Annotated in this window: 65 protein-coding genes and 1 pseudogene (2 of these 66 cut by a window edge); 15 read left to right on the forward strand and 51 right to left on the reverse strand. The window is 39.0% G+C overall.

Annotation, left to right across the window (positions count from 1 at the left end; translation table 11 throughout):
* From AKG34_RS15115 to AKG34_RS15135, 5 genes are all read right to left on the reverse strand, one after another.
* Positions 1-459 carry the 5' portion of a superoxide dismutase gene (locus AKG34_RS15115; RefSeq protein WP_053346831.1) on the reverse strand. Its footprint begins 429 nt before the window's first position, so only the first 459 of its 888 coding nucleotides appear in the window; it begins with the start codon at positions 457-459; its stop codon lies off the left edge, out of view.
* A 121-nt stretch (positions 460-580) separates the two neighbouring features.
* Positions 581-1069: a YpuI family protein gene (locus AKG34_RS15120; protein ID WP_053346832.1), complete on the reverse strand. Its 489-nt coding sequence runs from the start codon at positions 1067-1069 to the stop codon at positions 581-583.
* Positions 1070-1091: 22 nt separating this feature from the next.
* Positions 1092-1508 carry a hypothetical protein gene (locus tag AKG34_RS15125; RefSeq protein WP_053346833.1) on the reverse strand — a complete coding sequence of 139 codons (417 nt, stop codon included), beginning with the start codon at positions 1506-1508 and terminating at the stop codon, positions 1092-1094.
* Between the two features lie 55 nt (positions 1509-1563).
* Positions 1564-2145: an SMC-Scp complex subunit ScpB gene (scpB, locus tag AKG34_RS15130; RefSeq protein WP_053346834.1), complete on the reverse strand. Its 582-nt coding sequence runs from the start codon at positions 2143-2145 to the stop codon at positions 1564-1566.
* Positions 2132-2899, reverse strand: coding sequence for a segregation/condensation protein A (locus AKG34_RS15135; protein ID WP_053346835.1), 768 nt, complete (start codon positions 2897-2899; stop codon positions 2132-2134). The genes scpB and AKG34_RS15135 overlap by 14 nt, the downstream gene beginning before the upstream one ends.
* Before the next feature lie 218 nt (positions 2900-3117).
* Between AKG34_RS15135 and AKG34_RS27085 the strand changes: the two genes are divergently transcribed.
* Positions 3118-3201, forward strand: a complete 84-nt coding sequence (locus tag AKG34_RS27085; RefSeq protein WP_083450810.1) for a YjcZ family sporulation protein — start codon at positions 3118-3120, stop codon at positions 3199-3201.
* Between the two features lie 163 nt (positions 3202-3364).
* Positions 3365-4015: a DUF309 domain-containing protein gene (locus AKG34_RS27090; RefSeq protein WP_083450811.1), complete on the forward strand. Its 651-nt coding sequence runs from the start codon at positions 3365-3367 to the stop codon at positions 4013-4015.
* Here the strand turns inward: AKG34_RS27090 and AKG34_RS15140 are convergent.
* On the reverse strand, positions 3927-4271 hold the full coding sequence (locus tag AKG34_RS15140) for a GNAT family N-acetyltransferase (protein ID WP_053346836.1): 345 nt from the start codon (positions 4269-4271) through the stop codon (positions 3927-3929). The genes AKG34_RS27090 and AKG34_RS15140 overlap by 89 nt on opposite strands.
* Positions 4272-4858: 587 nt before the next feature.
* Between AKG34_RS15140 and AKG34_RS15145 the strand changes: the two genes are divergently transcribed.
* The gene (locus tag AKG34_RS15145; protein ID WP_053346837.1) at positions 4859-5728 is read left to right on the forward strand and encodes a DUF1002 domain-containing protein; all 870 of its coding nucleotides are present in this window, start codon (positions 4859-4861) and stop codon (positions 5726-5728) included.
* 42 nt (positions 5729-5770) lie between these two features.
* Here the strand turns inward: AKG34_RS15145 and lysA are convergent, their stop codons facing one another.
* From lysA to spoIIM, 17 genes are all read right to left on the reverse strand, one after another.
* Positions 5771-7099 carry a diaminopimelate decarboxylase gene (lysA, locus tag AKG34_RS15150; protein WP_053346838.1) on the reverse strand — a complete coding sequence of 443 codons (1329 nt, stop codon included), beginning with the start codon at positions 7097-7099 and terminating at the stop codon, positions 5771-5773.
* A gap of 303 nt (positions 7100-7402) precedes the next feature.
* Positions 7403-8869, reverse strand: a complete 1467-nt coding sequence (locus AKG34_RS15155; protein ID WP_053348128.1) for a spore germination protein — start codon at positions 8867-8869, stop codon at positions 7403-7405.
* A complete protein-coding gene (locus AKG34_RS15160) occupies positions 8850-9455 on the reverse strand; it encodes a stage V sporulation protein SpoVABEA (protein ID WP_053346839.1) in 606 nt (201 codons plus the stop codon). The genes AKG34_RS15155 and AKG34_RS15160 overlap by 20 nt, the downstream gene beginning before the upstream one ends.
* Before the next feature lie 40 nt (positions 9456-9495).
* Positions 9496-9918: a stage V sporulation protein AB gene (locus AKG34_RS15165; RefSeq protein WP_053346840.1), complete on the reverse strand. Its 423-nt coding sequence runs from the start codon at positions 9916-9918 to the stop codon at positions 9496-9498.
* Complete coding sequence (locus tag AKG34_RS15170) at positions 9908-10528, reverse strand: stage V sporulation protein AA (protein ID WP_152952369.1); 621 nt, start codon at positions 10526-10528, stop codon at positions 9908-9910. The genes AKG34_RS15165 and AKG34_RS15170 overlap by 11 nt, the downstream gene beginning before the upstream one ends.
* Positions 10529-10691: 163 nt before the next feature.
* On the reverse strand, positions 10692-11987 hold the full coding sequence (locus tag AKG34_RS15175) for an NCS2 family permease (protein WP_407946261.1): 1296 nt from the start codon (positions 11985-11987) through the stop codon (positions 10692-10694).
* Positions 11988-12315: 328 nt separating this feature from the next.
* On the reverse strand, positions 12316-13083 hold the full coding sequence (gene sigF / locus AKG34_RS15180; protein WP_053346843.1) for an RNA polymerase sporulation sigma factor SigF: 768 nt from the start codon (positions 13081-13083) through the stop codon (positions 12316-12318).
* Between the two features lie 13 nt (positions 13084-13096).
* Entirely contained in the window at positions 13097-13537 is a 441-nt protein-coding gene (gene spoIIAB, locus AKG34_RS15185; RefSeq protein WP_053346844.1) for an anti-sigma F factor, read from the reverse strand.
* A gap of 1 nt (position 13538) precedes the next feature.
* A complete protein-coding gene (spoIIAA, locus tag AKG34_RS15190; RefSeq protein WP_053346845.1) occupies positions 13539-13889 on the reverse strand; it encodes an anti-sigma F factor antagonist in 351 nt (116 codons plus the stop codon).
* 131 nt (positions 13890-14020) lie between these two features.
* Positions 14021-15187, reverse strand: a complete 1167-nt coding sequence (locus tag AKG34_RS15195) for a D-alanyl-D-alanine carboxypeptidase family protein (RefSeq protein ID WP_053346846.1) — start codon at positions 15185-15187, stop codon at positions 14021-14023.
* A 244-nt stretch (positions 15188-15431) separates the two neighbouring features.
* Positions 15432-16736: a pyrimidine-nucleoside phosphorylase gene (locus AKG34_RS15200; RefSeq protein WP_053346847.1), complete on the reverse strand. Its 1305-nt coding sequence runs from the start codon at positions 16734-16736 to the stop codon at positions 15432-15434.
* Positions 16737-16808: 72 nt separating this feature from the next.
* On the reverse strand, positions 16809-17621 hold the full coding sequence (locus tag AKG34_RS15205) for a purine-nucleoside phosphorylase (protein ID WP_053346848.1): 813 nt from the start codon (positions 17619-17621) through the stop codon (positions 16809-16811).
* A 17-nt stretch (positions 17622-17638) separates the two neighbouring features.
* A complete protein-coding gene (deoB, locus tag AKG34_RS15210) occupies positions 17639-18826 on the reverse strand; it encodes a phosphopentomutase (protein WP_053346849.1) in 1188 nt (395 codons plus the stop codon).
* A 309-nt stretch (positions 18827-19135) separates the two neighbouring features.
* Positions 19136-20029, reverse strand: coding sequence for a site-specific tyrosine recombinase XerD (xerD, locus tag AKG34_RS15215; RefSeq protein ID WP_053346850.1), 894 nt, complete (start codon positions 20027-20029; stop codon positions 19136-19138).
* A 5-nt stretch (positions 20030-20034) separates the two neighbouring features.
* Positions 20035-20262, reverse strand: a complete 228-nt coding sequence (locus AKG34_RS15220; protein WP_053346851.1) for a YqzK family protein — start codon at positions 20260-20262, stop codon at positions 20035-20037.
* A 222-nt stretch (positions 20263-20484) separates the two neighbouring features.
* Positions 20485-20943, reverse strand: coding sequence for a ferric iron uptake transcriptional regulator (gene fur / locus AKG34_RS15225; RefSeq protein ID WP_053348129.1), 459 nt, complete (start codon positions 20941-20943; stop codon positions 20485-20487).
* Positions 20944-21061: 118 nt separating this feature from the next.
* Complete coding sequence (spoIIM, locus tag AKG34_RS15230) at positions 21062-21709, reverse strand: stage II sporulation protein M (protein WP_053346852.1); 648 nt, start codon at positions 21707-21709, stop codon at positions 21062-21064.
* Positions 21710-21859: 150 nt separating this feature from the next.
* On the opposite strand from spoIIM, the gene AKG34_RS15235 reads away from it, so the two are divergent.
* The gene (locus tag AKG34_RS15235; protein ID WP_053346853.1) at positions 21860-22423 is read left to right on the forward strand and encodes a GNAT family N-acetyltransferase; all 564 of its coding nucleotides are present in this window, start codon (positions 21860-21862) and stop codon (positions 22421-22423) included.
* A gap of 67 nt (positions 22424-22490) precedes the next feature.
* Here the strand turns inward: AKG34_RS15235 and AKG34_RS15240 are convergent, their stop codons facing one another.
* Both AKG34_RS15240 and AKG34_RS15245 read right to left on the reverse strand, forming a co-directional pair.
* Positions 22491-23669, reverse strand: a complete 1179-nt coding sequence (locus AKG34_RS15240) for an endonuclease Q family protein (protein WP_053346854.1) — start codon at positions 23667-23669, stop codon at positions 22491-22493.
* Positions 23670-24221, reverse strand: a complete 552-nt coding sequence (locus AKG34_RS15245; RefSeq protein WP_053346855.1) for an NUDIX hydrolase — start codon at positions 24219-24221, stop codon at positions 23670-23672. It lies immediately after the preceding gene.
* A gap of 75 nt (positions 24222-24296) precedes the next feature.
* Here AKG34_RS15245 and mciZ point away from each other — a divergent pair, with 75 nt between their 5' ends.
* The 3 genes from mciZ (at position 24297) to AKG34_RS15255 (ending at position 26494) form a co-directional block, all read left to right on the forward strand.
* The gene (gene mciZ / locus AKG34_RS27095) at positions 24297-24458 is read left to right on the forward strand and encodes a Z-ring formation inhibitor MciZ (RefSeq protein WP_083450812.1); all 162 of its coding nucleotides are present in this window, start codon (positions 24297-24299) and stop codon (positions 24456-24458) included.
* 57 nt (positions 24459-24515) lie between these two features.
* Positions 24516-25424 carry an aldo/keto reductase gene (locus AKG34_RS15250; RefSeq protein ID WP_053346856.1) on the forward strand — a complete coding sequence of 303 codons (909 nt, stop codon included), beginning with the start codon at positions 24516-24518 and terminating at the stop codon, positions 25422-25424.
* A gap of 644 nt (positions 25425-26068) precedes the next feature.
* The gene (locus tag AKG34_RS15255; protein ID WP_053346857.1) at positions 26069-26494 is read left to right on the forward strand and encodes an organic hydroperoxide resistance protein; all 426 of its coding nucleotides are present in this window, start codon (positions 26069-26071) and stop codon (positions 26492-26494) included.
* Between the two features lie 49 nt (positions 26495-26543).
* Here AKG34_RS15255 and AKG34_RS15260 read toward each other — a convergent pair whose 3' ends face one another.
* The 3 genes and pseudogenes from AKG34_RS15260 to AKG34_RS15270 form a co-directional block, all read right to left on the reverse strand.
* Positions 26544-26981 (reverse strand): MarR family winged helix-turn-helix transcriptional regulator, encoded by a 438-nt coding sequence (locus tag AKG34_RS15260; RefSeq protein WP_053346858.1) that lies wholly within the window; start codon positions 26979-26981, stop codon positions 26544-26546.
* A 191-nt stretch (positions 26982-27172) separates the two neighbouring features.
* Positions 27173-28378: pseudogene (tnpB, locus tag AKG34_RS15265) on the reverse strand (IS200/IS605 family element RNA-guided endonuclease TnpB).
* Positions 28379-28604: 226 nt separating this feature from the next.
* Complete coding sequence (locus AKG34_RS15270) at positions 28605-28865, reverse strand: YqkE family protein (protein WP_053346859.1); 261 nt, start codon at positions 28863-28865, stop codon at positions 28605-28607.
* A gap of 128 nt (positions 28866-28993) precedes the next feature.
* Here AKG34_RS15270 and AKG34_RS15275 point away from each other — a divergent pair, with 128 nt between their 5' ends.
* Positions 28994-29905, forward strand: coding sequence for an alpha/beta hydrolase (locus AKG34_RS15275; protein WP_053346860.1), 912 nt, complete (start codon positions 28994-28996; stop codon positions 29903-29905).
* Positions 29906-29957: 52 nt separating this feature from the next.
* Here the strand turns inward: AKG34_RS15275 and AKG34_RS15280 are convergent, their stop codons facing one another.
* The 3 genes from AKG34_RS15280 to AKG34_RS15290 all read right to left on the reverse strand — a co-directional run bounded on the left by AKG34_RS15280 (position 29958) and on the right by AKG34_RS15290 (position 32403).
* Positions 29958-30281: an iron-sulfur cluster biosynthesis family protein gene (locus tag AKG34_RS15280; protein WP_053346861.1), complete on the reverse strand. Its 324-nt coding sequence runs from the start codon at positions 30279-30281 to the stop codon at positions 29958-29960.
* Between the two features lie 380 nt (positions 30282-30661).
* Positions 30662-31675 carry an ABC transporter permease gene (locus tag AKG34_RS15285; RefSeq protein WP_053346862.1) on the reverse strand — a complete coding sequence of 338 codons (1014 nt, stop codon included), beginning with the start codon at positions 31673-31675 and terminating at the stop codon, positions 30662-30664.
* Positions 31675-32403: an ABC transporter ATP-binding protein gene (locus AKG34_RS15290; RefSeq protein ID WP_407946262.1), complete on the reverse strand. Its 729-nt coding sequence runs from the start codon at positions 32401-32403 to the stop codon at positions 31675-31677. Before AKG34_RS15290 ends, AKG34_RS15285 begins: the two co-directional genes overlap by 1 nt.
* 113 nt (positions 32404-32516) lie before the next feature.
* On the opposite strand from AKG34_RS15290, the gene AKG34_RS15295 reads away from it, so the two are divergent.
* Positions 32517-32825 (forward strand): TetR/AcrR family transcriptional regulator, encoded by a 309-nt coding sequence (locus AKG34_RS15295; RefSeq protein ID WP_053346863.1) that lies wholly within the window; start codon positions 32517-32519, stop codon positions 32823-32825.
* Between the two features lie 16 nt (positions 32826-32841).
* A complete protein-coding gene (locus AKG34_RS15300; protein WP_053346864.1) occupies positions 32842-33120 on the forward strand; it encodes a TetR-like C-terminal domain-containing protein in 279 nt (92 codons plus the stop codon).
* Positions 33121-33266: 146 nt separating this feature from the next.
* Here the strand turns inward: AKG34_RS15300 and AKG34_RS15305 are convergent, their stop codons facing one another.
* Positions 33267-33593 carry a YolD-like family protein gene (locus AKG34_RS15305; RefSeq protein ID WP_053346865.1) on the reverse strand — a complete coding sequence of 109 codons (327 nt, stop codon included), beginning with the start codon at positions 33591-33593 and terminating at the stop codon, positions 33267-33269.
* A gap of 76 nt (positions 33594-33669) precedes the next feature.
* Positions 33670-34932 (reverse strand): Y-family DNA polymerase, encoded by a 1263-nt coding sequence (locus AKG34_RS15310; RefSeq protein WP_053346866.1) that lies wholly within the window; start codon positions 34930-34932, stop codon positions 33670-33672.
* 423 nt (positions 34933-35355) lie between these two features.
* On the opposite strand from AKG34_RS15310, the gene AKG34_RS15315 reads away from it, so the two are divergent.
* Positions 35356-36015, forward strand: coding sequence for a C40 family peptidase (locus AKG34_RS15315; protein WP_053346867.1), 660 nt, complete (start codon positions 35356-35358; stop codon positions 36013-36015).
* Between the two features lie 99 nt (positions 36016-36114).
* Here the strand turns inward: AKG34_RS15315 and AKG34_RS15320 are convergent, their stop codons facing one another.
* The 3 genes from AKG34_RS15320 to AKG34_RS15330 all read right to left on the reverse strand — a co-directional run bounded on the left by AKG34_RS15320 (position 36115) and on the right by AKG34_RS15330 (position 38638).
* On the reverse strand, positions 36115-36645 hold the full coding sequence (locus AKG34_RS15320; protein WP_053346868.1) for a hypothetical protein: 531 nt from the start codon (positions 36643-36645) through the stop codon (positions 36115-36117).
* A 209-nt stretch (positions 36646-36854) separates the two neighbouring features.
* Positions 36855-37646, reverse strand: coding sequence for an SDR family NAD(P)-dependent oxidoreductase (locus AKG34_RS15325; RefSeq protein ID WP_053346869.1), 792 nt, complete (start codon positions 37644-37646; stop codon positions 36855-36857).
* Between the two features lie 23 nt (positions 37647-37669).
* Positions 37670-38638 (reverse strand): MBL fold metallo-hydrolase, encoded by a 969-nt coding sequence (locus tag AKG34_RS15330; protein ID WP_053346870.1) that lies wholly within the window; start codon positions 38636-38638, stop codon positions 37670-37672.
* 525 nt (positions 38639-39163) lie between these two features.
* On the opposite strand from AKG34_RS15330, the gene proC reads away from it, so the two are divergent.
* Positions 39164-40009 (forward strand): pyrroline-5-carboxylate reductase, encoded by an 846-nt coding sequence (gene proC, locus AKG34_RS15340; RefSeq protein WP_053346872.1) that lies wholly within the window; start codon positions 39164-39166, stop codon positions 40007-40009.
* Between the two features lie 180 nt (positions 40010-40189).
* On the opposite strand, the gene AKG34_RS15345 is transcribed toward proC, so the two are convergent.
* Complete coding sequence (locus AKG34_RS15345; RefSeq protein WP_053346873.1) at positions 40190-40621, reverse strand: VOC family protein; 432 nt, start codon at positions 40619-40621, stop codon at positions 40190-40192.
* Between the two features lie 283 nt (positions 40622-40904).
* On the opposite strand from AKG34_RS15345, the gene AKG34_RS15350 reads away from it, so the two are divergent.
* The gene (locus AKG34_RS15350; protein ID WP_053346874.1) at positions 40905-41420 is read left to right on the forward strand and encodes a MerR family transcriptional regulator; all 516 of its coding nucleotides are present in this window, start codon (positions 40905-40907) and stop codon (positions 41418-41420) included.
* A 244-nt stretch (positions 41421-41664) separates the two neighbouring features.
* On the opposite strand, the gene AKG34_RS15355 is transcribed toward AKG34_RS15350, so the two are convergent.
* The 5 genes from AKG34_RS15355 to rnz form a co-directional block, all read right to left on the reverse strand.
* A complete protein-coding gene (locus tag AKG34_RS15355) occupies positions 41665-42459 on the reverse strand; it encodes an ABC transporter ATP-binding protein (protein ID WP_053346875.1) in 795 nt (264 codons plus the stop codon).
* A gap of 4 nt (positions 42460-42463) precedes the next feature.
* Positions 42464-43465 carry an ABC transporter permease gene (locus tag AKG34_RS15360; protein ID WP_053346876.1) on the reverse strand — a complete coding sequence of 334 codons (1002 nt, stop codon included), beginning with the start codon at positions 43463-43465 and terminating at the stop codon, positions 42464-42466.
* Between the two features lie 32 nt (positions 43466-43497).
* Positions 43498-44493 carry an ABC transporter substrate-binding protein gene (locus AKG34_RS15365; RefSeq protein ID WP_053346877.1) on the reverse strand — a complete coding sequence of 332 codons (996 nt, stop codon included), beginning with the start codon at positions 44491-44493 and terminating at the stop codon, positions 43498-43500.
* A gap of 208 nt (positions 44494-44701) precedes the next feature.
* Positions 44702-45523: a squalene/phytoene synthase family protein gene (locus tag AKG34_RS15370; protein ID WP_053346878.1), complete on the reverse strand. Its 822-nt coding sequence runs from the start codon at positions 45521-45523 to the stop codon at positions 44702-44704.
* A 73-nt stretch (positions 45524-45596) separates the two neighbouring features.
* Complete coding sequence (rnz, locus tag AKG34_RS15375; RefSeq protein ID WP_053346879.1) at positions 45597-46529, reverse strand: ribonuclease Z; 933 nt, start codon at positions 46527-46529, stop codon at positions 45597-45599.
* 230 nt (positions 46530-46759) lie between these two features.
* On the opposite strand from rnz, the gene zwf reads away from it, so the two are divergent.
* Complete coding sequence (zwf, locus tag AKG34_RS15380; protein ID WP_053346880.1) at positions 46760-48259, forward strand: glucose-6-phosphate dehydrogenase; 1500 nt, start codon at positions 46760-46762, stop codon at positions 48257-48259.
* A gap of 45 nt (positions 48260-48304) precedes the next feature.
* Here the strand turns inward: zwf and AKG34_RS27615 are convergent, their stop codons facing one another.
* The 6 genes from AKG34_RS27615 to mce form a co-directional block, all read right to left on the reverse strand.
* Positions 48305-48502: a hypothetical protein gene (locus AKG34_RS27615; protein WP_152952296.1), complete on the reverse strand. Its 198-nt coding sequence runs from the start codon at positions 48500-48502 to the stop codon at positions 48305-48307.
* Positions 48503-48854: 352 nt separating this feature from the next.
* On the reverse strand, positions 48855-50267 hold the full coding sequence (gene gndA, locus AKG34_RS15385; protein ID WP_053346881.1) for an NADP-dependent phosphogluconate dehydrogenase: 1413 nt from the start codon (positions 50265-50267) through the stop codon (positions 48855-48857).
* A 41-nt stretch (positions 50268-50308) separates the two neighbouring features.
* A complete protein-coding gene (locus AKG34_RS15390) occupies positions 50309-51583 on the reverse strand; it encodes a DNA polymerase IV (protein ID WP_053346882.1) in 1275 nt (424 codons plus the stop codon).
* Positions 51584-52047: 464 nt separating this feature from the next.
* Complete coding sequence (locus AKG34_RS15395; protein WP_053346883.1) at positions 52048-53169, reverse strand: tripeptidase T; 1122 nt, start codon at positions 53167-53169, stop codon at positions 52048-52050.
* A gap of 245 nt (positions 53170-53414) precedes the next feature.
* On the reverse strand, positions 53415-54965 hold the full coding sequence (locus AKG34_RS15400) for an acyl-CoA carboxylase subunit beta (RefSeq protein WP_053346884.1): 1551 nt from the start codon (positions 54963-54965) through the stop codon (positions 53415-53417).
* The gene (gene mce, locus AKG34_RS15405) at positions 54962-55384 is read right to left on the reverse strand and encodes a methylmalonyl-CoA epimerase (RefSeq protein WP_053346885.1); all 423 of its coding nucleotides are present in this window, start codon (positions 55382-55384) and stop codon (positions 54962-54964) included. Before mce ends, AKG34_RS15400 begins: the two co-directional genes overlap by 4 nt.
* Positions 55385-55556: 172 nt before the next feature.
* On the opposite strand from mce, the gene prli42 reads away from it, so the two are divergent.
* On the forward strand, positions 55557-55652 hold the full coding sequence (gene prli42, locus AKG34_RS27620) for a stressosome-associated protein Prli42 (RefSeq protein ID WP_152952297.1): 96 nt from the start codon (positions 55557-55559) through the stop codon (positions 55650-55652).
* Positions 55653-55696: 44 nt separating this feature from the next.
* Here the strand turns inward: prli42 and AKG34_RS15410 are convergent, their stop codons facing one another.
* The 3 genes from AKG34_RS15410 to AKG34_RS15420 form a co-directional block, all read right to left on the reverse strand.
* Entirely contained in the window at positions 55697-56206 is a 510-nt protein-coding gene (locus AKG34_RS15410; RefSeq protein WP_053346886.1) for a L,D-transpeptidase, read from the reverse strand.
* Positions 56207-56237: 31 nt separating this feature from the next.
* Positions 56238-57227, reverse strand: a complete 990-nt coding sequence (locus tag AKG34_RS15415; RefSeq protein ID WP_053346887.1) for an aromatic acid exporter family protein — start codon at positions 57225-57227, stop codon at positions 56238-56240.
* A 189-nt stretch (positions 57228-57416) separates the two neighbouring features.
* A protein-coding gene (locus tag AKG34_RS15420) for an amino acid ABC transporter ATP-binding protein (RefSeq protein ID WP_053346888.1) crosses the window boundary here: on the reverse strand, positions 57417-57671 show its 3' portion. 468 nt of this gene lie beyond the right edge of the window; the window shows 255 of its 723 coding nt (coding positions 469-723); the start codon falls outside the window, past its right edge; the stop codon is at positions 57417-57419.

Genomic DNA, 57671 nt, shown 5'->3' on the forward strand with positions numbered 1-57671 from the left:
TTCCCAATGTTTCAACAATGAATAATCCTTCGTCTCCCTGGCATTTTTCATCATTAATTCTGCTTTATTCAGACCATCTACATAAGTTTGGTGATGCTTATCATGGTGAAGGTACATGATTTCCTCTGAAATGGTCGGTTCCAACGCATTATAGGCATAAGGTAGCGGCGGAAGCGTATGTTTTCCAATTGGTACAGATTGAGATTGAGTTTGTCTTTGCTGAGTACTGAAATCTCTAGCTATCTCTTCAATTTCTTCGTAGACCCGAGCCATCTCTTCTTCAATCAAGACCATATTCTCATAATCTATTTCCTCTCCAACGAGATCATTAGTCCATTGGGAAAGCCTTTCAATGTTTGCCAACACTGTCGAATCGGTGATATCTATTCTCTCAAGGTATGCCATTATTTCATCAATCCAATCACTTACCTCTTTTGCATACTGTCTTACATCAGACATCTTTCAACCCCCCTGTAACCTACTTACACATAAATCATCAGAGTATTTTATGTTACGAATAAGCGAAGATTCCATTTATAAACAAAAAAAACAACAAGGCCTATTAAGCCTCGCTGTTTCTTTATCTTGACTGTAACATTTTCGTCCGGTAATCCGTTTCATAATACTCTAATTCTTCTCGCATGGTCTGAAATCCACTTTCTACAGATTTCAGAATAGATATAATGCTGTCCGGTACACCTTGATGAAATTTAATCGAGTTTTTTCCCGTATAGGCAGATCGGCTGTCTTCAAACCAACGGTCCGATTTTGGGGAAAAATATTCTTCTATACATTGATGATACACTCTATATAGCGTCTTTTCAGCTGCAGCTTTATTAAAAACTTCATTTTTAAGGACGATTTGGCAAGCTTCTAAACCCTCTTCACAACTTACAAGCATTCTTCTTAAACTAGAGAGGATTCCTTTATAATAACTTTCTTCCCCGCTTTTTTCCTGTTGAAGCTTAGAATAGGTCGTCTCATTTATAAACTCTTCTAACTGAGCTACTGTCGTTTCTAAAAAGCTTTTTACATCCTCAAGCTGAGATTTTACCAATGTATTCCCCAACCGTGAACCCTCCTCAAAATGATTATGAAAGAATATTAAAATCTACATTTGATTTAATATCATATGGTTTAGCTTGGTCAATAGATATAAACACTTTCTCTAATTTTCCAAAATTTACATTTTCGAAATAACCAGCTAACTCTTTTTCTGAATTAATATATAAACGTTTTCGGCTAGCCAAACTCGGGTCTTTGAAAAGGCAAACCATTGCAATGATATCAGCCATATAAATATCTCGGTCGAAACTTTTGAATAAAGGATTGGTGGAATATGGAGTCCACCGAGCGACCATCTCATCAAAATAACGAAGATACAGCACATTCAGTGTCTTTTCTTCTCCATCCTTTATGAATTCTATAACGGATCGGTTAAAAAATTCCTCCGGAGAATTGGACTTTTCTTTTTCAAGTCCAAATCCATTACATGCTACAATTCGCACTCGAAATCCCCCCGTATTCAGTTTTTTCTATATTATCACAATTTAAAGAAAAATGTCATTCGATTGTTTGTTGAAATTTCTCAAAAAACAAATCTGCTTCACCATTTTCGAAGCTTTCTTCTGAATTATCGGAGAGTGGCGGCAATTCTTTAATTGAGTTTAGACCGAAATAATCCAAAAACTCTTTCGTTGTCCCATATAAATAAGCCCGACCAGACCCCTCAGCACGTCCGACCTCTTTTATTAACACTTTAGTGACAAGTGTATGAATCGGCCGTTCCGTTTTGACACCGCGAATTTCATCAATCTCAGCTCTCGTAATTGGCTGCTTATACGCGATGATTGCGAGTGTTTCCAAAGCAGCCTGTGATAAACCTTGAGTACTTGAAGTTTCTACAAGTTTTTTTAAATAATCCGAGTGTTCTTTTTTTGTAGTCATTTGAAACACACCTGCTATTTCAATCACTTGAACCCCTCGTACATCCGATATATATTCTTCCTTTAAGCTTTCAATGATGTCTGTTGCTTGATATTCTGTAATTTCTAGGACAGAGGCAATTTGTTTGACTGAGAGGCCTTCATCTCCAGCAGCAAACAATAATGCCTCAAGAATCCCCTTCCAATTAATAACTTCCAACTGGTTCTACACCTTCCTTAGCTGCAATCATAATTTCCGAAAAATTATCTTCTTGTTCAACGATTATTTCATTTTGTTTCATTAGTTCCAATACCGCCATAAAAGTAATGACGATATGCTCCTTAACCGGGTGTGAAAAGAGCTCAAAAAAGCTTTTTTTTCCTTTAAATGATTGTAACTCAATCATGATTTCATCCATGCGTTTTTCAATTGATATCTCTTGTTTCGTCACTTTTGTATATAGGGGCTTTTGAATTTTTTGCCTTCGCAGTAGTTTTTGCAGAGCGCCCAACATATCGTATAGACTGATATTCAACTCTTGTTTTTCATTTTCCGTTTCTTTTACATAAACAGATAAATCACTTGGCGGTTTTGTAAACATCAAGCTTCGTTCTTCTTCCAACCCCTTAAATTCTTCTGCAGCATTTTTATACTTTTTATATTCTAATAGTTTTTCCACAAGCTCGTCCCGTGGATCTTCTTCAAATAGTTCTCCATCTTCATCAATCAATTGTTCATCTTCATGCTTGGGTAGCAACATTTTACTTTTGATAGCAAGTAGTGTCGCAGCCATTACTAAATATTCACTGGCCACATCTAATTCAAGATGCTGCATCGTATGAATATAGCCTAAATATTGCTCTGTGATATCAGCCATTGGAATATCATAGATGTCTATTTCAAGACGGTTTATCAAATGAAGGAGTAAATCCATCGGACCTTCAAAAGCATCAATTTTAATATTATAACCCATAAAAATACCCCATTTAAATCTAATTGGCCAATGTTAGGCCTGTTTCTTTTACTAATCAAGTATAGTGGATTACCGGCCTTTATCCAATAATAATAATTTGCGGCACTTAGAAAAGTTCTTATAAGGGATTTGTGTTAATTGGGTCAGTGCCCAATCACATTTGTAAAATTAACATAACCTAGGAATGTAAGAATACCAGAACAAAGGAGGAACTTATTATGGGTTTTGGGCATGGCGGCGGATTTGCGTTTATTGTAGTATTGTTCATTTTGTTAATTATTGTCGGTGCTTCTTGGTGTTAATTGAAGACTGATGAATCAAGCTGATTGCATAGCAATCAGCTTTCCTTATTTTCCAGTGTAATTTTCTATGATAAACTAAAAAGTGTATACACGCCCGGTGTAAAGCTGGTTAAAATGGCTTTTCTACCTTAAATGAACCCATCAAACAAAAGGGGTGCTCAAATTGAATTACCCGAAAGACTACCTGTCTTTCCTTGTCCATTTTCATGGCACTAGGGATTACTTTGAATGTCACGAAATTCTTGAAGAATACTGGAAGGATACTGCTCCAAAAGAGCGTGACTCGCATTGGGTCGGGCTGATTCAAATTGCAGTTGCCCTATATCACGACCGTAGAGGCAACAATCAAGGTGCAACAAGGACCCTTGCTAAAGCCATCGCCAATCTCCGTTCGAAAAAAGTAGAGCTGCAGCAGTTGGGCCTCGATCCTGAAGAACTGCTCAATTTGCTTCAGAACACCTATGCACGTATGTTGTCTAAAAAACCATATGAAAGCATCAATCTTCCGATAACGGATCAAGAGTTGACTGTACAATGCCAAGCCATATGCAGCCAAGAAGGATACATATGGTGCACAGATAGTGACATGGCTAATTTATCTTTAATAGACAAGCATCTAAAGCGTGACCGTTCAGATGTTATATCAGAAAGGGCTCGACAATTATCCCTCCGAAAAAATAGAGGACCACTCTTAAGAGTGGTCCTCTATTTTTGCTCTCATGGTTTTAAGCTTCTTCACATTTGTCAAGGAAGCTTTCCGTATATTCATTTGCTTTTAATTCTTTGTCAGGATATTGCTCCTTTAGAGCCCTGACCATGGCTTTACCGATACCTTGCTTTCGAAAAGATGGATTAACAGATACATGTTGAATCTCAATGTGATTTGGAGAGACTTCTATTCCGATCAAGCCTGTAATCTCCTCATCTTTCCATAAGAACAACTGTAGATTTTCATCTGTTTCGTAATTCTTCATCGTATTCCGAAGCGTTTTTATCTCTTTTTCATTTGGCATGAAAGATAATAATCCCATGGCAAACTTCTCATAACTTTTCTTATACTTAATCAACATAATATCCCTCGTTACTAAATAACGTTTTTATTATCTAACTGTTTCTAAATTAATTAGCTTTGAATAATAATCCCTACTTATAACATTTCCATCATACATAAAATCTTCTTTCGTTTCAACATCACTTTCAGCACTTGATTTATAGATCTCCTATGTGCTAGGCGATGAACAGCCAATATACGATTCCCCACATCAAAGCGATAACAAGCATCATAAGTAAAAGAGTTTTATTACTTTTCCTCATCCCATACTCCCTTTATTCAATGGTCTAAATATTTAAATAACGAATTCATTTTACTATAACTTAGCACAATCTGACAAATACCCCTTGCAAACTTGCATTGGATTTACTACATTGATAAAGTAAACTTAGGATTCATAGTGTGTCTCACAGGTATATTAGACAAGGATACAATCACTTTTCGTCGTTAGTAAGAACATTTGCTATTTTCGACGAAATAAATATTTTTTATAAAACTGTATCTTTTTTACCTTTTGGTTCGTCCAATACTATGAAACTTTTATTTAAAGCGGTGCTCTTTAAATAAAAGAATACAATTCAGCAGGAAATGTTAAGGAGGATAACTATGAAAAAAATGAAAAAATGGGTCATTGTGACCATTTTATTATGCCTATTATTGCCATATAAAGCTTTTGCGGACGCAGCTGTTGGTGAAATGATCGTCACACTGGGGGAAAATTTGACAAAAGAACAAAAAAGTATGCTATTGTCAGAAATGAAAGCTCCTGATGACGTTGAGGTTTTAACGGTTACTAATGCAGAGGAACATGAATATTTAGGGGATTATATTGCTAGCCGGCTAATTGGCACAAAAGCGATTTCATCCTCTGCTATTACATTAGAAGAAAAAGGTACTGGCATTAAGTTGGAGTCGAAAAACATTAACTGGGTTACTGATGAAATGTATATCAATGCTCTGGCGACTGCTGGAGTAAAAGATGCCACCGTCTATGTCACTGCACCGATACCAGTTTCAGGTACAGCTGCTTTAACAGGAGTCATAAAAGCGTATGAGATTTCTTCCGATAAAACAATTCCGGAGGATGTGAAGCAAGCAGCTAATGAAGAAATGGTGAAGACAGCTAAATTGGGCGATGAAATCGGTACAGAGGAAGCCTCTGCACTCGTAACAAAAATCAAAGAAGAAATGGCCAAAAACCCACCGACTACGTCTGAAGAAGTCCGCCAGGTTGTCGAATCGTCTGCAAATGAACTTGGAGTTGTCTTAAATGAAGATCAAAAGCAAAGTTTGATTGATTTATTTAATAAGCTAAAAGAATTGAATATTGATTGGAACGCTGTTGGTGATCAGCTGACAGCAGCAAAAGATAAACTGTCCGATTTCCTTGGATCCGAAGAAGGACAATCATTTTTAGATAAATTGAAAGAAGTTTTCATTAGTTTAATAGACGCAATCAAATCATTTTTTAACTGATTTAGATAAAAAAAGAGGATGGCCATATGCCATCCTCTTTTCTTACTCCTTATTCATAACGGCTGCTTCTTGAAGGGCCAAATCCAAATGGATAAGATCTTCGAAGGTTTCGCGTTTAATGACTAAACGAGCTTCTCTATCTTCGACGAAGACTACGGCCGGCCTCGGAATCCGGTTGTAATTATTGGACATCGAATATCCATAAGCCCCTGTGCAAAAGACTGCCAATACATCCCCTCGTCCTGCTTTTGGCAAAGGTAAATCCCAAATCAACATATCTCCGCTTTCACAGCATTTCCCAGCAATGGACACTGTTTCTTCTACTGGATCAAGCGGACGATTGGCAAGAATTGCATCATACTTAGCCTCATATAGAGCTGGACGAATATTATCACTCATCCCACCATCAACGGCTAAATATTTACGTACATTAGGTACTTCCTTTTCAGAACCGACTTTATATAAAGTCACACCAGCGTCGCCGACTAATGAACGGCCAGGTTCAATCCAAATTTCCGGCATCTCCAAATCAGAATTAGCAACCAGGTTCTGCACTTCCCTAACGATTTCTTCTACATATTGAGAAGCTGGAAGAGGGTCGTCCTCTTCGGTATATCTGATTCCAAATCCGCCTCCAAGATTCAATACCTTTGGCTGGAAATCTATTGATTTATGCCAATTTTTTAGCTTGCCGATAATTTTTTGAGCGGCAAGCAGGAAGCCAGTCGTTTGAAAGATCTGCGAACCAATATGGCAGTGCAATCCTAATACTTCTATCCATTTACTTTGTAATGCTTGTCTAAGGGCCTCTTCAGCCTGACCGTTAATAAGATCAAAGCCAAATTTCGAATCTTCCTGCCCTGTTAAAATATAATCATGCGTATGCGCTTCAATACCTGGAGTCACACGAAGAAGGATTTTCACCTTTTGTTCTCGCTGTGTACAAATCTCCTCTAACAATGTCAGCTCTGAAAAATTATCGACTACAATACAGCCGATTTTATAATCCAAGGCCATATGTAGCTCTTCTTCACTTTTGTTGTTTCCATGAAAGTGAATACGGTCAGTTGGAAAATTAGCTTTGATTGCGGTATACAATTCTCCCGCTGAGACAACATCGAGAGAAAGGCCCTCTTGATCAGCCAACTGAATCATTGCAATCGAAGAAAAAGCTTTACTCGCATAGGCGACTTGAGCCGAAATTCCCAATTCCTCAAATGTTCGCTTGAATCCTCTAGCACGCTGGCGAATTAACTCTACATCATAAACATATAATGGCGTTCCAAATTGTTCAATCAATTCGATTGTGTCCACTCCGCCAATCTCCAGATGTCCACGTTCATTGACACGACCGGTTCCGTACAAATGCATGATAGCCTCACCTTCCTGACTTAAAACTAACGATTAATAAGAAATGAGACAGCCTCAAAGAGAGTTCTCACTTATGTAAGCGAAAAAAATTCTCCCTCTATGAAAAAGCCCCATCCAAATTAATCGATTATCCCGAATAAAAATGTTTTCTATCCTTTATTATCAAACAAACTGCTTAGTAGTTCGAAGGGAAAGCCAGATTGGTTTAACTTCAAAGAGACATAAAAGATCTTTCCCTTTGTGAAGCCTGAACATTACTGCTTTATCCGAATAAAATTAAATTACCACAACTTTTCGACAACATCAACCTTTAGATTTTCTAGGCTGCCTATATATATCCTGGGGATGTACAATACTCGGACGTTCTATAGAACCTGGATAAGGTCTTCTAAATATTATATGAGACAAAGCCTTCGGCTGAAACGGGAGAAGTGGCCATAAATAAGGTGTATTTAACGTTTTTATACTGGTAAGCAAAATAATATAAAGTGTGATCCCTATAATTAAGCCCGGCACTTTAAATAAAGCAACTAACACAACCAGCACTAAACGGGAAATTTTATTCGCAACCCCTAGTTCTAAACTAGGAGTGACAAATGTACCGATTGTCGCTACGGAAGCGTAGAGCACCACTTCAGGGACAAATAGGCCAACATCTATTGCTATCTGTCCTATCAAAACTGCCGCAACCAAGCCCATTGCCGTAGAAAGCGGGGTCGGGGTATGAACGGCAGCCATCCTTAAAAATTCTATCCCAATATCAGAAATAAAGATTTGGACAATAATCGGTATATGCGTTTTATCATTCGGCCCGATAAATTCAAGCTTATCGGGGAGAAGGGACGGTTCTAACGAAAACAATAACCAAATCGGCAGCAAATATATCGAAACGAAAATCCCGAAAAAACGCACCCAGCGCACCAAGGTTCCAACAGCAGGTGCCTGCCGATACTCCTCAGCGTGTTGCATGTGATGAAAAAGAGTGGACGGGGTAATGATGACACTCGGTGAAGTATCCACATAAATAAGGACATGCCCCTCAAGTAAATGCGTTGCCGCTACATCAGCACGCTCCGTGTATCTTACAAGCGGGTACGGGTTATATCCTTGCTTGACGATAAACTCTTCAATCGTCTTATCCGCCATCGTTATGCCATCAACTTCTATACTTTCCAATTCCTTGCGTACGACTTTTATTAAATCCGGATCGGCAATATCTTTAATGTATCCGATTGCTATATCCGTTTTCGAACGTTCCCCCACCTTCAAAATTTCAAAACGTAATCTTTCATCCCGAATTCTCCGTCTGGTTATCGCAGTATTTATGATGATATTTTCGACAAAACCATCCCTGGATCCACGGACCACCTTTTCCGTTTCAGGCTCCATTGGTTGCCTTCCAGGATAACTCCTGACATCTACAACCAACCCCATTGCTTTGCCATCGACAACGATAACTATCAAACCGGACAATACTTGATCAACAAGCTCATCCAACGTACTTATTTCTTCAACAGATTGGTGGACAACCAAGTTTTTGATTGCTTCAAACACTTTTGTCGTCATGATTTCAGTATTTTTGTTATGGATTAGCGAGTCAAGAATTCCAAGGATGTACTCTGTATCCGTCAACCCGTTCACATAGTAAAGATGTACATCTTTTTTTAAGACCTTTATTCTTCTTACCCCTAAGTCAAAGCTGACGCCAAGACCGACTTTTTCTTCCATGAACGCGTCTACTTCCGCTACTCTATTCGGAATCGGTTTCATGTTTTGAGGATTTTCTGAAGCCACTATGACCGCTCCTTTCCAAAATAAGTTCCACTGCAAGCTTCGTGATTGGTGCTCCTTTTTTAAAATCATCTTGATGGGACATTTTCCCGATATCCCCTATCCCCACCACTATCGGAACATTTAATTCATCGATGCAATACACTGTATCGCCTGTTATCTTTCCTAGTTCAAATTCCTGGGCCCCGTATTTATCAACTCCGTTTGGTGTTAAATTCCCATCCCGGTCAATACATACATCTACCTTTGTCCATTCTTCCCTCCTTGTCTTTGAAGCAACTGCAATAACCCCAAGGACATCTATATCAGGATGGCCGGCAACCACCTTCATCGCCTGTTCTCCGTATCCTTCACCGATGAAACCACTATCATCAAACATAACCAGTACAGGATCATACTTTGCCTTTTTTATTAATTTAACTAGCTCATTGCCCGAATAACGGGATGGATTACCTTGGGACATAGAGATGCACCGTCCCCCTATTTCCTTAGCTACAAGCTGGACAGCCCGTTTTGCATACTCATCTCCATCCGTTATCATTATCACTTTTCGTTTGGTCACCATCTTGGCCCTTCTTTCATCATCAGGAATAGTACTTAAGAACTTACAAATCGACAAAATAAATCCATTGGAATAAAGAACCGGCTATCTTCCCTAATACGAGTGCCATTAACAGATAAATAATCTTCTCTTGAATTCCGATTCGTTTAGAAAGAATCGGAAAAACATTCAATACTTCAGTCAAGGCAGCAGCCAGCATCCCATTAAAAATCCCATCTGCTAAGCCAATCGGAATTAATAAAAAATGATGCAGGAAAAATTTCGTTTCCTGTAAGCCTAACCATGTTCCAGCGACAACACCTGCAATAATTGCTCCTTCATAGTAATGAATCATTTTCATCGTTTTCGTCAACTGAGTCAGTCTCGGTATCACTCCAAGTACAGTCAAAAACGCTACAAAACCGGCACCTGTTGCAAAACCTCCAGCTAAACCGACAAAGATTCCGAAGATAATTTTACCTGTCATCAAGATCGCGCACGTTTTCCTTATTTTCATTCATGGTGACATAACGGTCTAAATCCTGCTGGTAATTGAACATTTCAACTTCGAGCGGACTAGGTTCCTCATTAAAGCGTTTTTTAAAAAAGTGATTAAAAAATAAAATCATTCCTATGCCAAGTCCGAAGCTATAAGGTATCTGTATTAATAGTGGCTTTTCATCTAGCTTCCCTGTTATTAACGTAAAGACTTTTTGATGGACTTCCCCCATACTGACATCAACATGGAAATTCATAATTGTCATCCCAGCTCCAATAAATAATAAGAACCAGACTAGAGCAAAAGTCAGGTAAGACATTTTCTTTTTTGAATATATGACTTCTATGATGGTCTGGGATGGCCCAAATGTCTGCACTTCAATTTGCGGATCCACTTTACGAATGGCCATGATAAGTTGAGCCAAATCAATGACAATAATATTCTTATCTTCCTTCTTGACCGTTAATAAAAAGGTCTCTTCAATTATTTGAATCACTTCTTCAGGTCCGATTATCCTTGCAATATCTTTAATCCTCACCGTTTGATTTCCCTTTACTTGTACACGGTTCCTCATCCTGATATATACAACTGCCATTATCATCACATCCCGACCTTTTATTTCCTTATGATAGTAGTATGGATTGGAAACACAGTGAAAATGCAGGAAGTAACGGATGTCCAAATATTACTAATACAAGGGTGAAAGAAAACAAAAAAGACATGCTGAATGACAGCATGTCTTTTTTGTTTACATTATTAACTTAATGAGTTGGGAAAAAAATCAGTTGAACTAAAAATATCAATCCAAAAATATAAATAAGTGGATGAACTGATTTTCCTTTTCCACTAAATAACTTCATAAGGGGATATGTTATGAATCCAATTGCAATCCCCGTTGATATGCTTGAAGTAAGAGGCATCGTTAAAATAATCGCAAATGCCGGAAATGCATCATCAAACATTTTCCAATTGACTTTAGCTAAACCTTCCATCATAAAACAACCTACGATAATCAAAACAGGTGCAGTGATTGCTGAAACTGAAGAAATGGCCGAGATCAATGGAGAAAAGAAAATAGATGCTGCAAACAAGATAGCTACCACCGTGGCTGTTAAACCAGTACGGCCTCCTGCTGCCACACCTGTGCTAGATTCAACATATGCTGTGGAAGGACTTGTTCCAAACAAAGAGCCAATTGTCGTCGCAATTGCATCTCCTAAAAATGCTTTTTTCGCACGAGGTATTTTCCCGTCCTTCGTTAAACCTGCCTGCTCCGTTACTCCAATCAATGTACCTGTCGTATCAAAGATTGTCACAAGTAAAAAGGCAAAAACAACTGAATATAGAGAGTTCGTAAAGACCCCAGAGATATCGATATCGAAAAATACCGGTGTAGGCGGCACAGATAGCACTCCATTAAAGTTGAGAAGACCGATAAAGTAGCCAATGACTGCCGTAATGATCATCCCAATAAAAATTGCTCCTTTAACATTGCGTGCCATTAAAATTAACGTTATAAATAAACCTGCAATTGCTAAAACTGTTCCATGTTGATGCAAGTCGCCAAGCGTAACCATAGTTGAATCATTCGGTACGACGATTCCCGCGTTTTTCAATCCGATAAACGCGATGAATAAACCAATTCCAGAGGTGATTCCATATTTTAATGAATTCGGAATGGCATCAATTATCATTTTGCGCAAGCTCGTTACACTTATCAATAAAAATAACAAGCCTGCGATGAAAACTGTTCCAAATACGGTTTGGTATGAAAGACCTTGCGCACCAACTACACTAGCAAAATAAGCATTCAAGCCCATCCCCGGTGCAATCGCAATTGGATATTTTGCGACCAACCCCATAATAAGGGTACCTATAACAGCAGATATGACTGTTGCCATAAAGACTTGTTCAAATGGAATTCCGATTGAGGATAATAAAGCCGGATTCACAATAAGGATATAAACCATAGTTAAAAATGTCGTAACACCCGCCATAACTTCAGTACGGACATCCGTCCCATTTTCTTTTAGGGAGAAAAACCTTTCTAAAAACATCATTTAGACCTCCAGATCTAAAGGAAACACCGATACAATCGTTTGCATGCGAAGACAAAGGTGTCCTAAAATTGTACTGCATCTACACTTTTTTCAGATTAACCATATTCGTTGAATGAAAGATAAAAAACGAATGAAAAGCGCGACCTTTACTATAATATTCGTTTTTAATTCTAAATTCAACTAAAAAATTTCATCCCCTCTCTTATTTCCGTAAATTCCCATTACCCTCAAACTACTATGGGCTCCTTTTTAATATGATTAGAGTCTTTTTACCTTTTCCTAAAACCCAAATTTTTCTCAAATCAAATAAAAAAAACCACATGAATCACTGATTCATGTGGTTTTTCATCTGCTGGAGAATTTTCTTTTCCAGCCGTGACACCTGTACTTGGGATATGCCAAGTCTTGCTGCTACTTCCGATTGCGTCTGGTCTTTATAGTACCTCAGGAAAACAATTAGTCTTTCACGTTCATTCAATTCATGGATGGCTTCTTTTAAAGCGATTTGGTCAAACCATGATGTTTCATTATTGTCAGCAATCTGGTCAAGAAGAGTAATCGGGTCGCCATCATTTTCATAAACCGTTTCATGGATGGAAGAAGGACTTCGACTAGCCTCTTGGGCCATGATAATTTCCTCTGGTGACAGCTCAAGATGTTCCGCCAATTCATTGACAGTTGGAACACGGCCGTACGTTTTTGAAAGTTCCTCTTTGGCTCTACGAATTTTATTTGCCATTTCCTTTAAAGAACGGCTTACTTTTACAGTTCCATCATCACGGATAAAACGTTGAATCTCTCCAATGATCATTGGTACAGCATACGTAGAGAATTTCACTTCAAACGATAAGTCAAATTTATCTACGGACTTCAAAAGTCCAATGCAGCCAATCTGGTATAAATCATCCGGTTCATAACCTCGATTGAGGAATCTCTGTACTACGGACCAGACAAGTCTTAGATTGCTATTGACAATCAAGTTTCTTGCGTCCTGGTCACCGCTCTGGCTGCGTTGGATTAAATTCCGTAATTCCTCATCTTTTAAATGGGGCTGGCCTTTTTTGCTCTTCTCTTTTTTAACCTCCACATCCATATGCAAGTCTCCCTTAATTGCACAAAGCTCTGCTTGTAGTTAAGTGCTTTTTTAATCGAATGATCGTACCTTCACCCTTATGGGAAATAATATTGATCTCATCCATGAAGTTTTCCATAATGGTGAATCCCATACCGGAACGTTCAAGTTCAGGTTTTGTCGTAAATAGTGGCTGTTTAGCTTCCTCAACGTCTTCAATGCCCAGTCCTTCATCACGGATGGTCAATTCTACAGTATCACCTTCAATAATCACGGAAATGTAGACCCATCCTTCCGGGTCACTCTCGTACCCATGAATAATCGAATTCGTAACTGCTTCTGACACGACAGTCTTGATCTCTGTCAATTCATCCATTGTTGGATCTAACTGGGCAATAAAAGCCGCAACTGTAACCCTGGCAAAAGATTCATTTTGGCTTAGTGCAGAAAATTTCGTTTCCATTTTATTTTTCATCTTAGGCAACCCCCAGTCTTTGCAAAGCGTTTTTTTCGGATAGTTCCATTTTAACAATTTTAAACAACCCTGACATCTCAAATAACCGCTTTACTGCTGGAGAAATTGCGCAGACGACCATTTCACCCTGTTTATTGTTTACCTGCTTATAACGCCCTAAAATAACACCGAGTCCTGAACTGTCCATAAAATGTAGTTCTTCTAAGTTAAGAATAATGTGCTTGATGTTATGCTTTTGAATTGCTGCCTCTGCCTGTTTTTTCAATTTTTCTGCTGTATGATGATCTAAATCACCTTTGAGACGAATGCATAATACACGATCTTTCGCCTCCATATTAATCGTAAGACTCATTATATACAGCCTCCTTCACTGTCTTATAAAGAGTCAAATTCTCTTTTTCTCCTGCAGATTCCTTCTTCATAGCAAAACTAGTGGGCATTCGCCTAAATTAGTACATTTATCAGGTAATGCGACAATTTATTCTATTTGACTTGAGTAAACATGCCGAAAGCCCGTTTATACAATTGCCACCAACTAGCTTTTTCAACAGTTTCCTTCGCAACAATTGGCGATTCGACATACACCTTACCGTTTTTCTTTAATTCAAGCGTACCAATTTGATCGCCTTTTTTGATTGGTGCATTCAAATCTTTATTAAGAGTAATTTTTTTTGTGAAATCCTTCGCTGTTCCGTTCTTGGTTGTCAAAACTGAAATAGGTTCACTTGTTACTCCTATAACCATTTTCTTGTGACCTTTACTTACCTTTGATTCTCCTAACATCTCGCCTCGTTTATATATAGGGTATGTGATGTATTGTGAAAAAGCATAATCAAGCATTTTGGTAACCTGCGCATTTCGTTCCTTCGGAGATGCTGCTCCGAAAACGACGGCAATGACCCGCATATTCCCTTTTTTCGCTGTAGCCGTCAGGCAATACTTCGCTTCATTTGTAAATCCTGTTTTTAGCCCATCTACCCCGGGATAAAATTTCACTAATCGGTTCGTGTTAACAAGCCAGAATTTCTTTTCGGTATTTTCACGGAGATAGTCCTCATATGTACCCGTGAACCTTGTAATTGTATCGTATTTCAATAACTCCTTCGCCATGATGGACATATCATAAGCCGAGCTGTAATGATCTTTAACAGGAAGGCCTGTCACATTTTGAAACTTCGTGTTTTTTAGCCCGAGATCTTTCGCTTTTTTGTTCATTTTCTTAACAAACTCTTCTTCAGATCCCGCAATGCGTTCCGCCATCGCCACCGATGCATCATTCGCCGAACCAATCGAGATGCCTTTAAGCATTTGCTCCGTGGTCATTTCTTCACCTGGCTCGAGGAAGATTTGAGAACCACCCATCGACGCTGCATACTCACTTGTCCTGATTTTTTCCTTCATGGTAAGTTCGCCTTTATCGATTGCTTCCATGATTAGCAGCATCGTCATGATCTTGGTCATACTTGCCGGTGAAAGACGATCATCTGCGTTTTTATCATACAATACGGTACCTGTATCCCGTTCAATTAAAATAGCAGATTTAGCATTAGCCGCTAAGTCGATTCCTTTATCTTCCGCTGCTTTTGTATGTGGGATGCTAAAACCAGCAGCTATTAATACGGTTAAAAATAGAGAAAGAATCCGCTTCATCTCCATACCCTCCAATCTTTATATGATTTATTTTTTCCATTACACCCATTTTTATACAAATAAGTTCATTTAAAGATAAATTTTGTAAATATAGGATTTATTAGGAAAATTAACACAAAAATAAAAAGAGGATGCGCATAGGCATCCTCTTTTTAAAATCATGGGATTATTTTAGCTACATAAGCTAGCTAAGGTTACAAAAAGGTCACTCACTAAAAAAAAGAGCAACATTTTTGAAGTTACATTATTCCATAATCTCTTTATAGATAAGCGTAGGTTTTTCAACTTTTTCTTTCGAGATAGATATGTTTTCATACAATTTTTCTTTTACTTCTGAAACATCTTCAAAATTACTGTAAATCGTCACTAGAGATTCACCTTTTGCCACGACTTCTCCGATTTTTTTACGGAGTACTAGCCCAACTGCTAGGTCAATTTCTGATTCCTTGGTCGCTCGTCCGGCTCCTAAAAGCATAGCCGCTGTTCCAACTTCATCGGCAACGATTTTTGATACATATCCATCTTCTTTTGCTTCAAGCTCAAAAGTATAGGCAGCCTGCGGAAGTTTTTCGGGCTGATCTACAACCGAACCATCGCCTCCCTGCGCTTCTAAGAAAACCTTAAATGAGTTAAGAGCAGAACCATCTTTAATAGCGTTTTCAAGCAGGGTTCTAGCTTCTTCAAGCGAGCTTGCCTTTTTAGCAAGGAACACCATATGACTGCCTAGTGTTAAAGAAAGTTCCGTTAAATCTTCCGGACCTTCACCTTTAAGCGTATCGATTGCTTCTTTCACTTCTAAAGCATTTCCGATTGCGTAACCTAGCGGCTGGCTCATATCTGAAATTACAGCCATCGTATTTCGCCCAACATTATTCCCGATGCTCACCATTGCACGAGCTAATTCTTCTGAGTCTTCGAGAGTTTTCATGAATGCTCCTGCACCAGTTTTCACATCAAGTACAATTGCATCGGCACCAGCAGCGATTTTTTTACTCATAATTGAACCAGCAATCAAGCCGATGCTGTTAACAGTAGCCGTTACATCGCGCAATGCATATAACTTTTTATCCGCTGGTGTTAAGTTACCACTTTGACCAATGACAGCTATTTTATTTTTATTCACAAGTCGTATAAACTCATCATTTTCTATTTCCACATGAAAACCTGTAACAGATTCCAATTTATCAATTGTTCCACCAGTATGGCCAAGACCGCGTCCTGACATCTTCGCTACCGGAACTCCAACTGCAGCCACTAAAGGTCCAAGAACAAGTGTTGTCGTATCACCAACACCTCCAGTGGAATGCTTATCAACCTTAACGCCTTCAATCATAGTTAAATCAATTTGATCGCCCGATTCAACCATAGCCATGGTTAAATCAGCACGTTCTTGCTCATTCATACCTTTGAAATAAACGGCCATTGACCAAGCACTCATTTGGTAATCAGGAATCGTTCCATCAGTAAACCCTTGGATAATGAACTGAATTTCTTCCGTAGAAAGAGCCTTACCATCACGTTTTTTCTCGATTAGATCTACCATTCTCATATTAGATTCCCCGCTTTTTTAAAGGCACCGCTACATTTAGCTGCGCTTATTTTATTTTAAATTTAAACTGTTTTAAATGTCCTTAACGATTTGTTTAACAAATTCCAGAAAACTACTCTTTACTTTTTCCGTCGTTTCAATTACTTCTACATGTGACAACGGCTGATCCAAAATGCCTGCAGCCATGTTGGTAAGACATGAAATACCGAGTACTTTCATACCGCTATGTCTTGCCACAATAACCTCCGGAACAGTGGACATGCCGACTGCATCCCCGCCAAGAATCCTTGCCATTTTCACTTCTGCGGGTGTTTCATAGGTCGGGCCTGAATTCCCAATATAGACACCTTCTTTAATATCCATACCAAGCGATGAAGCAATTTTTTTAGCTTGAGCTCGCAGCTCTTTGTTATACGCTTCTGACATATCAGGGAACCTAGGACCAAACCGCTCTTCGTTTGAACCAATTAATGGATTTGCTCCCATTAAATTGATATGATCCGTAATTAGCATCAAGTCTCCCGGTGCATAGCTTTCATTAACACTTCCCGCGGCATTAGTTACAATTAACTGCTCAACTCCAAGAAGCTTCATTACACGCACAGGGAATGTGACTTTCTCCATAGAGTATCCCTCATAAAAATGAAAACGACCTTGCATAGCTACAACTTTTTTGCCGCTTAAAATACCGATGACAAGCTGACCTGCATGTCCCTCAACAGTTGATACTGGAAATTCCGGTATATCGTGATATGGGATCGTAATAGGATTCTCAATTTCATCTGCTAATACCCCAAGTCCCGAACCAAGAATCAATCCTATTTCTGGAGAACCATCAATCTTACTTTTTATAAATGAGGCAGCTGCTTCTATTTTATTAAACATATATATTTTCTCTCCCCTTAATTCATATCGCCCAAAATATTTTTTCCGAAGGCAGGCATTTTCACATCAAAGTTAGCTGCGACTGTTGCCCCTATATCAGCAAATGTATCTCTTATTGGAAGCTCGCCAGCTTCTGTAAATCGTTTAGAATAAACTAATAATGGCACATATTCTCGTGTATGGTCGGTCCCTTCATGTACCGGGTCATTCCCGTGATCAGCAGTGATGATTAATAAATCGTCCTCTTTTAGCTTCTCGAGTACTTCTGGCATTCTAGCATCGAATTCTTCTAATGCCTTTCCGTAACCCTCTGGATCACGTCTGTGACCGTATAAAGCATCGAAGTCGACCAGGTTAAGGAAACTTAAACCTTTGAAATCCTGTTCGATGGTTTGGATTAATTTATCCATTCCATCCATATTAGATACGGTCCTTAAGGATTCAGTGACCCCTTCACCATCAAAAATATCAGAAATTTTCCCGATTGCCAGAACATCATATCCGGAATCTTTCAATTCATCCATAACCGTCCTGTTAAATGGTTTTAAAGCATAATCATGACGATTAGGCGTTCTTTTGAAGCTGCCTGGTTGGCCTGTGAAAGGTCTTGCGATTACGCGTCCAACCTTAAATTCATCAGCCATTGTTACTTCACGTGCAATCTCACAAATTCGGTATAATTCTTCTACCGGAACTATATCTTCATGGGCAGCGATTTGTAAAACTGAATCCGCAGATGTATAAACAATTAACGCACCCGTTTTCATATGTTCTTCGCCAAGTCTTTCAATGATTTCCGTCCCGCTAGCCGGAATATTCCCAATAATTCCACGACCCAATTTCGCTTCGAGGTCATTGACTAATAATTCTGGGAAACCATTTGGGAACACACGAAATGGAGTCGATATATTCAACCCCATAATTTCCCAGTGTCCAGTCATCGTATCTTTTCCAGTAGACGCTTCTTTCATTTTCGTATAGTATGCGAGCGGTTGCTTCGCTTTATCAATCCCTTTGATTTCACGGATATTGCCTAAACCCAATTTTGCGAGATTTGGCATGTTTAATCCATTCATTTTTTCTGCGATATGACCAAGTGTATCTGACCCTTTATCACCGAATAAATCTGCATCAGGTGCTTCACCAATCCCTACTGAGTCCATAACCACTACAAAAATACGTTTAAACGCTGAATTCCCTTTCATGCTCATTCCTCCTAAAATAGTAAATCAGTTTTTATACTCTCTATATTACCCGTATACTGTTTAGTTACTCTTCAATAAAATGAAAATCACGAGAACGTCAGAAGTCTGACCTCTCTACATTGTAAACGATTACCATGATGGAGACAAATAATATATTCCTGAAAGAAAAAAGTATCACTAGATGTTCACAATGTCCACTATAGCGATTTAGTATCGACCGTTTGTATCCCCTTTCAATTTCAAAAAAGGCTGCTTCCTTCATCTGTTTTGCAGTGAAGTTCACAACCTCTCTATCATTCTACTAAACTTCTAAGCTCGCGGATGAAATTTTGAATATACATCCTTAATCCGAACGTTTGTAATATGCGTATAAATTTGCGTCGTCGATATATCCGCATGACCTAGCATCTCTTGGACTGCCCTTAAATCTGCCCCATTCATTAATAGGTGTGTCGCGAAGGAATGACGCAAAGTATGTGGTGTGATTTCTTTTTCTATTTGCGCCGTTTTCACAAGTTTCTTTAAAATCTTCCAAAATCCCTGTCTTGTCAGCCTGTTCCCATGATGATTCAAAAAAAGTGACTCTGTTCGGTGCTTTGGACTAGCAAATTTTCCTCGGGCCCTATCCAAATAATGTTCAATAGCACCAAGTGCCGTTTGGCCAATTGGAATGATTCTTTCTTTATTTCCTTTTCCAATACAGCGGACAAAGCCCATCGATGCATGGACATCACTCACATCCATTGATATTAACTCACTTACGCGCATCCCTGTCGCATACATCAATTCAAGCATCGCCTTATCACGCAAACCATATTCATCCATTACCTTTGGGGCCTCTAATAACGCTTCCACCTCTTCCATGCTTAGCACTTTTGGGAGGCTTCGCTCTGGTTTTGGTGTTTCTATATGTATAGATGGATCCTGGTCGGTCACCCTTTCTCGGAGAAGAAATTGATGAAAAGACCTAATGGAGGCGATATGACGCGCTACCGTTTTCGATGATTTGCCCTGATCCTTCAAATGAACGAGAAAATGCAAGATGTTCACCCTCCGCGAATCATTCCAGCTGGTAATAGTTTCTACATTTTTCAAGTAGCTCCAATATGAATTTAAGTCGCGTTCATAAGAAACGAGCGTATTCTTGGCAAGTCCTTTTTCTATGGTTAAAAAATGAATAAAATCCCTAATTTGATTCTCCATATTCATTACTCCCCGTTTAAATAAAACAACATTAAGCGTTCAAGCCATGCATCATCACCTGTATCAACAGCCTTTGATACTTTTACAGCCATACCTTTTGGTTCGTCATAACGATGATAACTTTGATATTCCTGATTTAACCATACCATTCCTATATAAAAAAGAATAGTGAAGCTAACAAAGAGAATCATCACTTTAGCTGTATGTAGAACAAGCGACAATGAAGTTTTCATCACCTTTCCCCTCCCATTCGATCCTTTGTATCAATCTATGCCCAACAGGACAAGTTTTATACATGTTTCGGTAAGGAGAAAGCAAAAACAACTATAAAAGAGAAAAGTGACGTTATCCTAATTTCCTGAATTCAGCTACATGTCGAATGGACCTTGCTCTGCAGATATTTACCCTTTTAAAAATGCAGAAAACCTTCTCCATTTAATGGAAAAGGTCCGACTTTATTCACCTTTATTCTCGTCTTTCTCATGGCATCGATGACAAATACCATGAAAGGTTAATCTATGATCTTTTATCTTGAAGTTCCAGTCACGTTCTACAATGGATTCTACGTCTTCAAGTAAGTCTTCTTGAATCTCATCTACCGCTCCACATTCCACACAAACAAGATGATGATGGAAATGGGCAGCCCCTTCTTGTCTTAAATCATAACGGGAAACCCCGTCTCCAAAGTTAATTTTATCTACTATCTTCAATTCAGTCAGCAACTCTAGCGTACGGTATACTGTTGCCAATCCAATTTCCGGCGACTTTTCTTTGACAAGGAGGTAAACGTCTTCTGCGCTTAAATGATCCTCTTCGTGCTCAAGTAAAACGCGGACGGTCGCTTCTCGTTGAGGCGTTAGTTTGTAGCTGGACGAGTGCAACTGCTTTTTTATTCTATCAATTCTGTTTTCTATTTCCATACCTATATTCCCTCCCGCGCCGCTATCTTATCCATTATATCAAATGAGGGAAAACTGTCAAAATAGATTTCTTGTTAATGATAAAAAAATTGTTGTGATTAGCAAATTCCCTTCAATGACCCAGGAAACTGACGACATTTTTCATTAAAGAGGGTGATAAGTATGCTTCAAATACAGCAGCTGTAATTAAAAATAATCCTGACAAAATTAATGAAAAAATATAGCGTGATATAATTGGCTTCAGCGGCTCTCGAATTTGCTTGAGGAAAATCCGGCTGATCATTTTCATTGATAGCGAGACAGCAAGGACCGTTATCACGATGAAAATCGGTACAATGAATATATTTTGTGGTAGAATTGCGACAAATGATAATAAGAACCCGCTCCACCCCATTTGATTAACTAAAAAGCCGACTGTAAACCCTACAACCATTCCTTTAATAAATAACAATATCAAGATAACCGGCAACCCAATAACCGAAATCCCAAGAATCCAGATGAGGCCTATATATTTTATGTTATGCATAATACTTTGGCTAAACATATCATGCGAAGATGCAAATTCTCCTTTGGTAACTTGTCCAAAAAATTGTGATAAATAATAGAACAAGTCCTCTTTTTGGGTAAAACTCAAACTATTTACGAGTACAGCGCCAAAAATGACACCCATTAAAAAAAGCACAGTGATAAAGACATATAATGAGGAATGTTCGTTAATGTGTTTCATTACGGCATTTTGTACGACAGATTTTTTTTTCATCTTTCATCCTCCCAACTCCGCTTACTAGAATCTATGTTTTCACTCTTTCATTTATGCTAAAGAAAACAAGTATGAATTCCCTTATCAGGAAGAACACCTCAAAGCAATATCATGTTATAATTTTCCATAACCATTACTTGGAGGTGTGATATGAAAGCTATATTAATGGATTTCCCAGAAAAAATTGAAACTCCACGGCTATATCTAAGACCTTGTCAACCTGGAGATGGCAAAGATGTGTATGAAGCCATTGTCCGTTCCCAGAATGAATTAAAACAATGGCTTCCATTTGCCCATCAGGAACCGTCCTTGGAAACCTCAGAACAGAACGTCCTAAAAGCCTTTTCGGACTTTATTTTAAAAGAGGATATTAGACTTCATATTTATAGGAAAGAAGATGACCAATTCATCGGTTCCACTGGTCTGCACCGAATTAACTGGGATATCCCCAAATTTGAGATTGGCTATTGGATTGATACGATGCACAGTAAAAAAGGGTACATAACCGAAGCGATTGAAAAGTTAACCCAATTTGCTTTTCATCATTATGGGGCAAAGCGGATTGAAATCCGCTGTGACACTAATAACCTTGCTAGTAAACGAATTCCCGAAAAACTAAAGTATACTCTTGAAGGAACTTTACATAATGACTGTCTAAGTGCTGACGGCAAGGAATTGCGGGACACCTATATATATGCAAAAACAACAAACTAAAAAAAGTCCTGACAGTATAAGCCTCCTCTGTCAGGACCCTTTTTTGTTCCCTTACATAAACAAAAAATTAGCTGTTCTTTTTTACTTTCCCATACTTACCTCCGCCCCCAACTTCAAAAGTAAGCTCCCCTTTTCTGGCAGAATCGATATAGTGGGCCAATTTTTCAGGAACGATTTCTGTGAGTTGTTCAAGGGTTACCTCATGAAGGATTTTCATCTCGGTTCCAAATGCCTTTAGCAGTTTTTCCATTGATTTAGGACCAAGTCCCGGGATGAAATCGAGGGGCACTTGATGGATATATGGCGGTCTTTCCCTTCGTTTCTCTCCATTCATTTTAGGAATAGATAGTTCCTCTATCCGAGTCGACACCCCTTTAATGATAGTCTTGTTTCCACATTCAGGACATTGTTCATTATCCCTTAACAATTTATGTAAACATCCTGAACAAACGGTTTGATGATATTTTCCCAATAAGGGATTCAACCCATAATTGGCTGATACCTTTCGTCCTTCTTTATCTTGAAGGGCTTTTGCCAACTCGTTAAAACTTGGTTCATTAAGTCGAATTTTTTGATATTCACGAGCAATTTTCCCAAGCGAATGTGCGTCAGAATTCGTCACGAAGACAAAGGATTCCAACTCTTTTATATCCTTGACCATATCTGTATCAGAACTTAACCCAAGCTCGATGGCGTCGATTAACTCTGGATCGAATACTTCAGCCAGACTCGATCTTACCCCTTTACCATATAAACTTTTAAAGGGGGTAAAAACATGTGCTGGGATAAACAAGCCGCCAAGTGATTTTACGATTTTTTGCAGTGTTCTTCCGTCACAATAAATTCTTTGAGAGCTTAAGGTGATATTTTTAACATAACCGCTCATCCACACCGAAAAATTCTTCATCGCTTCCAATGTAGGAAAATAGGCAAGAACATGGATTGGGCCATTACAATGCTGATCATAAATTTCAATTTCAGAGCCTGGAATGATTGTTGTGTTCCGGTAAAGAAGACCGCCTTCATCCTTCTCTGTAATTTCCCCGTCCAGAATTCCTGCTTCAATCTCTTCGATAACTTCAGGAGAATGGCAGTCAATTATCCCGATTAAATCGAGACCTTTTCTCTCACTTGCCACTTGTATCACCTTGCTGAAGGTCAACGTTTTAGCACCGGTTATTTTTACGGCCTTTCCACTTCTTGTTCTACCTATGTGGATATGCAGGTCAGCGTAATACTCTTTCATTTATGAAGTCATCACTTTTTTCAACTGCAGGTACTGAACTGCATATGCCGTTTTGGCATCCTGGATTTTCCCTTCATCTATATAGGTTTGAGCTTCCTCTACCGTCAGCTCAATCACCTCGACAAATTCATCCTCATCCAAGGGGGCCGCATTTTCTTTCTTTTTCAAATTGTGGGCTACATAAATGTGAACCAATTCATCAGCAAAGCCTGGGGACGTATAAAAGGAGATGATGTGTTCCATTTTTTCGCATACATACCCTGTCTCTTCTTCAAGTTCCCGTTCTGCCGACAGAATCGGTTGTTCGCCTTTTTCGAGCTTTCCTGCAGGAATTTCAACCAGACTTCTCTCCAGCGCTTTACGGTACTGTTCAACCATGATGATTTTATTGTCTGCTGTAACAGCTATGATTGCAACCGCTCCCGGATGCTTGATGATTTCACGTTTACTTGTTTTTCCATCTGGAAGTTCTACATCATCCACCTGTAGGCTGATTACTTTACCGGTGAATACTTTTTCCGAAGATATTGTTTTTTCTTCAAATTTTTTCATCCTGACCACTCCTCTGTTCTAATTGCAGTATTATTCTTCATACATTTTACCATAATAGAGATGGAGGGCGATTCGATGAAAGTTTATGTATTGGAAAAAGGCGTCATTTTATCTGGAAAGAGTTGGGAGATCATTCAAAAACTAAAACAATTGCAAAATAAATATGTCTATATCAATGATTGGATTGCCGACATACACGATCAACAGGCAACCTCTCCTTTAAAACGAATCAAGTGAATTCTTTGAGCGAAATGGATTTGTCCTTTACAATGTAGGTAAAGGGAGTGGATAAAATTGAAAAATCGTAGACTAGGAAATTCAGAGTTATTCGTATCTGAAATCGGGCTCGGCTGCATGTCATTGGGTACTGTCGAAAGTCAGGCATCTGAGATCATACAGGCTGCTTTGGATGAAGGAATCAATTATTTTGATACTGCTGACTTATATAATTTCGGTGTGAATGAAGAAATCGTCGGAAAAAACTTAAAATCGGTCCGCGAGCAAGTATACATAGCCACGAAGGTCGGAAACCGCTGGAATGAAAATAAGGATAGTTGGAGCTGGGATCCATCTGGCACCCATATCAAAACGGCAGTAAAGGACAGCTTAAAACGGCTAGGAACCGATTATATTGATCTTTATCAGCTGCACGGGGGTACGATTTCAGACAATATCGAAGAAACTGTTGAAGCCTTTGAGGAGTTGAAAAAGGAAGGCTATATCCGGTACTATGGAATTTCCTCAATTCGCCCCAACGTAATTAAGAAATTTACCGAAAAGTCTGATCTTGACTCCGTGATGATGCAATACAGCCTACTCGACCGCCGCCCAGAAGAGTGGATGCCTCTTTTGGAAAACAAACAGATCAGCATCATTGCCCGTGGCCCCCTTGCTAAAGGACTGCTTAGTGAGAAAATGCTTGAAAAGGCAAATGAAGATGGTTATCTTGACTATAGTTATCAAGAACTTAAAGATCTGCTTCCACAATTAAAGGACAAGCTTTCCGGCAAAAAGTTGAATGATACGGCCCTGCAATTTGTATTGTCACACCAAAGCGTTGCTGCTGTCGTACCTGGAGCAAGCTCAGTGCAGCAGCTCCGTGAAAACTGCCGTGCCGTTAAAAGCTCTTCGCTTACTGAAGCTGAACTTGATGTGTTGAAGCAGTTGACCAAAGTAAACAAATATGAAAGTCATCGGGATTAAAAGGGAGACCTTAAACTAACCTAGTGTTTCCAAGAAAAATAAAAACCAGCAATAGGCTACCTTATCTCCGTAAAACAAGCGGGCTGAGGTAGTCTAATTTCGTTTAACGCTATCTTCATTATCTGATTTATCCGTTTTCACATCTGCTTATTTAATAGGGAAACCCTTTAACTTAAACAAGCTTGCCCCCATCTAATTGCCTTCTTCCAACATTTTACCCTTCTCGATATACTCCTTTTGATTGCATTGTATTGACTCTGTTTTTTAGGGTACCACAACAATATGTATTATCACTTTTTTCTTAATTAAAAATAGTGTTTATTCCCTTTATTAGATTATCTTGCCTAACGTCATTTCAGCACACTGTCATTATACTTATTAAACACCCAATGCAAAAAGATTCGGTCACTCCCATTAAACAAGATATTTAGTAAACAAAGCGACGGAGAACCTGGAGGATTGGTGTTTTTATGGGGAGATGTATTGCCATTTGATGTAACAAGAGTTACTGAACATACCATTAATTAATTGAGAGATTTAACGATATTAATGATTTTCACAAATTCTTTTCTGTTGCTTTCCGTAAATACATGCTATACAATTCAATTGTGCACAATCCAAATATGGAACAAAGGAGAAAAATGATGACAAAAACATTATTTACTACGTCTGTAACGGTTGATGGGGGAAGAGAAGGAACGGCCATTTCTGCCGATGGAAACTTCACAGTTGATATTGCGATGCCTGGAACGCCGAGGGCTAATAAGATGCCTGAAGCATCTAATCCTGAACAGCTCTTTGCAGCTGGGTATGCTGCTTGTTTTGATAGTGCTTTGCAATCCGTTGGTAAAATTGAACGCATTAAATTTGATTCTAAAGTCACTGCTAGTGTCAGTTTATTGATGGGTGAGATGCATCAGTACAGCTTGGCTGTCACTTTAGCAGTGAGGGGATCTGGGATCGATAAAGAGACGTTTGAAACCCTTGTTCATAAAGCGCACCAAATGTGTCCTTATTCAAAAGCAATCAACGGCAATGTGGACGTCACTATTGAAATCGATGTAGATTAATATATCCGACAAAAAAACGCTTGGGCTCCCCAAGCGTTTTTTCTTTCCGCTAAAATTTCTGTAATGTTTTCAATAGTTGGAGCAGCGAAGCTTTCAAATCCTCAACTACTTGCTTATCCTCACCCGACATGTCTGAAATGCGTTCGGGAATGGTGCAGGCTTCTTCCTTCAAACCAAGTCCTTTTTCAGTCAACTGAACCATGACAGACCTCTCATCTTGAGTGGAACGTTCACGAACAATCAGACCGTTTTGCTCCATTCGTTTTAACATGGGGGTAAGCGTTCCTGAGTCGAGAGCAAGAAGCTCCCCTAGTTTTTTGACTGTAAGTGTATCCTGTTCCCATAGTAGAAGCAGGACGAGATATTGAGGATAAGTTACTTCAAGTTTATCAAGCAGCGGTTTATATTTCTTTGTCATTTCCCTTGAACTTGCATAAAGAAGGAAACATAATTGATTTTCCAGTACATATTCTAATCTTTTTTCCATCATATCACCAGCTAGTAGTAGTAGTCCATTTGATCTGTGAATACATATCAAACTTATCTTTAATATAATCGTTATACTTTATAAAATAAAGCAATATTCGTTATTGATTGAACTACCCATCACTTATCGACCTTACGGTCTGATTGAAGTGGGGGATTCCTAAGAACATTTGCCTATCGGCCAATTTTTAATTAGGCTACTCCCGTAGTTCCTACGGTTAGAAGCCTTATGGCTTCATTCATTAGATTGAGTCCTGCGTTAATATCTCGATCGTGGTGAGTAGAACAAAAAGGACAATCCCATTCACGAAGATTCAGATGTTTAACGTCTTTATTTTGGTAACCGCAGCTAGAACACAATTGGCTAGAAGCAAACGTTTTAGATACGGTCACGATTTATTTACCATACCATTTTGCTTTGTATTCCAACATTTTTTTGAATTGGTACCAAGATACTTCACTAATAGCTTTAGCTAGTTTGTGATTTTTCATCATATTCGACACTTGCAAGTCTTCCATTCCAATAACATCGTGGTTTTTGATGATTTCGGTAGAAACTTTATGTAAGTAATCCATTCGGGCATTTGAAATTTTTTCGTGTAGGATAGCCACTTTTCGTTTTTGTTTTTGATAGTTTTTGGCTTCAGCCAATGGTTTATTTTGATTCAAGGCTATTTCTTGTCGCCTTGAAAGAATCCGTTGTGCTTTGGACAATTTCTTTTCGACCGTCCGGAAGAATTTTGGATTTTGATAGACTGTACCATCTGAAAGAATAGCAAAGTTCTTCAATCCAACATCTACACCGCACGAACGATTCGTTTTAGGAAGTACTTGTACATTGGTTTCGGCTAAAACGGAAATGAAATATTTACCCGAAGGGTTCCGCCTGATTGTGGCATTGATGATTCGCCCTTCGACTTCGCGGCTTTTAGCAAAACGAACTAGACCGAGTTTTGGCAATTTGATTTTGCTTCCAACAATTCCAATATTCCCATTCGTATGTTTAGTCGTATAGGACTGGATAGGATTCTTTTTCGATTTGAAGCGAGGTGACTTGTTTTGCTTTTTATAATATCGACTATAGGAATCTGCTAAATTTTCCACCGATTTCTGTAAGGCAATACTGTCTACTTCTTTCAGGAAAGAATACTCTTTCTTTAAAGCGGGAAGTTCTTTGATTGTTGCGTATTTATTCAGAAAAGAACCTTTCCATTCATTAGAGGGTAATTGGCCGTTCTGCTTCATTTCTTCACAGATATACCAGTAGGCATCTTTCTCATTTTGTTTGCCTAAAAAGAAGTTATAGACAAAACGGGAGCAGCCGATCGTTTTATTGATTAGAACTAGTTGTTCTTTAGTTGGATAGATTCGAAATTTATAAGCTTTGTTTACGACCATTGGTTTCACCCCCTTATAGTTATAATCAACCATCGAACGTACGTTTGTCAAAGATCACTTTGGCTTATGCCAACCGCCATTCATCTCCCCCTTACCATTGGGCTCTCGCCCTTCACACGCTTGAAGAGGGAATCTTCTGGCGGGAAATGATAAATATCGGCGTACTCTTTCAGAAAGAGTGGTTTATCAAAAAGGGAGACAGTACCAAGTCTGCTCCCTTTTTACATTATTTATAGTTCTTCCAGTTAAGATTGCTTTCTCCCAGCAGCTCTTCGAATGATTTATTTTTCTCACGCCATTTTCTTTCTTCGCGTTTTTTTTCTTCTTCCGCTGCTTTTTTCTCTTGTTCAGCATCATTCAGTTCTTTTTGCTTTTGACGAAGCTGGGACATGATATCTTGATTAAGCATATCACCAAGTTTCAATGATGATGACTCTTTATCTTGTGTTTTGCTTTGATTTTGATTCCGCGGCTGTTTCTTTTTCATCCCTAAAACCTCCTAGCCATTATGAAATTATTATATCACGACTGCGGTTTCTCTCGTTATGATTTTCAAACAGTGTTTTCTCCATTCCCCTCATGGTAAAATAAAGAAAATAACTGAGGAGGATTTTCATGAAAAAATGGTGGCTTGCATTGGCTGGAATTCTGACCTATATCATCGGCGTCGGCATTTATTTTTCTAATCGGATCATGTACATGAAAAAGAAGGAAGATGATTTTATCCAGAATCGTGAAATTATGGCTAAACGTCTAATTAAAGAGGATTTTGATATCCTACCTAAAACTGAAATCTGGGTACCTTCACCATCCGGATATTCCTTGAAATGTTTGTTTATCGAACCGTTTGAGACGAATAAGTGGATTATTATTTCACATGGTGTGACGGAGAACAAAATTAATTCGATTAAGTACATGAACATTTTTCTTAAGCGCGGCTTCAATGCTATCATTTATGATCATCGCCGTCATGGAGATTCTGGTGGTAAGACTAGCAGTTATGGCCATTATGAAAAATTCGATTTGAAGGCCGTGATCGACGAATTGAAAAGACGTAAAGGCTCCGACGACCTTCACATTGGCATTCATGGGGAATCCATGGGAGCCGCAACTCTGCTTCTGTATGCCGGGATGCTCGAAGATGGCGCTGATTTTTACATTGCCGATTGCCCATTTTCAAACTTTGAGGAGCAGATCAAACACAAAATCAGCGCGGAAATCCCTTTACCATCTTGGACCGTGTTTCCGCTTGGTCGTACATTCATCAAACTTCGTGACGGATATTGGACTAAAGAAGTGTCACCGATCAATTATATAAAAAATATTAAAAAACCAGTACTGTTCATTCATAGTGAATATGATACCTTTATCCCCGTTTCCATGACAACGGAATTATATGCAGCAAAAGAGGGGCCAAAGCAGCTGTACATTGCTAAAAAGGGCGCCCACGCTCAATCTTATAATGAAAATCCAAAAGAATATGAAGAACAAATTGATCAGTTTCTTAAACAGCTTGTATTCAGATAGAAAAAGAGAGGATACCTATCATGAAAGCTTGATATCCTCTCTTTTTCTTCTTTTAGATTTTATTAAAGTAGCTCATTCTCGGATTTAAGATTTGATTCGGACTTTTTAACTGAAAGCTGTTCGCTTCCGGTACAAAGTCTATTTTCATAACTTCATCCAGAAAAATCATTTTTGACTTTTCTACGTATAGAGAGATTCCGTTTGTCTCCACTCTCTCGTTACCTTCATCAAGTTCGTTGACTAACCATAGGGCTGTCACACCACTTACAACGCAGCCACAGCCATCTGTGTCATATTTTAACTGTAAAAATCCTTCTTGCCCCTGTATCTTATCGGCTATTTTATCTGCCGCTCTTTCCGTCCATTCAATATACATGATTTACATACCTCCTCATGTGTTTTCGTTCCCTCATTATAAACGATAAAAACGTTTCTGTTAATGAAACTGCTTTATGCCATTTTCAAGATACTCAAATGAAGGTCCTTTCCACCAATGTTGCTTCCATTAAGAAAATCACAGCCCAATGTTACTCATATTTCCTCTTATTTTCGATAAAAAGGCCTATTTCTAGGAAACAGCCCTTCCACTATTATTCTATTAACCTTACGCCCGCTATATCGGCGAGACGGATATAGTGAACCTGTTAAAAACAAGCGACGATATAAGCTCATTATCATTATGAATCCCGCCAAACGGGTTCCTTCAAATTCCTGATTCTACTCCATAAAGAAATAGTAGCTTACAACTCCTCTCATTTATAAGGCACGATATTTTTTCAAACTCAAAATATTGAAAGTGATAAAAACAACGGCAAATGCAAGGAGAATGAGTAAATCCATCACTACCTCAGCGAAGGTTAAGCCTTTGTACATAATACCGTTCAATGCATCCGACGCGTAGTAAAGCGGCATGATTTTGCCAATTTGCTGCAGCCAGTCTGCCATACCATCTAATGGAAAAATACCCGTAAAGAAGATTTGTGGCACGATGACGAGTGGAATAAATTGTACCATTTGAAATTCAGATGTTGCGAAACTTGATAACAATGTACCGAGGGATAATGCCACAAGCGCAACGAGAATATTCGTCAATAAAACGAGCCAAATGGAGCCGACGAGCACAATATCCAGTACATTTACCGCGTATAGTACAACAATTATAGTTTGAATGAGTGCAAACAAACCATATCCAATTACATAACCTGCAACAATTTCATATCGTTTAATCGGTGTCACAAGTAACCGTTCTAATGTACCACTTGTACGTTCCTTTAGTAGCGCAATCCCCGCTATTAAAAAAACAAAGAAGAAAACGAAAAAGCCCACGAGCATAGGACTAAAAATATCAAAAATCTTCGTATCGGCATCACCATACACATAATGCGCATCAATCGAAGGATTGTTTGCATCTCCTTGCAAGCCTTGCGCTAATTGCATTTGAACGGCCTTTGCACGAGACGGTTCATCGTTTAAAAGGGTCAGCTTCATGCTGCCATTTTCAAATTGCAGCCAGCCGTCGATGTTATTTTTGGCCATGCTCTCTTTTGAAAAATGCTTGGCAACCGTTACTTGAAAATCTGCTTGTTTCAATGCTTCAGCGATGTTTTCATCACTACCTGTAACAACGATTTTTAAATCACTCGCTTCTGAATGAAAAATAAAATACATGAGCGTTAAGATGAGCAATGGTGCAAAGAAGAGCAATGCGAGTGTTCTTCGATCTCGGAGCATTTGTCGTGTAATTCGTGTAACAAGAGATGTAATTCGCATTACAGCTCACCTACTATCTTTAAAAACACTTCATCAAACGTTTGTACCCCGTATTGTGTCTTTAATGCGGCAGGTGTGCCGGATGCGATGATTTTCCCTTCACGCAGCATCGCTAGATTATCGCAACGTTCTGCTTCATCCATTACATGCGTTGTAATGAGGATTGTTTTATGCTCATCATTTTTTAAACGTTCTAATTCCTTCCAGATGGATTGTTTCAACACAGGGTCCATACCGACAGTTGGTTCATCCAAAATTAGAATTTTCGGATTTTGGACAAGGGCAATAGCAAGTGACAGGCGACGCTTCATGCCCCCAGAATAATAAGCAACCCGAATAGACAAATCATTCGTTAACTGTACAATTTCGGCTGCATACTGAATGCGTTCTCTTTGTTCCTTTTTCGATAAACGGTATAGCTTTGCAAAAAATTCAAGATTTTCAGCCCCCGTCAGCTCTGTATATAAGGCATCGGACTGCGCCATATAGCCGATTTCTGATAGCAATGCTTCATTTGGCACTTCACAATCAAGCACTGTGATTTTTCCAGTGTCCGGCTTCATCATACCGACAATCATTTTAATTAAGGTCGTTTTCCCGCAACCAGATGGTCCTAATAAGCCGAAAATTTTTCTTTCGGCAATATTTAGGTTTAATGGCTGAATGACTTTTTTGTGTTTAAAGCCTTTAGCAATTTCCTCAATGGTAATCGCATTCACTGCACGCACACCCTTCCTCTTTTATAATTAACACGGTGTTGAATGTATCAACATTCTAAGGTAGTATTTGGTCAAATACAATCAACACATTTTTGAAGACTGTTTAGTGAAGGAGAAATTCGATGGCGACGATTCATGAGCAAAAGGCTCAAAAAACGAAATTGCAGATTCAACAGCATTTTATCGCACTTGTTGAAAAAGAAGGATTTCAGCATGTATCGGTGAAAAAAATTGCAGATCGCGCGAGCATTAATCGAGGTACATTCTATTTGCATTATGCAGATAAATATGAGTTGATGGATCACATACAACAGGAATTGTTAGCAGAACTTCAATTACGCATTACTTCTAATTCTACCAAAAGAGGCTTTTTTAGCCCTCCATCAGCAACAACTATATCCACCCTTTATAGCGATTTTTCAATTCATTAGTGAGCATGCCAGCGCATTGCGTGCCATTCTTGGCGATCACGGAGACCCCTCTTTTGCCAAAAAATTGAAGCATGCATTTGGTGAAATACTATTAGAACGTTTAATTCGTCAACATCCAGCAGCACAAAATGATGCTTTTCGTAATTATATGCACGCCTTTATGACTTCAGCCATTTTAGGTGTAATCCAGGAGTGGCTGGATAATTGCGAAGAGCAAACGGTAGAAGAAATGGCGAAAATCCATTTTCAAATTTTAAACTTCATCAGTCATTTGCGTGCATTCATTGAGAAATAACCTGAATGCTGTCCGAATTTTCGTTCGGGGAGCTATGAAATTTTAACTTGCCTTACTATCTAGTTGGTTAAATCGTAGAAATAGCCTGTTTTGATCAATCCTTTTGTTTTAAAAAACAGGCTATGGCAATTAACCAAAAATCATACTTAATATTCAATTTCAATAATGTTTACTAACTTTAAGATACACTTCTCGGATGCATGACTAATAATTCGTAATTCTCCTTTTAGTCCATCGATATAATGAATATTACCAAGAAATTTTTTAATTTCACCTTTTTGATAATAAGTAAATTGTAGAGTAATGTTGTCTTCCATGGCCCTACAGATAATTTCATTGAATTCTTCATATTTTTGTTCATCTAAAACCGGCTTTTCGACTTTATCCAGACCTTCATTATATTCTCTTAGTAATTTTACATGTTCTGGTAACATCATTGAAACCCATTTGATACGGCCCCTGTCGCGAATCACCTCGAAACACCCACTTTTCCATTGCATTTTGTGTAACATTATTATATAAAATCATTTGTCACTACTGAGCTTTCTATCACGCCTTATGCCCACCAAGCAGCCTACTTCGGTAAACAGCTGTACCTGCTTCTGTATACGAAACCGCACGCAACAGTGATTTTGATCCATATTTATGGCGAATCCGGTCAACCGTATAACCCAACTCCCGTTTTTTCCAGCGCGAAGCATCAAATAAAGTCAGCTGCATCTCGTTATCATCCACAATATTTGAGAGCGTGACCGCTATGCTTCGAACTGTTTTTTGCTTATTATAGTTCTCATGAAAAAGCTCCAGACAGACTTTATATAACTCCATCGTAATGTTAGTCGGTTCGTTAATCGAACGAGAACGGTGAAAACCTCCGCCAAACTCATTCTTGCTGTAGCCAATGCTTAGACTGACCGTCCTTCCTGCCTTTCGATGGGTACGTGCCCTTCTTCCAACTTCTTCGCAAATTTCCAATATGACCTGCTTGACCTCATGCTCCTCCTTATAATCTCGCAGTAGAATTTGACTTTTGCCAAAGCTGACCTGTCCTTCAATAATCGCTGCTCCCATATCCGATAAATCTATTCCCCAAGCGTGGTGGTAGAGCTGATTGCCCATAATTCCAAACTTCGCTTCAAGTAATTCAAGATCATAATTGGCAAGCTGGCCAACCGAAAATATCCCCATTCCATGAAGAGTTTTTTCTACGCGTCTTCCGATCCCCCACATTTCACGAAGCGGAGAAATCGGCCAAAGTTTGTTTGGAACATCTTCATACTTCCATTCGGCAATCCCTTTATGTTTGGCCTCCAAATCAAGGCAAAGCTTCGCCATCAGCATGTTTGGCCCAATTCCAATGGCACATGGGAGTTGCAATTCCCGTTCGATTTCATCTTTTATTTTTTCGGCTATCACCCGGGTGTCTCCCCATAAAGAAGCGGCTCCATCGACTTTCACAAAACTTTCGTCCACACTATATACATGAATCGCTTCTTTCGGGACATAGCGGTTGAACAAGCGGGTAATTTCCGTCGAAATCCTTAAATAGGTTGCCATTTTAGGTTCAACGAGGACAATTCTTGGATCATTCGGGATCTCAAACATCCGCGAACCTGTCTTAATACCAAATTCCCTTTTCATTTTTGGAGAAGCCGCAAGCACAATGCTACCCGTCCTATTCAAATCACCAACCACCGCTAGATAACATTCGAGTGGATTCAAACCAAGCATGACCGCTGAACAGCTTGCATAAAAACTTTTCATATCGATACACATAATTGATTGTTTCGGCATCGTCCTATAATCCATCATTTCTTCACCCTAATAAGAATATACGTTCGCTTTTTATTATATCCATAACTTTAACCGAATATACGTTCTCTTTCAATGGAAGTTTTATTACAAATTTCTACTTTTTAAGGTAATCACCTTCAAAAAACAAAATAACCCTAATAAATACTCATTTTCCATAAAAATACATTATAACCAAATAGTTTTTAAAAAAATAGATTAATTAGTATCTTGAATAATTAAAAATACAACTAAATTCCCATTATTCATTTAAAACAACATCCCTTTTCAATAGCCTTTAGTCTAATCTTATTTTAGTCTTACTGCCCATCTTTTGTAATGAAACTGTAATCAAAAATATGTCGTATTGTCACAATGGTATTGTAGGATAATATTGTAAAGAATAATAGAAAGAAAGATAGAGAGAGAGAGGAAATGAGAATTATGAAGAAATGGATTGCTTCAGCTGCCGTTGCTTCTGCAATGATGCTAACCCCACTGCAAGCCTTTGCAAATATTGGAGATCAAACCCTCAGACCCGGAATGACTCATAGCGATGTCAAACAACTACAACAACTTTTAAAAACTAAAGGTTATTTCACATATTCAGGTTCACTGACTACATATTATGGCACCTATTCTGTGTCCGCAGTAAAAAAATTCCAAAAAGCCAAAGGGTTAACTGCCGACGGAATTGCCGGCCGTGGCACATTTAATGCGCTTGGTGTTTATAACGTCAATAATACAAGCTTGATCAGCTATGCAAAAACCTTAATAGGAAAACCCTACAAATGGGGCGGAACAACACCAACTGGATTCGACTGCTCAGGCTTCGTCTATTACGTATTCCAGAAATCACAAGGAATTACCTTACCACGTACAACATCATTGCTCTATTCCAATACTGGTTTAAAAGTATCTTCACCATCTAAAGGTGATCTTGTATTCTTTGATACTTCTTCTGGAAGAACAGGAGTATCACATGTTGGAATCTATATCGGAAATGGTCAATTCATTAGTGCTACGTCTTCAAAAGGAATAACCATCACTGATATGGATAATTCTTATTGGAAACCAAAATACCTAGGTGCGAAAACTTTATAAAATCCGATAATAAGAACATAGGCTAAGTTCTTATCAGCCGATTCATAGAGAAATTCCTAAAAATAAACCGGACAGAATTTATATATGATTCTGTCCGGTTTATTTTATATATAAGATTTCATCCGTGAAATCTTCTACAGTCACTATAAATGATGAATCTAAGTTAGAACGATTCATCATTTCGATATTATACACATGCTCTGAAGGTAAATGCATGACTTCAAGTACCATGAATCGTTGACTTTCCGCTTTGCTCATGTGCTCAATTGCAGCAGTTACCGCCTTTTGTTCCGCCAAGCTCTTTTCGTCCGTTAGCACGCGAATCAATTCTGCTTCCGCTTTCGCAGGATATGTTTTCTTAATACCACCCCGATGCCATGGTTTTACTTTCATCCCGATAACCAAGTCCGAGTAGTTGAGGTCCTTCCCGTGTTGATCTTGTATATATGTACGATTGGTTACCTTGTAATACGTCCCTTTAATCAAAATCCGATTATCGTCTAGATCCGTAATAAAGCCTTCTTCCCCCTTATCAATGGCCTCCTGCGTGTTCTTTTCTGAAGAGGATTGACAGCTTCCCAGAATAAAAGCCACTAGTGTATATACAAAAAGGTTTAACATCATCTTCATGAAAATCCCTCCTATAAAATAGACGAATTTTCCAGTAAAAGAGTTACTAATTTATCTGAAAATAAACTGAACCTCTTGTAAAAGGGACTTATGTCCCAGCTCCTCCATTTTTCTAGTCTTTCCTTCATACAAAAAAGAGGAATGTCATTTGACAGTCCCCTTTTAATTATAGACCACCGTTCGTTTTGTCCCGATATCAACAGTTTAGCCTATTTTTTAAAAAATGCTTTTTTCCCAAAAGTCTCGGTGATTCTTGGAAACATGTTATACCATTTCCCAGCTAAATCCATCCAGCCAGGGAGGTTGATTTCCCTCTTATTAGTCAGCATAGCCGCCACGATTTTGGCTGCGACATCCCCCGGCTTAAGCATAAATTTTTCGATATTTTTCACATATGTCCCAGATTCATCCGCAATGCTAAAGAAATTCGTTTCTATTGGCCCAGGATTGACGGTGGTCACAAAAACATGATCTTCCATTAGTTCAAGTCGAAGCGCGTTTGAATAGCCAAGCACCGCAAACTTGGTCGAAGAATACAATGTAGATTTGGGAGTGGCAATTTTACCGGCCTGTGAGGCAATATTAATGATGTGCCCCGATTTTCGCTGCTTCATATAAGGGAGTACTAGCTTTGTGCAGGCCATCAATCCAATCACATTGACAGCAAACATCGCTTTTGTCTCATCTAATTCTGTATCCAGGGCTTCTTTAAACGTGCCGAAACCAGCATTGTTAACCAATACATCCACCTCACCGATTTGAGCATGGATATCGCCAAATACCATTTCCACCTGGTCCGTGTCTGCCACATCAAGTTTATATGCATATGCATCAACACCATATTGATTAGTTAGTTCATCCCTTAGCTGATGTAATTTATCCAGGCTTCTAGCCAAGAGAACAAGGCGCCCTCCCTGCTTTGCTGCTTGAATCGCCACTTCCTTGCCAATCCCTCCGGAAGCCCCGGTAATTACAATAACTTTCCCTTGCAACTTATTCAAAAAATTATCCTCCTCGAGAACCTTTAAGCGATTGAATACAGAATTACCCCTGATTGAGTTTCTGTTTCGATTTCACCCAAATCTTCTAAATAGTCTAGCTGACCGATCGTTTCCGATAGTGTTAGGCCGACTTCCTGAAGATATACTTTCGGGAAAAGCTGCTGACATACTTCAAATGCTGATAAAGGTTTATCTTGAAGCATACTTTTCACCTGCATGGCCCGATTATGCTGCCGCTCAAATCTATATTGAATCAAATCAGCAACCGCGTCTCCATCCACTTCAGATCCATGCCCAGAGTATACAGTGGATATAGATATTCCTAAGAATTTCTGAAGCGAAGCGTTGTATTGCAGTAACGGACGTGGACGGTCACCGCCCGGAAGTAAAGGCGGTTCCATTAACGGATTAGGTGAAATTTTCGCAAGTAAGTGGTCACCCGCAATCATCAAGCCATCACTTTCACGGTAAAAGGATAAATGACTTTGAGCATGTCCAAGAGTCTCGATCGCTCGCCATCCTGGAAGTCCAGGAAGTTCATCTCCCTCAGCTAAAAACCCCTGTAACTTTCTTTCACTAAGGAATTTGATTTCGTCGCGGTAATGAATCAAATTATTTTTCAACTCTTCAGCTACTCCAAACTTCGTAGCATAGTCCAGAAAAAAACGATTATGGGTTTCAAGGAACTCATCACTAATAGTCAGCCACCGCTGATTATTTTTATGTCCGTAAACAGGAACTTCCTTATCAAAGAAATCGAGTGCACCGGCATGGTCCGGATGATGATGGGTCAAGATGATTTGTTCGATATCAGACAGTTTTAGCCCCAATTCTCCAAGCCCGTAAGTCAAAACTTCTTTTGATTGGTTTGTTTTAACGCCAGTATCAATTAAAGTTAAAGCATCCCCTTTAACTACATAAACATTTACATCGCCAACTGCAAACGGCGTTGGCAAAGCAAGTTTAGCAATATCTCCATTCCAATTCACCATAATCATTTCCACCTTAAAATATTATATTTATATAAATCTTTTTATACGCAATACCTATTAACCTGTCCATTTATCAAGAAAATGAATGTTTAATTACCATTTTACATGTATTATTAAATATTGTCATTATTTTCACATAATTCACGTATTTTTTTTGAAGCTAAAACATATATTATCATTGACAGAGTACTGATGCATCCTTCATAATCACAAGTAATTAAAGACGGAATGGCTGTGATTAAGGCCAAGTAAATTTATTGATGGCGTAAAGAGAGTGAAGCTCGGAAAGTGCTGAAAGGCTTCATCGCCCTCTCATTATTGAACCTACCTTATGAGCCTTCAGGAAAACCTGACGTAAATCCCGCGTTAGAGGATTCAAGTGCAGCTTTTCTATTTATTTTTTATGGAAAGTTGAACAAAGGTGGTACCACGGAAGCTAGACCTTTCGTCCTTTATCGGATGAGGGGTCTTTTTATTTTTTTTTAAAGTGGACCATAAATAGAATGTACAGAAGGAGCGAGAAGTATGAAAAAAATCGCATTTATCGGAGCTGGATCGATGGCGGAAGCAATCATTTCGGGATTGGTCACTCAACAGGTCATTGACTCGGCAAATATTTTTGTTACGAATAAATCAAATGATGAACGGTTTGATTATTTAAAGAAGGAATACGGTGTGACAGCAACAAGGTCACTACAGCAATTACTACAAGATGCAGATCTAGTGGTACTAGCAGTGAAGCCGAAAGATATTTTAGAAACGATGCAATCAATAAAAGAATACATTCACGAAGAAATGCTGTTCATTTCCGTTGTGGCAGGGGTTCATACAACTAGTTTAGAAGGAATTGCCGCTAAGCAGGTCTCCATCGTCCGCGCTATGCCTAATACATCGGCAGCTGTCGGAAGATCAGCAACGGCTCTTGCAGCGAATAGTCATACAGACGAAGTACAATTACAAACAGCGATTACCCTTTTTGAAACGGTAGGATCGGTTTCCATTGTTGAAGAAACACAGCTCGATGCCGTAACAGGCTTATCTGGGAGCGGCCCCGCTTATATTTATTACTTGGTCGAAGCATTAGAAAAGTCAGCAGAATCAATAGGGCTCGATTCTGAAACCGCAAAGCAATTAATCCTTCAGACACTGATAGGTGCGGCTGAGATGTTGCAGAAATCACCGAAAACTCCTGCCGTGCTTCGAAAGGAAGTAACATCACCAGGTGGAACTACAGAAGCCGGTTTGAAAGCACTTCAAGCGCATCAAGTCCAGGAAGCGTTCATTGCCTGTGTTGAAGAAGCGACCGAGCAATCTAAGCGGATGGGTAATCAAATTAGCAAAGAGCTCGCCAAGTATGTAGTACCGCAGTAAAAAGCACATCATAATAGGCTGTTGACTTACACCCCATAATCGGAAGTGTTAAGCCAACAGCCTATTTATGTAGGGAGCTAATACCTGTTAAGGAATTTACCAGAACAAGAGAAACACTAAGACGTTGTTTTTTGTAATCTCAGCAAAAAGGGACCAATTCCTCTCAATTGTTGATAACTATTACTTAATAATCAGCATATCTGCTTCATCAAAACTCCAATCCTCCGAATACGCAACTTCCCAATAGTAACCATCGAGGTCTGAAAAATAGCCGCTATATCCTCCCCAAAAAACACGTTGTGGTAATTTCTCGATTATTCCTCCAGCCTTTTCAGCCTTTTTAATAATGTCATCAACTTCTTCAATTGATTTAGCGTTATAAGCAAAAGTAACACCTGAAAATCCATTCCGTTTAGGCTGTTCTTTCTCATTAATGTCTTTTGCTAACTCTTCTATAGGATATAAAGCAAGTTTTGTTCCTGCATTATTAAAAAAAACAACAGCAGGATTGTCCTCTTCACTAGGTGTATGGAATCCTAATCCATCCCTATAAAATCTTAGAGATTTATTAATATCTCTAACCCCTAAAGTAATAAGGTTTATTCTGTTCATACTTGTCCCCCCCATTTTCTTTCTTCATATGATAGTTCGACGCTTAGAATTTTTTTCCTTTTTTTATCACTTCATCACTGTTACTAAAATAGCTCTAAAAAATCCATTCTTTATCAACCTTTAAAAAAGGAGCAGAAAATGCCGAAGTGATTCCTTTAATTATCCATATGGACGCAAATTACGTAGGAAATTCACTTTCTTTGCCGAATGATTACTTGTTTTGTCATCTGTAAAGGGATTGCCTCTTCCATCTCGAATTCTACACACAAAAGGGGGAATCTCGATGAATACAAGTGCAGTTGCCCGGTTACTGAACGTTTCCCATAGTACGATTCAACGCTGGGTTACCCAATTGAATATGGAGGTAGAACGAAATCAGCTCGGACACTATCAGTTTTCAGACGATGACATTGCATTATTGAGAAAAGTCCAAGATCAGCTGAACGAAGGAATCATTCTCCAAAAGGTCAGCATATCAGAGAAAAAGATTAGAAAGGCAACAGTACAGAAACAACATTCCGAAACGAATAAAGAACATGATCGAATGATAGAAAGGATTGTTAGGCTTGAAAATGGACTAAAGACAAAAGCTGATGACGTTGTCTCCTATCAAATTTTACAACACAGAAGCGATATGGAAGACCTACAAAAACTCGTTAAGAAGCTTGAAGCACGTATTGAAGAGTTAGAAACAAAAAAAGTTCCGCCAATCGATTATTTTCTGGCTGCTGAAGAAACGGCTGCCACTAAAAAAACGAAGAAATGGCCATTCATGAAAACGATTTTTGGAAATAACTGAACGTGATGCTTCTTCGAAGAGCAGAGCGGTCAACGATTAATACCAAAGAATATGATAGCCTTCCTTCTTCTACCTGCAAATTTAAGATCATACAAATACCATTAGACCTCGATGTACATCCTTTAGCCCATGACTCTTCGAACGCAGAAATAGTTCAAGAACCCGAGCTAGTAATTACCTCAAATATAAAAAGGCCGCGGCCCCAAGGTTAAACTTCCACCTAAGGGCCGGGCCTTTTCATCATTTAAATAAGCACAGCACGGTCGTTGAGCATTTTTTCACCTTTAATACGCTGGAATTCGTTCAGCAGTTTTTCAACGGTAAGCTCCTGCTTTTCGACGCCCCTTGCTTCAAAAATGATTTGACCTTTATCCATCATGATTAATGAATTTCCAAGATCTATTGCCTGCTGCATATTATGAGTCACCATAAGTGTCGTTAACTGGTTTTTTTCAACGATTTCCTTCGTCAGATTTGTAACGAGCTCTGCTCTAGAGGGATCAAGAGCAGCTGTATGTTCATCTAGAAGCAGGATTTTAGGATCGGTAAAGGTGGCCATCAGCAATGATAATGCCTGGCGCTCCCCTCCCGATAATAATCCGACTTTTGCACTCATTCGATTTTCCAAGCCTAAATGAAGCGTACTCAAACTTTCTTTAAAAAGTGCTTTCCTTTTTTTTGTCACCCCAAAGCCAAAGCCTCTTCTATTAGTTCTGCCATAGGCAATGGCCATATTTTCCTCAATGGTCATATGCGGGGCTGTACCAAGCATCGGATCTTGAAAAACACGGCCAATCATTTTCGCACGAGCATGCTCCTCAATTGTCGACACATTTTCGCCATCAATAATGACTTCACCGGCATCAGGGAGAATCTTACCGGATATCATATTCATCAACGTCGATTTGCCTGCGCCGTTACTGCCAATGACCGTTACAAATTCACCCTTTGTCATTTGCAATTCAAGATTTCCAAGGGCCAACTTCTCATCCGGTGTGCCTTCATTGAAGACCTTATAAATCTGATTTAGTTGCAGCAAATTCTTATCCCCCCTTCGATAAAGTCTCGATATGACGCATCTGTAATTCTTTGAGACGCTTTTTCTTGCGGCTTTTTTCTTTTTGTTTATCAGAAATTTTTGGAATAACAAGTGCTCCAACCACGATAAGCGCGGTAATTAATTTAACATCACCCGTATCAAGGAATTCTACACGAAGTGCCAAAGTAACGACGATTCGGTATATAATCGCTCCACCAATAACTGCAAGCGTCGCCCGCGCAATCGTTTTTGCACCGAATAACGCTTCCCCAATAATGACGGATGCCAATCCAATGACAATAATTCCAATCCCCATCCCAATATCACTAAAACCGTTATATTGAGCAACTAAAGATCCAGAGAAAGCAACAAGTGCATTTCCAATTGCGAGTCCTAAAATCTTCATATTACCCGTATGGGCGGAAAAACTCTTAACCATGGCTTCATTGTCACCTGTCGCACGTAGTGCAAGACCAATTTCCGTTTTTAAAAATGCAGACATTCCAGCCTGAATAATTACAGCTACAATAAGCATCACAATTAAAATAGCCCATGTTTTTGGCAAACTATCACCAAGGCCCATGATTGATAATAGACCATTCAACATATTGTCCAACCCAGTGCCAGCCCAAGCATCCTGAATATTCGTGATAATTGTTGTTTGAGAAAGCAACGGAATGTTCGATGCACCCATAATTCTTAAATTGATAGAATATAGGGCAATCATCATTAAAATTCCTGCAAGAAGTGGATTAATTTTCCCTTTCGTATGCAGCAGTCCCGTCATTGTCCCTGCGATAAACCCGGCAACCATGGCACAAAACGTGGCTACAATCGGCGAGAAACCGTTAACAATCATAATAGCGGCAACAGAGGCCCCTGTCACAAAACTACCTTCCACTGTCATATCCGGGAAGTCGAGAATCCTAAATGTTAAATAGACACCAAGTGCCATAATCGCATAAATCATTCCCGACTCAAAAGAGTTGAATAAGGCTGAGAACATTTTTTTCTTCCTTCCCTGAACTAAAGCAGAGTTTATTTTACAAACTCAGCATCTGCTTTCCATTCTTCTTTTATTTCAACACCCATACCTTTTGCTGCTGTTTCATTAATAACCAATTTCAACTTTTGTGGATATTGAACGGCGATGTCTCCCGGTTTCTTACCATCCTTTAAGATTTCAACCGCTTTTTGTCCTGCCTCATAGCCAATATCATAGTAACTGAAGCCATAGGCTGCGAAACCACCAGCTTTCACAGAATCAAGTTCACCAACAAATAATGGAATATCTTGATCATTCGCCACCGAAATGACTGATTCCAATGCTGAGATTACTGTATTATCAGTAATGATATAGAAAGCATCCGCTTTCCCGATTAATGATTCTGCTGCCTGTTTGACCTCAGCAGAAGTCGAGACAGATGCTTCCACGACTTTTAATCCGGCTTTTTTCGCTTCCGCTTTTACGTTTTTTATTTGGACGACCGAATTTTGTTCCCCTGTATTATAAACGGTCCCAATGGTTTTGGCGCCAAGTTCTTCTGCTAGGAATTTCATAGATTTTGCAATGGCTTCTGGATGAGAATCCGTCGTACCCGTCACATTTCCACCTGGTTTCTCCAGGGATGTAACAAGTTCGGCTGCGACTGGATCTGTTACAGATGTAAATACAATAGGAATATCCTTTGTTGCATTTAAAGCACTTAATGCACTTGGAGTCGAATTAGCAAAAATCAAATCCACTTTATCCCCAACGAAGTTATTGGCAATCGTCTGACTGTTGTTTTGATCTCCTTGTGCGACCTGAAGATTATACTTGGCATTGATGTCACTATCCTTCAATGCAGCCTGAAACCCTTCATATGCTTGATCCAGTGAATCATGCTGAACGATTTGTGTTACCCCAATATTGAAGGTATCCTTACCGCTTTCATTTTTCGCAGTATCATTCGCTTTGTCATTTCCACAGCCTGCCAGTAATAATCCCGCCACTAAGGTCATTGCTGCAGTCGAATATAATTTCTTCTTCATATTTTCCCCCCGCTTTTTTCTTATTTTTAGATTCTGCCTTACTACGATGGCAGCTCTTACGCTTTTATTTACTAAATTATAATCGTTTATTCTCAATTATATCAATATATTTTTTAACTTTTTAGAATTTTACAAGTTTTTATGTCTAAAACAATAAAAAAAGCTGCTGTGAAAGTTATTATTACTTTCACAGCAGCATACTAAAATGTCAGTGTTCGACGACTTGGTTAACAATTTTGGTAACAGTCGCCCGGTCGATTTTTTCTTTTCCTTCTTTCAAGGCTTTTAAAGTAGCTTTTGCCAATTCTAATGGTATTTTACAGAATTGGATAACTTCCTTTGTTTCAATCTCTGCTATATACGTATCAGCTAATGCAAGATTATGTTCCGTATAGGCAAGCATCTCGTCGAAACCCCAACCATCTGGATAAAAGTTAACACCGCGCTCTGCATCTTCCTCACGGTTTCGAAGAATATTAACAGTTTGAAGTCCTCGGCCAAATGCAATAGCAAGATCACGATCTGTTTCAGTTCCATCATACCAGTTCCAAATATCAGATAGCATGACTCCAACTAAACCCGCAACATAATATGTGTAATCATCAAGCTCTTCCTTATTGTGTATCTGCCAGTCCTTCGCAACCCACTTTGCCATGCCTTCGGCCATTTCCTGTGTCGAGCCCAAGACTTTTGCAGTCGCACTAGGCGGACAATATTGAATCCAATCCGAAAGAAGCAAGGTCACTTCCGGTAAATCGTCCTTATACGGTTCAAACAAAGTCTGAAGTTCCTTTTCACTATAATCATCAGTCTTAAGCAGCTCACTGATAGTCTGTAATAAGGAAATCTTACTATCGGCAGGCAATTCGGGATGGTCTTCAATTTCATCGATAGCCCGCATGCAAAGGTAAGCAGCTCCAATGGCTTCCTGTAATCCCTTTGGAAGGTAGCTGATTGGAATGAAAAAAGTTCGGCTTGTTTTTAAAAGAAAATCCATTGCCTTAGTATGTAGATTGCTTTGGTCAGTCATTTTTTACACTCCTTTGTATATCCAATAAACAATTGAATTATTATATCAAACAATCGCTTTGATTTCAGCTTCTCTATTCCTCTACATATAAGGGAATTTTAATCGCCATTAAATCTTCTGCCATTATCGTGTTTGCGAAAATTGCCTTACTTTCCTCTTTTAGCCGTTCCGAATCCTCGAGAGTATAGCGAGAACTAATATGAGTAAGAATTAGCTGCTTAGCTCCTGCTTTCATCGCCGTTTCTGCAGCCTGCACGGTGGTCGAATGAAAATAGGCCGATGCCATTTCAGTTTCTTCTGCCGAAAAGGTAGCTTCATGAACAAGAAAATCCGCAGATTCAGCCAGAATAAGAGCATTACTGCATACTCTTGTATCACCAAGAACTGTGATTATCCGACCTTTTTGAGGATCACCAAGATAATCTTTTCCATTCAAGACGCGACCATCATCGAGTTGGACCATTTCACCGTTTTTCAACGCTTTAAAAAGAGGTCCCGGCTTCACACCTTCCTGAAGCAACTGGTCTACAAGTAAGCTTCCTGGACGGTCTTTCTCTACAATACGGTAACCGACACTATAAATACCGTGATCAAGAGACAAAGCAGTCACTGTAAACTGCTCGTCCTCAAAAACTATGCCTTCCTCTATTTCAATAATTTCTAATGGATATTTTAAATGAGTGCCACTGACTTGTAAGCTTGTCGTAATATAGGCATCAATACCTTTTGGGCCATACACAGTCAATTTTTCTACCCCGCCCTGAAAAGACCTGCTACTTAATAAACCAGGAAGCCCAAAGATATGGTCACCATGTAAATGGGTAATAAAAATCTTTTCTATTTTACGCGGTTTAACTGCCGTTTTTAAAATTTGATGCTGTGTTGCTTCCCCACAATCGAATAACCAAACCGTTCCTCGTTCTTCCAATAATTGAAGAGCGATTGCCGTCACATTACGCGCTTTTGCCGGAACACCAGCGCCTGTACCTAATAAAACAAAATCCACATTCCTACCTCCGTTGCAAAAACTTTATAATTTAACTATAGCATAACAAAGGTGCTCTTTCATTTATGACTCTTTTAAAACTAGAGCCATTTTAAACTTTTCATGAAATATGAGAAAAAATGCGCAAATTGATTGCTTTGAGGGTAAGCTAACCGTAAAATTAGAAATTGGTACATATACAGAAATTCCAACTTCATACGACGGAATTAACGGAAAGTTGAGGTTTTAACATGACAGAAAACAATAAACCCACAGCATTAATCATGATTTTTGGTGCTACCGGAGATTTAGCGAAACGGAAACTATTTCCTTCCATATATCGACTATTTCAAAAACAAAAAATCAACAAATTTGCGGTCGTTGGTGTAGCAAGAAGACCATTGTCCACTGAGGAGTTTCAATCAAGTGTTAAAGAATCCATCCTTACGTTCGGACATGCGGAAGAAAGAGTCGATGAATTCATTTCCCACTTCCATTATCATTCTCATGATGTAACGAGCTCTGAATCGTATTTGCAGTTAAAAGGTTTTGCTGAAAATTTAGACGGACAGTATCAATTAGAAGGTAATAGAATCTTTTATTTAGCGATGGCACCGGAGTTTTTCGGGACAATTGCCGAGCAGATTAAAGCACAAGGCTTGACTGATACGACTGGCTATAAGCGTCTTGTCATAGAAAAGCCGTTTGGACACAGTTTCGAAACAGCACAAATATTGAATGAGCAAATTCGTACCGCTTTCGCTGAAGATGAAATCTATCGAATCGATCATTACCTAGGAAAAGAAATGGTTCAGAATATTGAAGTCATTCGTTTTTCCAATGCGCTCTTTGAACCGCTTTGGAATAACCGCTATATTTCTAACATTCAAGTTACATCAAGCGAAACGCTAGGGGTTGAAGAACGGGGTCGTTACTATGAAACCAGCGGTGCCCTTAGAGATATGGTCCAGAACCATCTGTTGCAGATGGTTGCCCTACTTGCTATGGAACCTCCGATTGCTTTGACAACAGAAGAGGTGCGTAGCGAAAAGGTACGAGCACTGCGTTCGCTACGGCCAATGAAAGTGGAAGAAGTCAATCAATACTTTGTCCGTGGTCAATATGGCAGCGGTAAAGTAGGCGCACAAACACTTTCGGCTTATCGCGATGAATTGAACGTAAATCCAGATTCCAACACAGAAACCTATGTTGCAGGTAAATTGATGATTGATAACTTCCGCTGGGCCGGTGTTCCCTTTTATATCCGAACAGGTAAGCGAATGGATGTAAAATCAACAAAAATTGTCGTCCAATTTAAAGATATCCCAATGAATCTGTATTATAAAACGGAAGAAACCTTGAACCCGAATCTTCTCGTTATCCATATCCAGCCTGATGAAGGAATCACTCTATACTTAAATGTTAAAAAATCTGGGACAACGTCGAATACGAAGCCTGTGAAACTTACCGTCTCCAACAAAGGAATTGAACATATTAACTCTCCTGAAGCCTATGAGAAGCTATTGTTTGACAGCATGCGTGGAGATGCTACAAACTTCACACACTGGGACGAAGTGGCCCTTTCATGGAAGTTTGTCGACACCATTTCTAATGCATGGGAAAATACTAAAGAAGAATCGTTCCCTAATTATGAAGCAGGATCGACAGGCCCCCTTGCATCCGATGAGCTTCTAGCCGAAGATGGACATATTTGGTGGCAAATCGAGAAATCAGAAAAGAAAAATGATTAATTAAATAATAAAGAGGATGCAGTGAATCTGCATCCTCTTCTCTATTCATGAGGCACTCTTCCTGACTAATTTCGCTCGGATAGTATGAATCATTTCCTTGGATTTTGACATTTCTTTATCTGTTTCTGAATTAAGCCAAAATGATACACCAAATTCAAAGCCAATAAAAAATAACATTATAGCTAAAGCCACCCAAATGATATACACAGTTACCCGCTCCTTCTCTCTCTCTCTTAACGTCATACTGTATCCTTCGATCTTCATTAGACTTTACTAACCATTCCTTTGCAGGTGTTTAAACCTAAAGAACAAGATTGAATGACATATATAATACTATGTTTTTTATCAAAAAAGAAAATACAAAGGCCCTATTTATTACCAGTATAGCATTACCATTTTATCCTTATCCAGCCAATATATAAAATTTTATTCACCATATCTCGTCCACATGCTTTAATTCGAACACCCCTTTTTATGTTCTATGTGAGGAGGAAGTGGCTTATATGGTAAAGTGACCACACTGCATTGGCGTTAAAAGGCCAAAAAAAACCGACTTAAAAAGGAAATCTCCCTTTTTAAGCCGGCTTACTTTCATTTATTTTTCCATCCATTCTGTATGGAAAGTTCCTTCTTTATCGATACGTTGATACGTATGTGCACCAAAATAGTCGCGTTGAGCTTGAATCAGGTTTGCTGGTAGCGTTTCTGTACGATAACTGTCAAAATAAGCAAGTGCAGATGCCAAGCATGGAACAGGAATTCCATTCATAACTGCTGTAGAAACTACCTCACGTAAAGCACCTTGATAGCTTTCTACAATACCTTGGAAATAAGAATCAAGAAGCAGATTGTTCAGGTTCGCTTTACGATCGTACGCTTCTTTGATTTTTTGTAGGAATTGTGCACGAATGATACAGCCCCCACGGAAGATCATTGCGATTTCTCCATATTGGAGATCCCAGTTATTTTCTTCGGATGCTGCCTTCATTTGGGCAAAGCCTTGTGCATATGAACAAATTTTACTCATATAAAGAGCTTTCCGAATACTTTCAATCAATGCCTTTTTATCACCAGTAAATGACTCAGCTTTTGGTCCACGAAGGATTTTGCTCGCTTCTACACGCTCTTCCTTGATTGCTGAGATAAACCGAGCAAATACAGATTCCGTGATGATTGGAAGCGGAACCCCAAGGTCAAGGGCACTTTGGCTTGTCCATTTCCCTGTTCCTTTTTGGCCTGCTTTATCTAAAATGATATCGACCATTGGCTTGCCAGTTTCATCATCATATTTTTTGAAAATATCAGCAGTAATTTCGATTAAATAGCTATCAAGCTCTCCTTTATTCCATTCTGTAAACACTTCATGGAATTCTTCAGCAGTCAGACCAAGAAGGTTTTTCAAAAGGAAATAAGATTCGGAAATCAACTGCATGTCTCCATATTCAATTCCATTATGCACCATCTTAACATAATGTCCGGCTCCATCTGGTCCGATATATGTACAGCAAGCATCGCCATCTACTTTAGCCGAAATATCCTTCAAAATTGGTGCAACAAGTTCATATGCTTCTTTTTGACCGCCAGGCATGATTGAAGGACCTGTTAAAGCTCCTTCTTCCCCTCCTGAGACACCCGTACCGATGAAATGAATACCTAGCTGGCTTAATTCCTCGTTACGGCGCTGAGTGTCCTTAAAGAACGTATTTCCACCATCAATGACGATATCGCCTTTTTCAAGCAGTGGTTTTAATTGTTCGATTGTAGCATCAGTTGCAGCACCAGCTTTAACCATCAATAAAATTTTGCGAGGTGTTTCCAGAGAATTCACGAATTCTTCTAGGGTATACGCTGCAAATACATTTTTACCTTCTGCTTCATTCATCATTTCGTCTGTTTTTGATCCTGAGCGATTATAGACGGAAATTGAATATCCTCTGCTTTCAATATTAAATGCAAGATTCTTACCCATTACGGCTAGTCCGATAACGCCAATCTGTTGTTTTTTCATGGTTATCTTTCCCTTCTCTATATCTTTACACAACTTATAAGCTAATCTTTGTCATCAGAAGGATTTTTCCTCCTTGATTGTTCAAAGAAATCTTTGCTGAAGCTTGTGTCTGTTCCGATCGAACGATTTTTCAAGGATAATCCCTTTTTAATAATATTTTCTCCGTACTTATTTTGCAAGTGTTCCATCGCTTCGTACAAAGGTTCTTTTTCAGCGTCTTCTTGAAAGGAAAATATATCAAGCTGTTTGAAGGCCGATTCTTTTTCAATAACATCATAAGCAGTAACACCAAGAAGCCTAATTCCTTCCCCATTCCAATTTTTCAAAAACAGGTCAACAGCTCTATTCAAAATATCCGCTTTTTCAAAAACTGGATTAGGAACTGTTCTACTTCTGGTAATGGTGCGACGGTCTTTATAGCGGATCGTCACACCAATTTTCTGACCAAGCAGACGTTTATTTTTTAATCGGACAGCAACCTTTTCTGAAAGCTTTTCTAATATCCCAATCAGTTCCTTTTGATTAGTAGAATCATGTGGAAGAGTTGTCGAATTTCCAATGCTTTTATGATCAAAAATGGCTTCCGGATCAACAACCCGAGGATCGATACCATTTGCTCTATCCTTTAAACGAGCGCCATTGATTCCAAGCAGTTGCTTCAGTTGCCTATCGTGGGCATGAGCAAGGTCCCCTATTGTCATAATACCGATGGAGTGAAGTTTTTCCGATGTCTTACTGCCGATGCCATGCATTTCGCCCACTTGTAAAGGCCAGAGCTTCTTAGAAATATCTCTTTTTCTTAACACGGTGATGCCCATTGGCTTTTTCATATCAGAGGCAGTTTTGGCCAAAAATTTATTAGGGGCAATACCGATGCTACAAGGAAGGTCCATCGTTTTATAAATTCTTTCCTGAATGCTTTTGGCAATTTCTAGAGGCGAACCTAATTCGACGCATTCGCTAATATCCAGATACCCTTCATCGATGGAAACCGGTTCAACCATCTCTGTATATTGTCGCAACACCTCAAAAATAGCCAGTGATGCTTTTCGATAACGTTCAAAATTCGGTTTCCGAATAATTAATTGAGGGCAAAGTTTTTTCGCCTGCCATATAGGCATAGTCGTTTTAACGCCGAATTTTCTTGCTTCATAGCTGCACGTGACGATGATGCCTCTTCTTTCCTCTACATTACCGGCTATGGCAAGCGGCTTACCTTTCAATGAAACATCATAGGACATTTCCACTGAAGCATAGAAACTATTCATGTCTACATGGAGAATGACCCTGCCATTTTTGGGATACATGTCCTTCATGTGACCGTCACATCCTTGTACAAGAAAAAATACCGTATAATAGGGCCAATTAAAAATAACTATTACTTTTAAGGTACCCCTATTTATCCTTGGTAACCAGAGTAAAATGATACTTCTACTCCAAGAAAAACAGCCATCATATTATTGATGACTGTAGATATATTCCTGCAATACTTGAACGCCTTCTAGAGATGATACGAATATTTGCGAATCAATGATTGTAACCAAAAGGTTACCTATACTGGCAACCCCTGCATATATCCAGTTTTTTGATTGCCTAATAAACCGATTTGTTCATTAGGCAAGTCTGTAAAACAAATATTTCATCGAGCTGCTTGCACAACAAGTGCTATGGACAGGCCATCTGTCCTTATCGCAATCCATCTCTGTTCATGCATGTCCTACTCAGGTTTACCTGGAAATAGCACCTTATTTATTTCAATCAATGGTTTTAAGGGTGATTACTATTCCCCAGCAACTTCCTTAATGATACTGACTACCATTTCAGCAAGCTTCGTTAATTCTTCAACAGGAATTCTCTCATTTGTAGTATGAATATCTTCATAGCCTACAGCTAGATTGACAGTAGGAATTCCAAAACCTGCAATCACATTCGCATCACTTCCACCGCCACTTTTAACTAACTCGCATGGACGTCCGATATTCTCTGCTGCTTTTCTCGCGATTTCGACTACATGATCACCAGCTCCATATTTAAAGCCAGGATACATGACGTTGACTTCTACTTCGGCCCGTCCACCCATTTCGATGGCTGCGGTCTCGAATGCCTCTTTCATTCTTGCTACCTGTTTTTCCATTTTTTCAGGAATTAAGGATCTTGCTTCTGCTAAGATTTCAACATGGTCGCAAACAATATTGGTTTGCTGTCCGCCTTGGAAACGTCCGATGTTGGCGGTTGTTTCATCATCGATACGGCCTAGGGGCATTCTTGAAATTGCCTTGGCAGCAATCGTAATCGCTGAAACGCCTTTTTCAGGAGCAACACCAGCATGAGCTGTCTTACCTAAAATTACAGCTGAAACTTTAGCCTGAGTAGGTGCGGCAACCACAACATTTCCTACTTTTCCATCACTATCGAGTGCAAAACCAAATTTGGCCGTCACAAGGGAGCGATCTAGGGCTTTTGCCCCAACTAACCCTGATTCTTCACCAACAGTAATAATGAATTCAATCGTTCCATGTTCGATATTCTGTTCTTTAATCACTTTAAGCGTTTCTAACATAACCGCTAATCCAGCTTTGTCATCCGCTCCTAAAATAGTCGTTCCGTCTGACACTATGTATCCATCTTTAATGGAAGGCTTGATTCCGTTCCCAGGCACAACCGTATCCATATGAGACGTGAAATAAATGGTATCTACGCCCTCTTTGGTACCTTTTAGAGTACAAACCAAATTACCTGCACCATGGCCAGTAACCGCCGTTGTATCATCTTCAAAAACATTTACACCAAGTGCCGTGAATTTTTCTTTCAACACTTTGGCAATTGCGGCTTCATTTTTTGTTTCAGAATCAATTTGTACTAATTCCATAAATTCGCTAACCAAACGTTCTTCATTAATCATAAAATAAAACCTCCAAAAAAGTTTTCCTCTTTAAGTATACTTCTAAAAGTAGTAACCCGGCAAATAATCCGAAAAAAAGAGCCTTCATTAAAATTGTTTGTGTCTTCTTACATGTCGATAGATCAAATTGAACTATCGAATGCAGAGGAGGACACGGATCTATGATAAGTGATTTACTACTTCATACTTAACTTCGCCAAAAAGAAGCCCAAAACAGATTTGTTTTGGGCTTCTACAAGTTAGAATCACAACGGAATATTTCCGTGTTTTTTCCATGGTCTAGTTTCTTTTTTGTTGCGTAGCATTTCAAGAGATTGAATAATCTTGATCCTGGTTTCTCGAGGATCAATAACGTCATCTACCATCCCAAGACTTGCAGCTACATATGGATTGGCGAATTTCTCACGGTATTCTTCAATTTTATCTGCACGAGTTGCTTCCGGGTCTTCACTATTTTGAATTTCACGGGCAAAAATGATATTCGCTGCTCCAGCAGATCCCATAACCGCAATTTCAGCATTAGGCCATGCAAACGTAAGGTCCGCACCGATTGATTTACTATTAAGAGCCACGTAGGCGCCGCCGTATGCTTTACGGAGAATGATTGTCAATTTTGGCACTGTTGCTTCAGAATACGCATATAGCAGCTTTGCTCCGTGACGAATTATGCCACCGTGTTCTTGTTTAACACCAGGGAAGAAGCCAGAAACGTCTTCAAACGTAATTAATGGAATGTTAAACGAATCACAGAAACGAATAAAACGGGCAGCTTTATCAGATGAATCAATATCCAGCCCTCCTGCTAATACCTTTGGCTGGTTACAGACAAGTCCCACCACTTTTCCTTTAATACGTGCTAGACCGACCACAATGTTTTTCGCAAATCCAGCTTGTACTTCCATGAACGAACCATTATCCACAACTTGCTCCAATACTTTACGAACATCATATGGACGAATCCCTTCATATGGAACAACATCCGTTAAGTCTGGACGGTAGTCATCTTCATCGTCTGCCTCCAAAACTGGTGGCTTTTCTTCATTGTTTTGTGGCAGATAACTTAGAAGACGTCTAACATCCGCTAAAACTTGTTCCTCTGATGCTCCCTTGAAATGAGCATTTCCACTTATTGTGTTATGTACTGTTGCCCCACCTAATCCTTCAGATGAAATCTTTTCGCCTGTAACCGTTTCAATAACTTTTGGTCCTGTAATGAACATCTGACTCGTTTTTTCAACCATGAAGACGAAGTCTGTTATCGCTGGAGAATATACTGCTCCACCAGCACAAGGTCCCATAATAACAGAAATTTGTGGAATAACACCTGAATATATAGAGTTACGATAGAAAATTTGACCATATCCGTCCAGAGAAACTACTCCTTCTTGAATACGTGCTCCACCAGAATCGTTTAAACCAATGAACGGGGCTCCATTTTCCGCTGCCAAATCCATAACATTGGCAATTTTCAGAGCATGCATTTCCCCTAGTGCTCCACCAAATACGGTAAAGTCTTGTGAGAACAAATAAATATCGCGCCCATTGACTTTTCCGTAACCAGTGACAACCCCTTCTCCTGGCCCTTCTGCCTTTTCCATACCAAAATTAGTATTACGATGTTTGATAAAAGGATTTAGTTCAATGAACGTGCCTGGGTCCACTAAAAGTTCAATTCTTTCCCTTGCTGTAAGTTTACCCTTCTCATGTTGCTTATCGATTCTTTCTTCACCGCCACCTAGTTCTACTTTTCGGCGTCTGTCGTATAAGTCATTAATTGTTTCATATATGTCTGTCATTTCTGCTCCTCCTTTGATTCAGCTCTTTCACAAAGCTCATATAATACACCCGCTGTTGATTTAGGGTGAACGAAAGCAACATCAGCATGGTGCGCTCCTTTTCTTGAGGTATCATCAATCATTCGAATGCCTGATTCTTTAATTTCTTTAATCCGATCTTCGATATGTTCTACACCTAGGGCAACGTGATGAATACCTTCGCCGCGTTTTTCGATAAATTTGGCAATTGGGCTTTCTGGTGACAACGCTTCCAACAACTCTAAACGAGTATTTCCCGCTAAAATAAATGCCACTTTAACGCCTTGGCTTTCTACTGTCTCAATTCCTTCGAGCTCCAACTTCAGCGTATCAGTGTAAAGCGGCAAAGTTTCATCAAGTGACTTAACAGCTATGCCGATATGATCGATATTTTTAATCATTCAAATAAACCCCTTTATGCTATGTACTATTAGACAACTCTATTAAAATTCTACTAATCTGGTTGAAAAGCCTTTAACTTTCGGAATAATAAGAACATTATACTTTTGCTTGTTTCTACTAAATGTTCAAGTTAAAATAATATTAATCAAACTGTTTTGAGGAGAGAGCATAATGAGAAATAAAAAGATAAGAAAGATCGTTGTGTATTTAATGCTTATCTCGATGATATTAACGACCTTATTATCAGGTATTGCATTTCTTTTGTAATAGATATCCGGAAGGGAGAGGGGAGCCAAAAGCTTCCCTCTTCTTTATTTAATGGCTCCATATTTTTTTGCCAATGTTTTAAAATCCTCGTTTGATATAGTAATTAACACCTTTGATCCAATCGGGACTTTTTCGTACAAACGCTCTACATCGGATTTATGCATTCGTACGCAGCCATTTGAAATATATTTTCCAACTGATGCAGGTTGATTTGTACCATGTATCCCATAAATCCTGCCATCGGTATTTCGTGCGTCAAATCCAATCCACCTTGATCCAAGTGGATTCCTAGGGTCGCCACCCGGAATATTCTTTTTTCGATAATAGGGATTAACCGCTTTGACCTTAACCGTAAATAATCCTTCAGGTGTCAATTCTTGACTCTTTCCTGTGCCGACCGGTAGTATCTCCTGAACCGCGTTATCATCGATAAAAGCCAATTTGTTATTAGCTTTATTGATGATAATAAACGGGTCGCCGGTATTTATAGGTTGAGCCTGTACCTGAAGTGGCAACATAGACAGGGTAAGCAATAAAGAAAGGATCCATTTCATTTCTATCAATTCCTTTACTTTTTTGCTTAGTTTAAGCCAAGTGCCTCTTTTTCATTCGATTATTGGTCGGCTTAGGTAATCCCTTGAAGGAATGCTTAAGCAATAAGTAGCGCTCCATTTCCTTCATGAGCTGAAGTAACGCGGCCCTTGATTCAAACTCTTCTCGGGTTAGCGGAAGTTCCATTCCCCTAAAAAATATCTCCATTTCTTCAAGCTTCTTCAGATAAAGTATGGCTGTATTTTGCGGGTGAACATTTTCTGCAAGATCTTCTATAAAATCAGCCACTATCCCGCTTTGCTTAACTATCAGAGGAATATTTGTAACTAAAGGAAGAATCCGCTCAATTATTTCAAATTGCTTTTCACGCATCTTGAAATAATGGTAATAAAGGTCTTCTTCCCTTAAAAAATGATTTTCTACGTCTCGGAAAGCAAGGCTTTTGGCTTGATTAAGAAGATTAGCTGTTTCTGTAATTTCCTTTCCATCCCAGGTGTGATCATTATCCCGTAAATAGCGAACAATCCCCATCAAAATCGCACTAAAATTAGTTTCAATTTTTTCCTGATAGGCAAGCAGTTTCTCATCAAGACTAGGCATGTACAGATTCATGACAAGCGCTACCCCTACTCCTACGGCGATTAATATCGTTTCATTAATCAGAAGAGCAAAAGAAATGTCACCCGCCCCATATAGATGCATGATAATGACACTGCTCGTTACAATCCCTTCATTAATCTTCAAAGCAACTGTAGTTGGAATGAAAATCAAAAGAATCAATCCTATTATCAATGGATGGAAGGCAATAAACTGAAACAATAGGGTGGAATAAACCATTGCGATTAAACAAGCCAAAAATCGATGCCAGGAGGCATACACCGATTTCTTTTTTGTAACTTGTATGCATAAAATCGTAATGATTCCCGCAGCCGAAAAATGATCCAGGTTAAGCATTTGTGCAATAATAATTGCCAAGGTTGCCCCCAAAGCAGTTTTAATCGTTCTGTATCCGATTTTAAACATTGTTATGTATCACCTGGCTCTTTCACTATCTATTATAATACTATCAGCAATTCAGATAATTTTACAGTCCTTAGAACGAAAATTTTCAATTTTTAAAAATACATTTCCTTGAAAATACATTATATGGATAAAATAAAAAAAGGTAACCAAAAGTTACCTTTTTTTATAATTATATACTAATACTTTGGCTTATAAAACTTTTTCTAAAAAGTCTTTTGCACGCTGACTTTTCGGATTGGAAAAGAATTCTTCAGGAGCACTTTCTTCAACAAGCAGGCCTTCGTCTAAGAAAAGTACACGATCTGCCACTTCTTTAGCAAATCCCATTTCATGCGTTACAATCAGCATAGTCATCCCTGTATGAGCAAGCGACTTCATAACGTCGAGTACTTCTTTTACCATCTCAGGATCAAGTGCTGAAGTAGGCTCATCAAAAAGCATTAC

Origin of the sequence: Peribacillus butanolivorans (genome assembly GCF_001273755.1) — a bacterium.
GTDB lineage: Bacteria > Bacillota > Bacilli > Bacillales > DSM-1321 > Peribacillus > Peribacillus butanolivorans.

Excerpts from the sequence above, each read along its gene's own strand:
- AKG34_RS15145 (WP_053346837.1), top strand. The coding sequence starts at position 4,859 with ATGAAAAAAATGAAAAAATGGGTCATTGTGACCATTTTATTATGCCTA.
- AKG34_RS15410 (WP_053346886.1), bottom strand. The coding sequence starts at position 56,206 with ATGAAATGGATCCTTTCTTTATTGCTTACCCTGTCTATGTTGCCACTT.
- AKG34_RS15345 (WP_053346873.1), bottom strand. The coding sequence starts at position 40,621 with ATGAACAGAATAAACCTTATTACTTTAGGGGTTAGAGATATTAATAAA.
- AKG34_RS15360 (WP_053346876.1), bottom strand. The coding sequence starts at position 43,465 with ATGTTCTCAGCCTTATTCAACTCTTTTGAGTCGGGAATGATTTATGCG.
- AKG34_RS15295 (WP_053346863.1), top strand. The coding sequence starts at position 32,517 with ATGGCGACGATTCATGAGCAAAAGGCTCAAAAAACGAAATTGCAGATT.
- AKG34_RS15220 (WP_053346851.1), bottom strand. The coding sequence starts at position 20,262 with ATGAAAACTTCATTGTCGCTTGTTCTACATACAGCTAAAGTGATGATT.
- deoB (WP_053346849.1), bottom strand. The coding sequence starts at position 18,826 with ATGAAAGGGAATTCAGCGTTTAAACGTATTTTTGTAGTGGTTATGGAC.
- AKG34_RS15275 (WP_053346860.1), top strand. The coding sequence starts at position 28,994 with ATGAAAAAATGGTGGCTTGCATTGGCTGGAATTCTGACCTATATCATC.
- mciZ (WP_083450812.1), top strand. The coding sequence starts at position 24,297 with ATGAAAGTTTATGTATTGGAAAAAGGCGTCATTTTATCTGGAAAGAGT.
- spoIIAA (WP_053346845.1), bottom strand. The coding sequence starts at position 13,889 with ATGAGTCTTACGATTAATATGGAGGCGAAAGATCGTGTATTATGCATT.
- AKG34_RS15140 (WP_053346836.1), bottom strand. The coding sequence starts at position 4,271 with ATGTTGATTAAGTATAAGAAAAGTTATGAGAAGTTTGCCATGGGATTA.
- AKG34_RS15390 (WP_053346882.1), bottom strand. The coding sequence starts at position 51,583 with ATGAAGGACATGTATCCCAAAAATGGCAGGGTCATTCTCCATGTAGAC.
- AKG34_RS15415 (WP_053346887.1), bottom strand. The coding sequence starts at position 57,227 with ATGTTTAAAATCGGATACAGAACGATTAAAACTGCTTTGGGGGCAACC.
- AKG34_RS15320 (WP_053346868.1), bottom strand. The coding sequence starts at position 36,645 with ATGAAGATGATGTTAAACCTTTTTGTATATACACTAGTGGCTTTTATT.
- AKG34_RS15280 (WP_053346861.1), bottom strand. The coding sequence starts at position 30,281 with ATGTATATTGAATGGACGGAAAGAGCGGCAGATAAAATAGCCGATAAG.
- proC (WP_053346872.1), top strand. The coding sequence starts at position 39,164 with ATGAAAAAAATCGCATTTATCGGAGCTGGATCGATGGCGGAAGCAATC.
- AKG34_RS15370 (WP_053346878.1), bottom strand. The coding sequence starts at position 45,523 with ATGACTGACCAAAGCAATCTACATACTAAGGCAATGGATTTTCTTTTA.
- AKG34_RS15245 (WP_053346855.1), bottom strand. The coding sequence starts at position 24,221 with ATGAAAAAATTTGAAGAAAAAACAATATCTTCGGAAAAAGTATTCACC.
- AKG34_RS15270 (WP_053346859.1), bottom strand. The coding sequence starts at position 28,865 with ATGAAAAAGAAACAGCCGCGGAATCAAAATCAAAGCAAAACACAAGAT.
- AKG34_RS15175 (WP_407946261.1), bottom strand. The coding sequence starts at position 11,987 with ATGTTTTTAGAAAGGTTTTTCTCCCTAAAAGAAAATGGGACGGATGTC.
- xerD (WP_053346850.1), bottom strand. The coding sequence starts at position 20,029 with ATGGAGAATCAAATTAGGGATTTTATTCATTTTTTAACCATAGAAAAA.
- AKG34_RS15255 (WP_053346857.1), top strand. The coding sequence starts at position 26,069 with ATGACAAAAACATTATTTACTACGTCTGTAACGGTTGATGGGGGAAGA.
- AKG34_RS15285 (WP_053346862.1), bottom strand. The coding sequence starts at position 31,675 with ATGCGAATTACATCTCTTGTTACACGAATTACACGACAAATGCTCCGA.
- AKG34_RS15205 (WP_053346848.1), bottom strand. The coding sequence starts at position 17,621 with ATGTTTAATAAAATAGAAGCAGCTGCCTCATTTATAAAAAGTAAGATT.
- AKG34_RS27615 (WP_152952296.1), bottom strand. The coding sequence starts at position 48,502 with ATGACGTTAAGAGAGAGAGAGAAGGAGCGGGTAACTGTGTATATCATT.
- AKG34_RS15195 (WP_053346846.1), bottom strand. The coding sequence starts at position 15,187 with ATGAAGCGGATTCTTTCTCTATTTTTAACCGTATTAATAGCTGCTGGT.
- gndA (WP_053346881.1), bottom strand. The coding sequence starts at position 50,267 with ATGAAAAAACAACAGATTGGCGTTATCGGACTAGCCGTAATGGGTAAG.
- AKG34_RS15310 (WP_053346866.1), bottom strand. The coding sequence starts at position 34,932 with ATGATGGATTATAGGACGATGCCGAAACAATCAATTATGTGTATCGAT.
- AKG34_RS15240 (WP_053346854.1), bottom strand. The coding sequence starts at position 23,669 with ATGAAAGAGTATTACGCTGACCTGCATATCCACATAGGTAGAACAAGA.
- AKG34_RS15135 (WP_053346835.1), bottom strand. The coding sequence starts at position 2,899 with ATGGGTTATAATATTAAAATTGATGCTTTTGAAGGTCCGATGGATTTA.
- AKG34_RS15350 (WP_053346874.1), top strand. The coding sequence starts at position 40,905 with ATGAATACAAGTGCAGTTGCCCGGTTACTGAACGTTTCCCATAGTACG.
- AKG34_RS27085 (WP_083450810.1), top strand. The coding sequence starts at position 3,118 with ATGGGTTTTGGGCATGGCGGCGGATTTGCGTTTATTGTAGTATTGTTC.
- AKG34_RS15395 (WP_053346883.1), bottom strand. The coding sequence starts at position 53,169 with ATGATTAATGAAGAACGTTTGGTTAGCGAATTTATGGAATTAGTACAA.
- AKG34_RS15200 (WP_053346847.1), bottom strand. The coding sequence starts at position 16,736 with ATGAGAATGGTAGATCTAATCGAGAAAAAACGTGATGGTAAGGCTCTT.
- lysA (WP_053346838.1), bottom strand. The coding sequence starts at position 7,099 with ATGCATTTGTACGGAACCGGTCGTGTCAATGAACGTGGACATCTGGAG.
- spoIIM (WP_053346852.1), bottom strand. The coding sequence starts at position 21,709 with ATGAAAAAAAAATCTGTCGTACAAAATGCCGTAATGAAACACATTAAC.
- AKG34_RS15365 (WP_053346877.1), bottom strand. The coding sequence starts at position 44,493 with ATGAAGAAGAAATTATATTCGACTGCAGCAATGACCTTAGTGGCGGGA.
- AKG34_RS15260 (WP_053346858.1), bottom strand. The coding sequence starts at position 26,981 with ATGGAAAAAAGATTAGAATATGTACTGGAAAATCAATTATGTTTCCTT.
- AKG34_RS15400 (WP_053346884.1), bottom strand. The coding sequence starts at position 54,965 with ATGACAGACATATATGAAACAATTAATGACTTATACGACAGACGCCGA.
- AKG34_RS15165 (WP_053346840.1), bottom strand. The coding sequence starts at position 9,918 with ATGACAGGTAAAATTATCTTCGGAATCTTTGTCGGTTTAGCTGGAGGT.
- AKG34_RS15315 (WP_053346867.1), top strand. The coding sequence starts at position 35,356 with ATGAAGAAATGGATTGCTTCAGCTGCCGTTGCTTCTGCAATGATGCTA.
- AKG34_RS15155 (WP_053348128.1), bottom strand. The coding sequence starts at position 8,869 with ATGAAACCGATTCCGAATAGAGTAGCGGAAGTAGACGCGTTCATGGAA.
- mce (WP_053346885.1), bottom strand. The coding sequence starts at position 55,384 with ATGATTAAAAATATCGATCATATCGGCATAGCTGTTAAGTCACTTGAT.
- prli42 (WP_152952297.1), top strand. The coding sequence starts at position 55,557 with ATGAGAAATAAAAAGATAAGAAAGATCGTTGTGTATTTAATGCTTATC.
- sigF (WP_053346843.1), bottom strand. The coding sequence starts at position 13,083 with ATGGATGTGGAGGTTAAAAAAGAGAAGAGCAAAAAAGGCCAGCCCCAT.
- spoIIAB (WP_053346844.1), bottom strand. The coding sequence starts at position 13,537 with ATGAAAAATAAAATGGAAACGAAATTTTCTGCACTAAGCCAAAATGAA.
- AKG34_RS15330 (WP_053346870.1), bottom strand. The coding sequence starts at position 38,638 with ATGGTGAATTGGAATGGAGATATTGCTAAACTTGCTTTGCCAACGCCG.
- AKG34_RS15235 (WP_053346853.1), top strand. The coding sequence starts at position 21,860 with ATGAAAGCTATATTAATGGATTTCCCAGAAAAAATTGAAACTCCACGG.
- AKG34_RS15160 (WP_053346839.1), bottom strand. The coding sequence starts at position 9,455 with ATGGTGACCAAACGAAAAGTGATAATGATAACGGATGGAGATGAGTAT.
- zwf (WP_053346880.1), top strand. The coding sequence starts at position 46,760 with ATGACAGAAAACAATAAACCCACAGCATTAATCATGATTTTTGGTGCT.